This window comes from Cellulomonas sp. NPDC058312 (assembly GCF_042880135.1).
GTDB lineage: Bacteria > Actinomycetota > Actinomycetes > Actinomycetales > Cellulomonadaceae > Cellulomonas.
On sequence record NZ_JBHVZE010000005.1, the window covers coordinates 55,585 to 110,041 of the forward strand.

The 54,457-nt window shown below is 71.6% G+C and carries 61 protein-coding genes, 1 pseudogene and 1 riboswitch (2 of these 63 running past the window's edge); of the genes and pseudogenes, 29 read left to right on the plus strand and 33 right to left on the minus strand.

The annotated features are described in order from the left end of the window. Positions 1-1,097: the 5' portion of a type II toxin-antitoxin system HipA family toxin gene (locus ACFVXN_RS15320; protein WP_389234229.1), read on the minus strand. The gene continues 139 nt to the left of window position 1, outside the view; 1,097 of the gene's 1,236 nt are visible here — the first part of the coding sequence; the start codon lies at positions 1,095-1,097; its stop codon lies off the left edge, out of view. Further along, entirely contained in the window at positions 1,094-1,357 is a 264-nt protein-coding gene (locus tag ACFVXN_RS15325; protein WP_389234843.1) for a helix-turn-helix domain-containing protein, read from the minus strand. Before ACFVXN_RS15325 ends, ACFVXN_RS15320 begins: the two co-directional genes overlap by 4 nt. Positions 1,358-1,484: 127 nt before the next feature. Between ACFVXN_RS15325 and ACFVXN_RS15330 the strand changes: the two genes are divergently transcribed. The 4 genes from ACFVXN_RS15330 to ACFVXN_RS15345 all read left to right on the plus strand — a co-directional run bounded on the left by ACFVXN_RS15330 (position 1,485) and on the right by ACFVXN_RS15345 (position 5,380). Further along, positions 1,485-2,972 carry a DUF4041 domain-containing protein gene (locus tag ACFVXN_RS15330; RefSeq protein WP_389234232.1) on the plus strand — a complete coding sequence of 496 codons (1,488 nt, stop codon included), beginning with the start codon at positions 1,485-1,487 and terminating at the stop codon, positions 2,970-2,972. Positions 2,973-3,303: 331 nt separating this feature from the next. Continuing rightward, the gene (locus ACFVXN_RS15335; protein WP_389234235.1) at positions 3,304-4,047 is read left to right on the plus strand and encodes a hypothetical protein; all 744 of its coding nucleotides are present in this window, start codon (positions 3,304-3,306) and stop codon (positions 4,045-4,047) included. 383 nt (positions 4,048-4,430) lie between these two features. Continuing rightward, positions 4,431-4,937, plus strand: a complete 507-nt coding sequence (locus ACFVXN_RS15340; protein WP_389234238.1) for a TIR domain-containing protein — start codon at positions 4,431-4,433, stop codon at positions 4,935-4,937. Continuing rightward, the gene (locus ACFVXN_RS15345; RefSeq protein WP_389234241.1) at positions 4,934-5,380 is read left to right on the plus strand and encodes an HIT family protein; all 447 of its coding nucleotides are present in this window, start codon (positions 4,934-4,936) and stop codon (positions 5,378-5,380) included. The genes ACFVXN_RS15340 and ACFVXN_RS15345 overlap by 4 nt, the downstream gene beginning before the upstream one ends. A gap of 23 nt (positions 5,381-5,403) precedes the next feature. On the opposite strand, the gene ACFVXN_RS15350 is transcribed toward ACFVXN_RS15345, so the two are convergent. Both ACFVXN_RS15350 and ACFVXN_RS15355 read right to left on the minus strand, forming a co-directional pair. Next, the gene (locus tag ACFVXN_RS15350) at positions 5,404-5,898 is read right to left on the minus strand and encodes a hypothetical protein (RefSeq protein ID WP_389234244.1); all 495 of its coding nucleotides are present in this window, start codon (positions 5,896-5,898) and stop codon (positions 5,404-5,406) included. Between the two features lie 8 nt (positions 5,899-5,906). Then, positions 5,907-6,605 (minus strand): toll/interleukin-1 receptor domain-containing protein, encoded by a 699-nt coding sequence (locus ACFVXN_RS15355; protein ID WP_389234247.1) that lies wholly within the window; start codon positions 6,603-6,605, stop codon positions 5,907-5,909. Between the two features lie 336 nt (positions 6,606-6,941). Between ACFVXN_RS15355 and ACFVXN_RS15360 the strand changes: the two are divergent. Together ACFVXN_RS15360 and ACFVXN_RS15365 are read left to right on the plus strand one after the other, a co-directional pair. Then, positions 6,942-7,067: pseudogene (locus tag ACFVXN_RS15360) on the plus strand (integrase core domain-containing protein); the annotation flags it as partial. Positions 7,068-7,208: 141 nt separating this feature from the next. Continuing rightward, entirely contained in the window at positions 7,209-7,814 is a 606-nt protein-coding gene (locus ACFVXN_RS15365) for a hypothetical protein (RefSeq protein ID WP_389234250.1), read from the plus strand. Between the two features lie 356 nt (positions 7,815-8,170). On the opposite strand, the gene ACFVXN_RS15370 is transcribed toward ACFVXN_RS15365, so the two are convergent. Genes ACFVXN_RS15370 through ACFVXN_RS15390 form a run of 5 tightly spaced genes read right to left on the minus strand, consistent with a single transcriptional unit; the run spans position 8,171 to position 14,972 of the window. Further along, positions 8,171-9,529, minus strand: a complete 1,359-nt coding sequence (locus ACFVXN_RS15370; RefSeq protein WP_389234253.1) for a TniQ family protein — start codon at positions 9,527-9,529, stop codon at positions 8,171-8,173. 4 nt (positions 9,530-9,533) lie between these two features. Continuing rightward, on the minus strand, positions 9,534-11,054 hold the full coding sequence (locus tag ACFVXN_RS15375) for a TniQ family protein (protein ID WP_389234256.1): 1,521 nt from the start codon (positions 11,052-11,054) through the stop codon (positions 9,534-9,536). Next, complete coding sequence (locus ACFVXN_RS15380) at positions 11,051-12,178, minus strand: AAA family ATPase (RefSeq protein WP_389234259.1); 1,128 nt, start codon at positions 12,176-12,178, stop codon at positions 11,051-11,053. The genes ACFVXN_RS15375 and ACFVXN_RS15380 overlap by 4 nt, the downstream gene beginning before the upstream one ends. Beyond that, a complete protein-coding gene (locus tag ACFVXN_RS15385; RefSeq protein ID WP_389234262.1) occupies positions 12,175-14,253 on the minus strand; it encodes a hypothetical protein in 2,079 nt (692 codons plus the stop codon). Before ACFVXN_RS15385 ends, ACFVXN_RS15380 begins: the two co-directional genes overlap by 4 nt. Further along, a complete protein-coding gene (locus ACFVXN_RS15390) occupies positions 14,250-14,972 on the minus strand; it encodes a hypothetical protein (RefSeq protein WP_389234265.1) in 723 nt (240 codons plus the stop codon). Before ACFVXN_RS15390 ends, ACFVXN_RS15385 begins: the two co-directional genes overlap by 4 nt. Positions 14,973-15,543: 571 nt before the next feature. On the opposite strand from ACFVXN_RS15390, the gene ACFVXN_RS15395 reads away from it, so the two are divergent. Beyond that, complete coding sequence (locus ACFVXN_RS15395; RefSeq protein ID WP_389234268.1) at positions 15,544-15,921, plus strand: hypothetical protein; 378 nt, start codon at positions 15,544-15,546, stop codon at positions 15,919-15,921. A gap of 751 nt (positions 15,922-16,672) precedes the next feature. On the opposite strand, the gene ACFVXN_RS15400 is transcribed toward ACFVXN_RS15395, so the two are convergent. From ACFVXN_RS15400 to ACFVXN_RS15455, 12 genes are all read right to left on the minus strand, one after another. Then, positions 16,673-17,092 (minus strand): arsenate reductase ArsC, encoded by a 420-nt coding sequence (locus ACFVXN_RS15400; protein WP_389234271.1) that lies wholly within the window; start codon positions 17,090-17,092, stop codon positions 16,673-16,675. Between the two features lie 122 nt (positions 17,093-17,214). After that, positions 17,215-19,524, minus strand: coding sequence for a heavy metal translocating P-type ATPase (locus ACFVXN_RS15405; RefSeq protein ID WP_389234274.1), 2,310 nt, complete (start codon positions 19,522-19,524; stop codon positions 17,215-17,217). Next, positions 19,521-19,901, minus strand: coding sequence for an ArsR/SmtB family transcription factor (locus ACFVXN_RS15410; protein ID WP_389234277.1), 381 nt, complete (start codon positions 19,899-19,901; stop codon positions 19,521-19,523). The genes ACFVXN_RS15405 and ACFVXN_RS15410 overlap by 4 nt, the downstream gene beginning before the upstream one ends. A gap of 25 nt (positions 19,902-19,926) precedes the next feature. Continuing rightward, positions 19,927-22,119, minus strand: a complete 2,193-nt coding sequence (locus tag ACFVXN_RS15415; protein WP_389234280.1) for a heavy metal translocating P-type ATPase — start codon at positions 22,117-22,119, stop codon at positions 19,927-19,929. Between the two features lie 102 nt (positions 22,120-22,221). After that, entirely contained in the window at positions 22,222-22,497 is a 276-nt protein-coding gene (locus ACFVXN_RS15420) for a DUF2933 domain-containing protein (RefSeq protein WP_389234283.1), read from the minus strand. Positions 22,498-22,674: 177 nt separating this feature from the next. After that, positions 22,675-23,295, minus strand: coding sequence for a DUF305 domain-containing protein (locus ACFVXN_RS15425; protein WP_389234286.1), 621 nt, complete (start codon positions 23,293-23,295; stop codon positions 22,675-22,677). A gap of 40 nt (positions 23,296-23,335) precedes the next feature. Then, positions 23,336-23,527: a hypothetical protein gene (locus tag ACFVXN_RS15430; protein ID WP_389234289.1), complete on the minus strand. Its 192-nt coding sequence runs from the start codon at positions 23,525-23,527 to the stop codon at positions 23,336-23,338. 19 nt (positions 23,528-23,546) lie between these two features. Beyond that, on the minus strand, positions 23,547-24,173 hold the full coding sequence (locus ACFVXN_RS15435; RefSeq protein WP_389234292.1) for a peroxiredoxin family protein: 627 nt from the start codon (positions 24,171-24,173) through the stop codon (positions 23,547-23,549). Next, positions 24,170-25,123: a cytochrome c biogenesis CcdA family protein gene (locus ACFVXN_RS15440; protein ID WP_389234295.1), complete on the minus strand. Its 954-nt coding sequence runs from the start codon at positions 25,121-25,123 to the stop codon at positions 24,170-24,172. The genes ACFVXN_RS15435 and ACFVXN_RS15440 overlap by 4 nt, the downstream gene beginning before the upstream one ends. Before the next feature lies 1 nt (position 25,124). After that, positions 25,125-25,439, minus strand: a complete 315-nt coding sequence (locus ACFVXN_RS15445; protein WP_389234298.1) for a glutaredoxin — start codon at positions 25,437-25,439, stop codon at positions 25,125-25,127. A gap of 73 nt (positions 25,440-25,512) precedes the next feature. Further along, complete coding sequence (locus ACFVXN_RS15450) at positions 25,513-26,649, minus strand: sensor histidine kinase (RefSeq protein WP_389234301.1); 1,137 nt, start codon at positions 26,647-26,649, stop codon at positions 25,513-25,515. Then, positions 26,646-27,368 (minus strand): response regulator, encoded by a 723-nt coding sequence (locus ACFVXN_RS15455; protein ID WP_389234303.1) that lies wholly within the window; start codon positions 27,366-27,368, stop codon positions 26,646-26,648. Before ACFVXN_RS15455 ends, ACFVXN_RS15450 begins: the two co-directional genes overlap by 4 nt. A gap of 123 nt (positions 27,369-27,491) precedes the next feature. Between ACFVXN_RS15455 and ACFVXN_RS15460 the strand changes: the two genes are divergently transcribed. From ACFVXN_RS15460 to ACFVXN_RS15485, 6 genes are all read left to right on the plus strand, one after another. Then, entirely contained in the window at positions 27,492-27,902 is a 411-nt protein-coding gene (locus ACFVXN_RS15460; protein WP_389234306.1) for a hypothetical protein, read from the plus strand. 75 nt (positions 27,903-27,977) lie between these two features. Continuing rightward, positions 27,978-28,556: a CueP family metal-binding protein gene (locus tag ACFVXN_RS15465; protein WP_389234309.1), complete on the plus strand. Its 579-nt coding sequence runs from the start codon at positions 27,978-27,980 to the stop codon at positions 28,554-28,556. A 177-nt stretch (positions 28,557-28,733) separates the two neighbouring features. Next, a complete protein-coding gene (locus tag ACFVXN_RS15470) occupies positions 28,734-28,955 on the plus strand; it encodes a hypothetical protein (RefSeq protein WP_389234312.1) in 222 nt (73 codons plus the stop codon). Further along, positions 28,952-30,397: a peptidoglycan DD-metalloendopeptidase family protein gene (locus ACFVXN_RS15475; protein ID WP_389234315.1), complete on the plus strand. Its 1,446-nt coding sequence runs from the start codon at positions 28,952-28,954 to the stop codon at positions 30,395-30,397. The genes ACFVXN_RS15470 and ACFVXN_RS15475 overlap by 4 nt, the downstream gene beginning before the upstream one ends. A 42-nt stretch (positions 30,398-30,439) precedes the next feature. After that, a complete protein-coding gene (locus ACFVXN_RS15480; protein ID WP_389234318.1) occupies positions 30,440-31,003 on the plus strand; it encodes a D-alanyl-D-alanine carboxypeptidase family protein in 564 nt (187 codons plus the stop codon). Between the two features lie 116 nt (positions 31,004-31,119). Then, a riboswitch (cyclic di-AMP (ydaO/yuaA leader) is annotated at positions 31,120-31,298 on the plus strand. Further along, positions 31,298-32,095 (plus strand): C40 family peptidase, encoded by a 798-nt coding sequence (locus ACFVXN_RS15485; RefSeq protein WP_389234321.1) that lies wholly within the window; start codon positions 31,298-31,300, stop codon positions 32,093-32,095. (Overlaps the previous riboswitch by 1 nt.) Before the next feature lie 342 nt (positions 32,096-32,437). Here ACFVXN_RS15485 and ACFVXN_RS15490 read toward each other — a convergent pair whose 3' ends face one another. The 5 genes from ACFVXN_RS15490 to ACFVXN_RS15510 are packed head-to-tail and all read right to left on the minus strand — an operon-like array spanning position 32,438 to position 34,837. Then, positions 32,438-33,130: a hypothetical protein gene (locus ACFVXN_RS15490; RefSeq protein WP_389234323.1), complete on the minus strand. Its 693-nt coding sequence runs from the start codon at positions 33,128-33,130 to the stop codon at positions 32,438-32,440. Next, positions 33,120-33,485, minus strand: coding sequence for a hypothetical protein (locus ACFVXN_RS15495; protein WP_389234326.1), 366 nt, complete (start codon positions 33,483-33,485; stop codon positions 33,120-33,122). Before ACFVXN_RS15495 ends, ACFVXN_RS15490 begins: the two co-directional genes overlap by 11 nt. Beyond that, positions 33,469-34,191, minus strand: a complete 723-nt coding sequence (locus ACFVXN_RS15500) for a hypothetical protein (RefSeq protein WP_389234329.1) — start codon at positions 34,189-34,191, stop codon at positions 33,469-33,471. Before ACFVXN_RS15500 ends, ACFVXN_RS15495 begins: the two co-directional genes overlap by 17 nt. After that, a complete protein-coding gene (locus tag ACFVXN_RS15505) occupies positions 34,188-34,553 on the minus strand; it encodes a hypothetical protein (protein WP_389234332.1) in 366 nt (121 codons plus the stop codon). Before ACFVXN_RS15505 ends, ACFVXN_RS15500 begins: the two co-directional genes overlap by 4 nt. Then, positions 34,550-34,837, minus strand: coding sequence for a hypothetical protein (locus tag ACFVXN_RS15510; protein ID WP_389234335.1), 288 nt, complete (start codon positions 34,835-34,837; stop codon positions 34,550-34,552). Before ACFVXN_RS15510 ends, ACFVXN_RS15505 begins: the two co-directional genes overlap by 4 nt. 326 nt (positions 34,838-35,163) lie before the next feature. On the opposite strand from ACFVXN_RS15510, the gene ACFVXN_RS15515 reads away from it, so the two are divergent. From ACFVXN_RS15515 to ACFVXN_RS15525, 3 genes are all read left to right on the plus strand, one after another. Continuing rightward, positions 35,164-35,415, plus strand: a complete 252-nt coding sequence (locus ACFVXN_RS15515) for a helix-turn-helix domain-containing protein (RefSeq protein ID WP_389234338.1) — start codon at positions 35,164-35,166, stop codon at positions 35,413-35,415. Positions 35,416-35,470: 55 nt separating this feature from the next. Further along, positions 35,471-36,040 (plus strand): hypothetical protein, encoded by a 570-nt coding sequence (locus ACFVXN_RS15520; protein WP_389234341.1) that lies wholly within the window; start codon positions 35,471-35,473, stop codon positions 36,038-36,040. A gap of 209 nt (positions 36,041-36,249) precedes the next feature. Continuing rightward, entirely contained in the window at positions 36,250-36,822 is a 573-nt protein-coding gene (locus tag ACFVXN_RS15525; protein WP_389234344.1) for a hypothetical protein, read from the plus strand. Positions 36,823-36,850: 28 nt separating this feature from the next. On the opposite strand, the gene ACFVXN_RS15530 is transcribed toward ACFVXN_RS15525, so the two are convergent. Further along, positions 36,851-37,156 (minus strand): hypothetical protein, encoded by a 306-nt coding sequence (locus tag ACFVXN_RS15530; RefSeq protein WP_389234347.1) that lies wholly within the window; start codon positions 37,154-37,156, stop codon positions 36,851-36,853. Positions 37,157-37,417: 261 nt separating this feature from the next. On the opposite strand from ACFVXN_RS15530, the gene ACFVXN_RS15535 reads away from it, so the two are divergent. The 6 genes from ACFVXN_RS15535 to ACFVXN_RS15560 all read left to right on the plus strand — a co-directional run bounded on the left by ACFVXN_RS15535 (position 37,418) and on the right by ACFVXN_RS15560 (position 42,002). Beyond that, positions 37,418-38,089 (plus strand): hypothetical protein, encoded by a 672-nt coding sequence (locus ACFVXN_RS15535; protein WP_389234350.1) that lies wholly within the window; start codon positions 37,418-37,420, stop codon positions 38,087-38,089. A 115-nt stretch (positions 38,090-38,204) separates the two neighbouring features. After that, positions 38,205-38,633, plus strand: a complete 429-nt coding sequence (locus tag ACFVXN_RS15540; protein ID WP_389234353.1) for a hypothetical protein — start codon at positions 38,205-38,207, stop codon at positions 38,631-38,633. Positions 38,634-39,018: 385 nt separating this feature from the next. Beyond that, complete coding sequence (locus ACFVXN_RS15545) at positions 39,019-39,276, plus strand: helix-turn-helix domain-containing protein (protein WP_389234356.1); 258 nt, start codon at positions 39,019-39,021, stop codon at positions 39,274-39,276. A gap of 84 nt (positions 39,277-39,360) precedes the next feature. Continuing rightward, positions 39,361-40,212, plus strand: a complete 852-nt coding sequence (locus ACFVXN_RS15550; RefSeq protein ID WP_389234359.1) for a hypothetical protein — start codon at positions 39,361-39,363, stop codon at positions 40,210-40,212. Positions 40,213-40,305: 93 nt separating this feature from the next. Next, positions 40,306-41,826 (plus strand): hypothetical protein, encoded by a 1,521-nt coding sequence (locus ACFVXN_RS15555; protein WP_389234361.1) that lies wholly within the window; start codon positions 40,306-40,308, stop codon positions 41,824-41,826. Then, positions 41,823-42,002: a hypothetical protein gene (locus ACFVXN_RS15560; RefSeq protein WP_389234364.1), complete on the plus strand. Its 180-nt coding sequence runs from the start codon at positions 41,823-41,825 to the stop codon at positions 42,000-42,002. Before ACFVXN_RS15555 ends, ACFVXN_RS15560 begins: the two co-directional genes overlap by 4 nt. Before the next feature lie 627 nt (positions 42,003-42,629). Here the strand turns inward: ACFVXN_RS15560 and ACFVXN_RS15565 are convergent. The 4 genes from ACFVXN_RS15565 to ACFVXN_RS15580 form a co-directional block, all read right to left on the minus strand. Further along, positions 42,630-43,571, minus strand: a complete 942-nt coding sequence (locus ACFVXN_RS15565) for a siderophore-interacting protein (RefSeq protein ID WP_389234367.1) — start codon at positions 43,569-43,571, stop codon at positions 42,630-42,632. 66 nt (positions 43,572-43,637) lie between these two features. Continuing rightward, on the minus strand, positions 43,638-44,783 hold the full coding sequence (locus ACFVXN_RS15570) for a VIT1/CCC1 family protein (RefSeq protein WP_389234369.1): 1,146 nt from the start codon (positions 44,781-44,783) through the stop codon (positions 43,638-43,640). 154 nt (positions 44,784-44,937) lie between these two features. Then, positions 44,938-45,939, minus strand: coding sequence for a TIGR03557 family F420-dependent LLM class oxidoreductase (locus ACFVXN_RS15575; RefSeq protein ID WP_389234372.1), 1,002 nt, complete (start codon positions 45,937-45,939; stop codon positions 44,938-44,940). A 142-nt stretch (positions 45,940-46,081) separates the two neighbouring features. Beyond that, on the minus strand, positions 46,082-46,942 hold the full coding sequence (locus ACFVXN_RS15580; RefSeq protein WP_389234375.1) for an SDR family oxidoreductase: 861 nt from the start codon (positions 46,940-46,942) through the stop codon (positions 46,082-46,084). 162 nt (positions 46,943-47,104) lie between these two features. Here ACFVXN_RS15580 and ACFVXN_RS15585 point away from each other — a divergent pair, with 162 nt between their 5' ends. From ACFVXN_RS15585 to ACFVXN_RS15595, 3 genes are all read left to right on the plus strand, one after another. Continuing rightward, the gene (locus tag ACFVXN_RS15585; RefSeq protein WP_389234846.1) at positions 47,105-47,440 is read left to right on the plus strand and encodes a winged helix-turn-helix transcriptional regulator; all 336 of its coding nucleotides are present in this window, start codon (positions 47,105-47,107) and stop codon (positions 47,438-47,440) included. Positions 47,441-47,536: 96 nt separating this feature from the next. Further along, complete coding sequence (locus tag ACFVXN_RS15590) at positions 47,537-48,463, plus strand: FKBP-type peptidyl-prolyl cis-trans isomerase (protein ID WP_389234378.1); 927 nt, start codon at positions 47,537-47,539, stop codon at positions 48,461-48,463. Between the two features lie 117 nt (positions 48,464-48,580). After that, positions 48,581-50,659 (plus strand): elongation factor G, encoded by a 2,079-nt coding sequence (locus tag ACFVXN_RS15595; protein ID WP_389234381.1) that lies wholly within the window; start codon positions 48,581-48,583, stop codon positions 50,657-50,659. A gap of 13 nt (positions 50,660-50,672) precedes the next feature. On the opposite strand, the gene ACFVXN_RS15600 is transcribed toward ACFVXN_RS15595, so the two are convergent. Next, positions 50,673-51,107 carry a MerR family transcriptional regulator gene (locus tag ACFVXN_RS15600; RefSeq protein WP_389234384.1) on the minus strand — a complete coding sequence of 145 codons (435 nt, stop codon included), beginning with the start codon at positions 51,105-51,107 and terminating at the stop codon, positions 50,673-50,675. Continuing rightward, positions 51,104-52,123 carry an aldo/keto reductase gene (locus ACFVXN_RS15605; RefSeq protein WP_389234387.1) on the minus strand — a complete coding sequence of 340 codons (1,020 nt, stop codon included), beginning with the start codon at positions 52,121-52,123 and terminating at the stop codon, positions 51,104-51,106. The genes ACFVXN_RS15600 and ACFVXN_RS15605 overlap by 4 nt, the downstream gene beginning before the upstream one ends. Before the next feature lie 118 nt (positions 52,124-52,241). Between ACFVXN_RS15605 and ACFVXN_RS15610 the strand changes: the two genes are divergently transcribed. The 4 genes in view from ACFVXN_RS15610 to ACFVXN_RS15625 are tightly spaced (at most 57 nt apart) and all read left to right on the plus strand, a layout consistent with a single transcriptional unit that may run on beyond the window. Then, complete coding sequence (locus ACFVXN_RS15610; protein WP_389234390.1) at positions 52,242-52,706, plus strand: DoxX family membrane protein; 465 nt, start codon at positions 52,242-52,244, stop codon at positions 52,704-52,706. 44 nt (positions 52,707-52,750) lie between these two features. Next, positions 52,751-53,350, plus strand: coding sequence for a class I SAM-dependent methyltransferase (locus ACFVXN_RS15615; protein ID WP_389234393.1), 600 nt, complete (start codon positions 52,751-52,753; stop codon positions 53,348-53,350). A gap of 57 nt (positions 53,351-53,407) precedes the next feature. After that, complete coding sequence (locus ACFVXN_RS15620) at positions 53,408-54,028, plus strand: L-threonylcarbamoyladenylate synthase (protein ID WP_389234396.1); 621 nt, start codon at positions 53,408-53,410, stop codon at positions 54,026-54,028. Between the two features lie 11 nt (positions 54,029-54,039). Next, a protein-coding gene (locus tag ACFVXN_RS15625; RefSeq protein WP_389234399.1) for a uracil-DNA glycosylase crosses the window boundary here: on the plus strand, positions 54,040-54,457 show its 5' portion. It continues 365 nt past the right edge of the window; only the first 418 of its 783 coding nucleotides appear in the window; it begins with the start codon at positions 54,040-54,042; its stop codon lies beyond the right edge, outside the window.

The following is a 54,457-nucleotide window of genomic DNA, read 5'->3' on the forward strand; positions in this document are numbered from 1 at the left end:
CGGCTCACGACGGTGCGGTCGACGCCCCAGGTCGTCGCCTCCCGCACGAGATGGCCTGCGGACAGGTACCGGAGCCGGCTCGTGCCGTCGACGCTGTGCCCGAAGTTCTGGTAGATCGCGTTGAGCAGGTAGACGGGGGCGACGTCGTAGAGCGGGGTCAGCGAGAACGTCGCGGTCTCGTCGATGCCGAGGGAGTAGTTCTTGGAGTGGGCGTCGCCGTTGCCGACCACGAGGTTGAACGCCACCTGTGCGACCAGGTCCGCGACGAACGCGGTCGGGTCGAGGGCCTCGGAGCCGGCCGCGCGCGCGACCGCCCGCAACCGACCGTCCCGGGTGCCGGACTCGTACTTGTCCCGCGAGGCGATCCCCAGGGCCTGCGTGAAGTCCTCCTGGTGTGTCCGACGGCCCTCCATGCGGTCGAATCGCTCCACGACCAGCGCCAGCCGCCCGTCGAAGTCCGCGAGCTCGGTGCGCGCCGCGGGGAGCCCGGCCGCCCGAGCCAGACGGAGTGCCCAGTCCTCCCACCGGATCAGGTCGGCCGGGCCGACGTCCGTCACCGGCTCGGGTTTGATGATGTGCGTCGACGCCGCGCCGTCGGCCGGCCAGGCCCAGCCGTCCTGGGTGCGGGTGAGCAGCACCTTCGACTGGATGCCGCCGAGGGACGCGCTGACGACCTCGCCCTCCGGGGGGTCGAGGGTCGGCAGGTTCGACACGATGCGGTCGACGTCGGCTCCGTCGAGCGGCACGAGGCGGCCGCCCGTGGGCGAGTCCTCCTCGCCGGTCAGCTGGATCGCGCCGGCGCACTCGCGCCCGATCCGGGCGAGCAGCCCGAAGGTGTCGCCCGGTCGGATCCCGTGCTCACGTTCGAGTGAGCCGCGCACACCACCCTCCGGCAGCAGGTTGTCGAGGAACCGCTCGAGGTGGTCGCCCTGGACGCGCTTGTCGGTCAACGGCAGGGACAGCGAGAGCGGACGCGCACCGATGCCGTAGGTGTCCAGGGCCGCGGCGTCGTAGCGCAGCCGCAGCCTGCCGTTGCGCAGCTGCTCGAGCTCCGCGAGGTGCTCCCCACGCAGCCACACGTGCAGCAGCTGGTTCACGAGGTCACGGTGATCGTCGACCCGCGGGGCACGACCACCAGCTCGTAGCCGCACGCGGCCAGGGCGTCCAGGAGCGTGTCGGTGGTCGCCGGGTTGCCCCGCTCCATGCGGGAGACGGTCGGGCGCGACGAGCCGATGGTGGCTGCGAGGTCGCCCTGGGTGTAGCCCTTGCTGGCGCGGGCGCCCCGGAGCGCCGCCGCGAGGGCGGGGAGCGAGCGAGCGCGGTAGAACCGTCGCGTCACATCTGATTCAAGCGGCATCGTGAGCACCGTTGCATCGTATCTGATTCAGATTCTCGCTGGAGGGCCGATGAATCACTCATGATTCGATCACCCCCTGGAGCGCACACCGCCTCACGCGTCGCGCGCCGCCCACTACGTTGCGTCCGTGACCACGACGCCCCCGAACTGGTACCCCGACCCGCACAACCCGGCCGTGGTCCGCTGGTGGGACGGGCAGCGATGGACCGAGCACCTCCGCCCGGTCCAGGAGCAGGCGACCGCACCCGCCGCGGCACCCGGTGCCGTGCCGCCGGTCCCCTCGCAGACGCTCCACCCCGAGCGGGCCGCGCCCGACGTCGAGTCGGGACCGCGCAAGATCGGGCTGTTCGGAGCGCGCTCCGCGGCGAAGGACCTCGCCCGCGAGAACGACGAGCTGCGCCGCACGTTGCAGCAGACCGGTGCACTCGACCTCGCACAGATCCACCTGCAGGCCACCGCCGCCCGCGACGAGCTGGACGCCGTCGCCGCGCAGGTCGCGGCAGCACGCCAGGAGCTCGCAGCGTTGCGGGCGCAGAGCATCGACGTCCGCAACGGGCTCGACGTCACCGAGTTCGGGCTGTACGACTTCCCGCACCCGGCCGAGGACTCCGCGCACCTCGCGGCCGAGCTGTCCGCGGTCCGCGTGCAGATCAAGAACTGCCTGACCGCGAAGCGTGCGACGACCGCCGCGCCGAACTTCATGTTCAACAGCTCGGCCGCCAAGGGCCGGGCGTTCGTCAACGACATGTCGAAGATGCTGCTCGCGGCGTACAACGCCGAGGCGGAGAACGCCATCAAGACCGCACGTGCCGGCGGGCTGTCCACGGCGCAGGCACGTCTGGAGAAGTCCGCCGAGCGGGTCGCGAAGAACGGCAGGATGATCGCCCTGGCGATCACCGGCGAGTACCACCGGCTGCGAATGCGTGAGCTCGAGCTCGCCGTCCGGCACCTCGCCGCGGTCCAGGCGGTGAAGGAAGCCGAGCGCGCCCACCGGGAGGAGCTGCGTGAGGCGAAGCGCGCCGAGGACGAGCTGCGGCGCGAACGCGAGAAGCTGGACAAGGAACGCGACCACTACGCCAACGCCCTCGCCGCGCTCGAGGCGCGAGGTGATGAGCAGGGGGCTGCGGAGCTGCGTGCGAAGCTCGCCGAGATCGACCGCTCCATCGCCGACGTCGACTACCGGGCCGCGAACGTCCGCGCGGGCTACGTCTACGTGATCTCGAACCAGGGGTCCATGGGCGAGCACGTCGTCAAGATCGGCATGACCCGCCGCCTGGACCCGATGGACCGGGTGAAGGAGCTGTCGGACGCGTCCGTCCCGTTCAACTTCGACGTGCACGCCCTGTTCTTCTCGGAGGACGCGTACGGCATCGAGGCGATGCTGCACCGACACTTCGCCGACCAGCGGGTCAACCGGATCAACCTGCGTCGCGAGTTCTTCTACGCGACTCCCGGTCAGGTCCTCGACGCGCTCCGCGAGCACAAGATCGCCGTCATCGAGTACCGCACGGACGCCGACGCCCCGGAGTTCCGAGCCTCGCAGGCCCTGCGCGGACAGACTCCGGCCCCCCCAGCGCCGTCCGAGGTACCGGCCCGGGCCAGAACCGGCCCCTGACGGGCTACACCACTGCCAGCAGCCTGGATTTTCTGGAGCGGTACCTGCGGGTTCGCTGTCGTCTGGAACGGCTGCCGCTCGTTCTTCTGGAATGAGTGCCCGGGTGTCTCCCCTCGCTCGGGATCGACTCGCATCGCCGATCGCGGAAGCCAGCGCGAACCGCCCGTCCTCGCCCCGTGACGCTCGCGCTCGGGCCCCGCCACCCGATGACGGAGTCAGGGACGGCGTGTACCTCAGAGCGGGATCTCTGGTCGCCTACGCCAACGCCTCGGTGGTGGTCAACTCGCACGTTCACACGTCGTCATGGGTGCCAGGCAGCTAACGTCGGGCCGTGACGACAGTGGCGGGAGTAGACCAGACCAGCTGGTTCGACTGGTTGACCCTTGTCGTGACGGTTCTGGCAGCGGCCGTTCCGGCCTGGATCGCGATCGGGTTGTGGCGCGCCGACCGAGCGGAGTCTGCTCGGGAGCGCCGGTCGTCCGCGACGCGTGAGTTTACGCACCTGCTCGCCATCGGTGACCGGGTGCTGCTCAGGTTCAGGGACGTCAGCTACTTCGCGGACGCGATGGGCCCAGGCGCGCAGGCGCTCTTGCTGCTGGTCTACCGGTACATGGACTGGGACTTCGAGGAGGAGAACGACGGCGAGCCGGTGACGACGACCGGTGAGCCTCGGCTCGATCTGTCGATCGAGGTAAGCCACACGATCGCTCGCTGGAACAGCGACCCGGCGTTCCGCGCCGACCTGACCGAGGTCGCCCTCGCGAACGGGGAGGTCTTTCCGGCTGCGGAGGACAACCGGATCATCTCGCCCACGACGCGCCGCCGCGCACAGGACCAGATCCTGCGCGACGCTCGGTCGTTCCGCCCGTGGCTGGCCGGGACGCGCATGTCGCCCGCTCGGATCCGATGGGGCAGGCTCGTCAACACTATGACCTTCTGGCGCACCACCCCAGAGGACCCGTCCAACCCACTGGCGGCCAGGACCTACCTTGAGGAGAACGACATCGCCGGGGACCCGTGGCTGCGGGCACGAACGACCGCCGACCTCGAGGACGACGACGCCCTGCGCGAGTAGCCAGCGTGGGCCTGCTCCTACACACAGGCTCCGCCGCGTGCTGTAGGCGTGCGCACCTACGGGTCGGCACGGGCCGAGCAAGAGAGTTGTCCGGCACAGACCGAGAACGCTTGTGCTTTCGAGGGAGCCGCCGCGTAGGCGCGAGGAAGCGCTCGCCGCTGCTCGGGGACCGGGCTACGTGCTCCAGTGCTGTTTGGGCCGTCGCACGACTGCTGGGTGCCAGAGTCCTGCGCCTCCCGGGGGTCGACCAGCACCGAGAGGAGAAGGCCGCCCGCGGGACGGTCGTACTCGAGAGTCGGCACATCGAGCGCGTTCCGCGTCTACGCTTCTCAGAGGTCGCAGCCCCGCACATCCCCGCAACGACGGCGTTTCAGGAGGACAGCATGGCCCGGTCGTCTTTCGTCAGCTTTCACTACCAGCGCGACAGCTGGCGTGTGCAAGAGATCCTCAACATGGGCGCGCTCGACGGCCAGGAGATCCTTCCCGCACAACGATGGGAAGCAGTGAAGCGCCAGGGCAAGGCCGCCATAAAGGCGTGGATCGACCAGGAGATGAATTACAAGCAGGCCGTCATCGTGATGATTGGGCACGAGACCGCGTCCAGGGAGTGGGTCCAGTACGAGATCCAACGTGCGTGGTCCGTTCGCAAGCCCCTTCTCGGAATCCTCATACACGGCTTGAAGGACTCGACCGGGCACACCGACACGCCAGGACCCAACCCGTTCGCCCAGTTCCGCCTGCCCGGCTCCACTCGGACCTACGCGGCCCACGTCCCGGTGTTCGACCCCGCCTCGTACACCGGACTGCTGCGCCCCGCGAGCACCGACATTCACAGGGCGATCGCCGCGAACATCTCGTCGTGGGCGACCAATGGGTATAAGCGACCATGACAACCGCGACCGACGCAGGGTGCCCGTTCTGCCGCATCGCAAAGGGTGAGGAGCCGGCGCGCATAGTCTGGAAGGACGCTGCTGCATTGTCTTTCCTGCCGGACGTGCCGGCGGTTCTCGGCCACACGCTGGTGGTACCCAGAACGCACGTGCGCGATATCTGGGAACTGGACCCTACGAATGCTCGAGCACTCGCCGACGCCGTCCGATCGGCCGCCCACGCCGTCCGCGCGGCCACGGGATTCGACGGGCTCAACGTGGTCCAGTCCAACGGAGCCGCTGCCGGGCAGACGGTCTTTCACCTGCATGTTCACCTGGTCCCACGTACCGACGGCGACCGGATGCCCAGACTGTGGCCACCGGACGCCGCTTGGTCGCGGGACGAGCTCGACCGCTCAGCAGACGCGCTCCGCACCGCATTCGATCGCGTCAGTCCCCGCTGAAGGTCGCGCGCGGCGCCGCTGCGTCACGTCGATGTCGTTGAGAACGACGGATCCGGTGTCGGAATCTGGGAATCAGAGACCGTCGGGGCCGCGAGAAGCACCCCGACGACGACCGTCAGGACAACGATCGCCCCGTAGAAACCCAAGAGCGACAAGGAGAACATGGCGGGCCACCAAGGTTCTCGCTGGGCATACGGACGCGGGTTCATCTTGAACTGAGCGACCCGTTTCGCGGCAACGTCACGGAACATCGCCCGGAACGCCCGCTCCTGGCGCAGGAAGTAGGTGTCGAGGACCCAGAATGCTGCGGCGGGCACAAGCGCAGCGAACGCCAAAGCCGCTTGGTCCCGCGACGCGGCCAGTCCCAGAATCGCGGCACACAGGGTCAACGCCCACCCCTTCATGACGAAGGAGTTGTTCGCGAGGCGTCCGATCACGTCCTGGACATAGTCCATATGCTTGTGATGATCAGCCCGGTCCACCGCGCGCTCGTCGGAACCGTCTGGCGTGCCGCTCACTAGAAGCTCTACCTCGTGCGTCCGGCGAACGACCTGAACGACTGGCGGTTGCTTGACTCGTGCAGCACGACCGACGGCTCAGCGCCATACGGGCCGACGACCCGGTCAACCACGCTGTACAAGCCAAGGTACTCCTGTCCGGCGAAGCTACCGGTCGTCGGGCCCTCTATGGGAAGAATCGACACGCGCTGCGGGCCGTGGAACCCGTCGAAGTAACCGAGTTCCCATGGCATCCACCGCGAGCTCTGGGCGGCACGTGACGTCGCGTAGACCATTGTTCGGGAACTGCCCATGCGCACGCGAAGCCGCGCCGCCGTCGACGGTGAAACGCTGCCGCGATCAAGTTGCGGGTCGTCGATCCAGTCGACATACACAGATAAGCCCTGCGCCTCGAGGAGCCTGCGCACTCCGAGGACCAGCCGGGCGTCGCGCACGCTGTGACTGAGGAAAACATCAAAGGAGCCGGACTGCTTGGACGCCGCCCTCAAAGACTCCTGAGCCGCTGCAGCGGTGAGTCCTCCAGCTCGCTGCAGGAGCTCGTCCTCTTGGAAGTACACCATCGCTACCCCTCTCGCCTCGCACATTGAACCAGTCGTCGCGCCGGGAGGTGGCACATTCCGCTCGGCATCTTCGCGTGTGATCGCCGCGCAGGCCAGGTAGGCGCGGGATTCGGTCATCAACGCGCTCGCGCTGGGCAAGACCCGCACCGCCGGGCTCGTCGCGGCCGCAGCGCACGCGTTCACCGCGTCGCTCGTCGGCGTTGCCCGGTTGTGCGGCGCGCGCCGAGCGAGGGTCGCGGTTCGAGCGCGACCGAGACTACTCGAACCACGGATCCCAGGGAGCAGCTGGCCCACACTGCCCGCGCCCGACGCACCTACATCGGCGAGGCCGAGAACGCGGTCCGCACCCGCTCACGACCATCTGGCTGCTCGCCGCTAGCACTCCAGGTCTCACCAAGGTCCACCTTCCCGCACGTCGAAGTGGGCCAAGCGCGCAGTGGGGCTCGCTCTATCCCTCGTACCGGCTAGGTGTACTCAGCCGGGCGGGTTCTTGCCAGCAACTCCGAGCGCACCGCTGCCCTGGACCCCTGGCTCGAGTACTACAACAGTCGACGACGCCACACCGCCCTCGGCGGGCTCCCACCGACCAGCCGACTGTCACCAACGTGATGGCTCAGTACAGCTAGGGCGCGTCACGGTGCGGCCGGCACCCCGGACAGCCGGGTCCGCCGCTGCCTCCGCGAGCCTCTGAGCTCGTCGCGCCCGGAACGGCACGTGACTGCGGCGGGTGTCACCGTGCACGATACCGATGTGATTGCCGAGTCCGGCCCGTGGAAGAGCAAGCTCATCAAGACCGCCGCTACGTTGCGACGACGGTCAAAACAGACCCGCTGGTCCGACCAGTCGGCCTTCCTGCTGGAAAGCGACGTCATGGTCGCCGCGTACACGGTGAGAAAGCTGATCGAGTCATTCAAGGTGTCAGACGAGCTCCGTCGTCGCTCCTGGCGGGTATCGGCGTTCGCACCCGTCGGCGCGCCGCCCGACTTCATGACGCGTTCCGAGCTGTCTGAGGTGTTCGACCTCAATGGGCCGCGCAACGCGAGCCTCTCGACGCTGGAGCTGTGCCATCAGATCGTGCACAGCTACATCTTCGAGCCAGCCTGGACCTGGGACGACAACACCGAGAGGCTCACCGGACTCAAGGGCATCTTCTTCGCGTCCGACCGGGAGCGTCGCAAGGTCCTGTACCGGGTCGAGATCGACACGCTCGCGTCGTTGATCGAAACCGTCGGCTGGGAGGACGTCATCAGCGTCACCGTCGCCCGGGACGCTCACGGTTTGCGCGAAGTCAGTGCGACTCTCGGGGTCGGCCGGGACGACCCGCGGCACTGGTCCGCCAAAGAGCGGACCACGTGAACTAACTCAAGGCGACGCGCGCGGTTCGGCGCGCGACGGACCCTCGTTGGGCCCGCGACCCAGCCTGCGGCCGCAATCATTCACCGCTTCGATGACTCCGGTTCGGTCGACGGCGGTTGCACCTCACCCTTGTACTCACCTTCCAGAGAAACACGCTGTTACGCCGAGAAGAGCTCCGGTCTGGACGTTCGCTTCGATGCTGGGTTTATGCGACAGGTCGCTAGCACTGTTCAGGCGTGAAGCTGATCGACGCACACGCGTATCGGCGGGATTTGCACGACAATATGGATTGCTAGCGCTGCGAGAAAGAGGCGGGGACGCGGCTCTTGAGCCAGTTCAAGCGTCGGCAGTCGCGATCAAGCCGTTGCATCGCGCACCCGCGGCGGGGCGGCGGCATCAGCACACGACGCGAAGGCAACGAGCCCCGCGAAGGAGTCGATCACCGGCGAGGCCACCGCGGAAGAGAAGTCGCGGCGCTCGGCCCGGCGCAAGAGATCGGACGCCGCCTGGGACAGGATGCGCGGCGCCTCTCCGGTCGACCTCTCGACCACGTACCGCGTCACCCGGGGGGCGTATCGCGCGCTGACCCCGACCAACACACCCGCCTCCGGCCACGTAGCCGCCCCCGAGAGGCGGGCGGCAGCGAGGGACACGGCGCACCGGCGCAGGAGGACGTGTGGCGCGCCGGCGAACCGCCACTCCGGCGGCAGGATGTTGAGCGGCGCCAAGGTCGGAAGAGACCGCGCTCCTGCCGCCGGGAGGTCCGCGTTCTGCTCCTTGACGCGATCTAGACGGGTAGCGACGCGGGAACGCGACGTCTGCCACGCAGCGAGGACCGGGTCGATCGCCGACGAGACCGGCAGCCGGTCGCGGATCAGGTTCGTGAGGACCTCGTCCTCGAACGCCGCTCGGAGCGCATCGGCGCCGCGCTCCGGGGAAGGGGACCTGACCACCGGCAGCGCTGCGGCCATGGCAGCACCGGCGATCGCCGGGTCGGGCGGCGTCAGCCACGGACGCAGCGCCCACCGCGGGACGGCCTCGGTCCCCGCGAACAGAGCCGCGGTCGCACGCCAAGCCCCAAGCGCGTCCAGACTGGAGCGCCGGCGACCGAACACCCGGATGCGGCGCGACTCGACGACCCGGTCGAGGACCGCCTGGGCCTTCACCGCTTCGGGGGTCGCCATGACCGTCGGCGCTGCAGCCCACGCCGCGCCGCAGGAGCAGCGCAGATCGGTCGTCTCCGCGTCACCGATCAGAGAGGACGGCGCACCGCACGACCCGCACTCCTGCTCCAGCAGGACGCCGTGGATCGTGCACGCGAACGCCCACGGGTGCTGCCACTTCAGCCACCAGCGCTGCCGCTGCTCCAGACAGGCCGGGCAGAATCCATCACCGCCAAAGCGCCACCAGTACTGCCGCTGCAGGCGCAGCGCCGCCGCGTTCACCGGCGTCCCTGGAGGCACGCGGCCGAACGGTGAGAACCGGGCGAGGCTGAGCTGGTCGAGCTGGGTATCGTCCATCTCGAGCACCTTCAGGACCCACTGCCGCACCGTCGGGTCGACCGGAAGGTGCAGGTTGTGAGGCCGCCCAGATGGGCTGAGCAGTCGCAGGTGTCGGACCAGGTCCGGGGTGCTCATCCCCATGTAGCGGGCGGTGCGGGCGAGCAGTCCGGCGAGGGACTCGCCGTCATCCGGTGACACGACCACGGCCAGCACCGGGTCACCGCACCGCGTCGAGCAGGTCGCGTCGCCAGGGCGCTGTCCCGAATCGGCGTTCGAGCTCAGGCACTCGCGGCCGTGGCGATCGCGTGCCCAACGCGCTCTGGAGCAGCCGGAGGGGGTGACACGCCCAATGCTCGACGAGCCACTCACAGGCCACCTGGGGTACGACCTGCGCCTGCGCGGCGAGGGCTTCAACGGCCGCCCGGGTGGGGCGGTCCAGGCGCTCCAAGGCTTCGAGGCGGGCGCGGAAGGGCACCTGGAGACCGGTCAGCGCATCCCGCACGTCGCTGACCTCGGCCCAGAAGACGCCGCCGGCTCCTGCTGCGTCGAGCTCCTGAGCGAGTGCGTACGCGCGGGCTGCGACGCGCTCGGACAGCCCGAGCTGCGCTGCCCGGTCGATCCAGCGCCCCGACCCGCTCGACTGCACAACAGCCACGGCGAGCAGGACGCGCTCGTCCTCTCCGGCGCCCCCGTCGAACAGGCGAGCGAACCGCGCAGAGACCAGCTCGGGAGGCACCACAGCCGGGAACACGTCGAGGGGGCCGCGCGCTCCGGGAGCCGGCACGACGACCGGCCGGCGGACGGCGAGCTCGTTCGCGTACGCGATGTCGAGCGCCTCGGCGACCGGATCCGGGTCCGACCAGCGCTCCGCTGGCGGCAACACGGTCGGCGCCGACGGCCTCCGTGCGTAGACCGCGACTGCGTGGCGGACGTGCGGCAGCTCAGCCGCCTGCTCCGGGGCGAGTGCGCCCGCCTCGATGGCGGTGCGGACGTCCAGCCGGTGCAGCTCCACCGCCTTCGAGCCGACGCCGCGCGCCGACTTGGGCCAGTGGTCGGCGTCGCGCAGGACCCTGACGAGTCTCAGCGCGTGGTGGACGCGGCGGGCGGCATCGTCGTCATCGACCGCGTCAGCCAGGAGCCGGGAGGCGATCGTGCTGGCGTGGATGTCGACCGGGTCGGCGCGCGTGGCAGGTTCCGACGGCCCCAAGCACCCGACCTCGACAGGGCCATGCGCGACGAACGGCTCGTCGGCTTCCAGCGCGAGCAGGCAGGCGGGCCCGAAGGGCATGCCGCACTCCGGGCACCGCCACTCGAGGTAGGTCAGGTGCCGGAGACAGACCGTGACCAGAGTGGAAGCCCACCTCAGGTCCCACAGCCCGTCGCGCAGACAGGCGAAGCAGCCGGCCGTGATCGCCCGCGGCGGCAACCCGTACCGCTGGAGGTTGGCCTGGTCGAACAGCTCCCCCTGGTAGCGGTCGTACGTCATGTCCCGCACCGCTTCGAGGTCCCGCGAGAACGCCCTCGCCACAGACACGAGCACGTCCTTGCTCACCCCGAACGTCGTTCCCCGCGCAGTCGGGCGATCGCGCCTCGCCGGGAGACCGAGCCATGCGAGCAGCTCACCGACACCCAGACCGACGTAGACCGCGCAGCGCATGAGGTACATGCCGAGCGGCTCCCATGCCCGCGGGTCAGGCGAGTACGGCAGCACCAGCTGCTCGTCGCTGCGGCGGGTCACGAGACCAACCGGCTCGCGCAGGTCAGCGCCTGGTTGAACGACCAGTGCGGCGTCGCGAGCGCGAGCTGGCCCGCGACGCGGATGAGCTTGTTCGCCGCGCCCAGCTTGCCTCCCGTGACGCCGTGAATCGCGTCGCAGTTGGTCTTGCTCGTGAACACGTTGGCCGCCTCGCTGCCGTCGAGCAGGTGCACCTGCGACGCCACCGCCTGGAGCGACCAGGGCCACGCCGGGTCGCTCTTGGCGTAGACGGCGAGCTCTTCCGCGGGGATGCGCAGGCGCCTCTCCTCGATCTGGCGGGACGACTGGTAGCCGTGGTCGTACTGCGTGCTGAGCAGGGCGCTCTCCGACATGTCCATCCCGATGAACACGAACGTGACCGGAAGGCCCGTGATCATGTGCTTGAGCTGGTTCGCCATCTTGCCGTCCTTGGCCGCGGCGAGGCAGTGCGCGTCGTCGATCACCACGACGACCGTGCCCATCCGGCGGAAGTTCTCACGCAGGCGGCGCATCAGCGTCCCCGGGCGGGTCTTCTCGTCTGCGGGGATGTAACCGAACCGGCAGATCTCCACCAGGAGGCTGACCGGCCCCACGGTGGCGCCCGCCTCGACGTAGAAGCACGGAATCGAGTGGTGCCTGCTCTCACCGAGCCCCGCCGCCGGCGGCGTCGACCCGCCCCACACGCCCTTGGTGAGAAGCAAGATCGCCTTCTGACCCGCGATCGACTTCCCGATGTGCGAGCAGCCCTCGAGGATGACCGTGACGACCTCGTTCGGACTGTTCTGGTTGAGTGCCACCGCGATGTCGATGACGTCGGAGACGAACTCGGTCAGGTCGGTCTCGGTCACCACCCCCCGCAGCGAGCACGCACGCGCGACCACGGGGTCCGTCGACCCGTGTGCCAAGCACCGCGCCGCGTGCACCGGGTGCGCGGCGTCGACAAGGCTCTTCCCCATCACGTCGATCAGCCCCGGCCACTTGTCGATGTCCGTGTAGTCGCTCCGCGAGACCGGCGCGTCCACCAGCAGAGGGCTCAGCGGGCTCCGAGTGTCGGTGTACCCGCTCAGCGAGACCGGCTCGTCGAACGCCAGCTCCGGGGTCGGCCCCAGCAACGCGACGCCGCTCACCAGTGCACCTTCTTCGGCACGTAGGCGTCGACTTCGCCGGCGGGGACCACCCCGGGTACGTCCTCGAACTCGACCGGCGGTGGAGGCGGCAGGACGGGCGTCGCCGCCGAAGCGCTGTGGAGGGGGCGCCCGGCGCCAGCCCGCTTGTCGGACGCCATCTTGCCGAGCAGCGCCTGGTGATCCTTGACAACCCTCGTCTTAAAGTTCTTGCGGGCCCAGCCGAGGGCCAAGGTCTCCTCCCGCTCGGACTGGACAACCCGCGGCACCTCTTCGTCGCCGGCAGCGCGACGGACCGTCTCCTTCCCCGGCTGGACATAGCCCTTGAAGGTTTCGTAGTCCCGCGCCAGGATCCACGCGCAGCGCGTCCAGTGCCAGAAGTAGGCGCGGGTGTAGTCGCGGGGGTCGTACCGGATCAGAAGCCGCGGCAGGTTGTCCCTCAGCTGTCGCAGCTCGTCGAGCTCGTCCGCGACGTAGATGACGCCGTTGCCGACCTGGAATCCTTCAGGTTCGAGCTCGGCGTCACCCTCCTTCAAGAACGCGATCCGGAAGTCCTGACGCAGAGGGACGTGGATCTTCCCGAACGTGCGTACGTGCTGGATCATCATGTCGATCGGACTGATCTTCTGCTTGCGCGCCTCAGGATCCAACAATTTACGGTGCTTGTGGCGGTTGTAAACGACCGAGATGAACTCCCACAGCATCTGCTCGACGTGGTCGATCGTCGGGAGGACCCGCTTCTTGGAGTCGGATCCGCTGTTGTCGGGAGAGCGCCCCTTGTCGCCGGGCAGCCCTTGAACCAGCCGCGAGTAGTGCGCCTGGAAAGACTCCACCATGCCCTTCGCCGGACCCCTTCTCGGCGGGGTGAAGAACACCTTGATGCCGTGGAGAGCGAGAACCGCGAGAGTCGTGGTGTTGTTGAACTGCGAGCCGAGGTCCACGACCACGGACTTGATCTTCATCCCGAACTTCACGGACCCGTCGTCCGGGACGTGGATCTCATCGGGAAGACCGATCCACAGGTGGGAGTCGTTCGACCTCCACGTGGACCGGATGAAATCCGCGCCGAGCATGTCGTACAGCAAGAGGTTGACGTCGATGGCCGTGTGAGGCTTTTCGACGAGGCGGATCGCGAAGACGGCTCGGGAGTACTTGTCGATCGCTGTGAGCAGGTCGAGGTAGGTACGGGTCAGCCCGTCGGCGATCCGGCAGACCAGATTCAGCGGAGTGCTGTCGAGCTCGACGATGTGGCCGGGGTACAGCGCCCGCAACGACCCGTAGACGTGACCGACGGGGCGCGACTCGACGTTCTTGCGCTGCTTGCCCGGGCGCCGCAGGTGGAGCCCGACGCTCACGATGTCGATGAGGTCGCGCATCTTTGCCTTCGGCAGCGTGAAGCCGGCGAGGTCGAGCTCGACGGCGGTGTCAGCGACCTGGTCCTTGATCGAGACAGTGCCCGACTCACGCCTAGCCAGGTCCACCGCGACACGGCGCGCGATCACCACGATGTCCCGCGGCATGTCGAGGATCGGACTGAGGCGCTTCCGGTACTTCGCGCGGACCAGCGCGAGGACCCCGTCTCCGCCCTCCTTGAACAGGTGGTTGTACTCGGCGTAGAGCGTGGACTTCTCGACCCCAGTCTCCCCGCGCGCCCGCAGCTCCGTCGTCTTGCTGTGGATCCTCTCCACCAGGTCGGGGTGGGCCTCGAGGTCGTAGTCGGGGCGGATCGCGTGCTCAGGATGCGGGCCGGCGAAGGTGCCGAACGGGTCCCCGTGAAGCAGCTCCATCAGGTCCCGCACCCGCTGGATGACACGCGACCGCTCCTCGTCAGGCAGCAGGCCGAGCAGTGGGGTCAGCTCGTCCTCGAAGGAGGAGAACTGCCCGGCGTAGTCCGTCGTCTCGGCGAGCTTGGCGAGGAACTTCTTCCACGTCCAGTGCTTCCGGCGCCCGTCGACGGTGACCCAGATGTACATGCCCTTCGGTGTGGGATCGAAGTCGAAGAGGGTGATCGACTGGCCGAGCACGACGACCGTGGCCCCCTTCTGGACGGTCTGCGTGGGGGCGAGGACGGCATTCACGGCAACCTCCAGGGGAACAGCACGGGCCCGGGCGCATCGGGGACGAGCACGCTGGTGTCCTCGAGGGGCACCTCCATGTCGATCCAGTAGTGCTTCCGCCACAGCGCAGCGAGAGCCAGCAGGCGACCGTCGCCGCCGCTGCCGTACGCGTCAGCGAGCTCACCGAAGTCCCACGGCGCCTCCTCACCCAGAGGCTCGATGTCGAGGTCCTCCGCCTGGGTCAGGAAGCCGAGGTTCGCCCGCCGCACCTTGCTCAGGGTCACGTCGGTCCCGACCGCGTAGCCCCAGCCGACCGCGGCGCAGACGTCCGCGGCGAAGTCGTACGAGGCGGCCTTCTCGTCGTCGAGCGCGGCCTCGTTGGTGATGTCGATGACGACCGTCCGCCCGCCGCGCCGGACCACCGCGTCGGGTCGGCGGGTCTTCGTGGTGTGGTCGCTGAACTCGGCGTGGAACTCCATGCACTGGGCGTTCAGCTCGTCGATGCCCGCCCAGACGAGCTCCTGGTAGTGGTCGGACTCGAGGTTCGACTCGAACCACACGTGCGTGTAGCCGCGGTGAGTCAGCACCGGGAACTTGCCGACCATGTTGGGCATGTCGAAGTAGCTGGCGGGACGCGCCACCTCCTCGAGGTCGTACAGGTCGAGCGCGTCGATCTCCTCGGGGCTCAGCGACATCTCCCGGCCGCGGACGATCACGGAGATGGACAGCTGCGTCACCACCGGGCCGCTGTCGTCGGCGGCCGCGAGCGAGGGGTCCGGCGGGAGGCCGCGCTCGATCGGTGCGAGGAACCGTGCGCCGCGTCCGGCGCGGAAGGCCGGCCAGTTCGGCCGCCTGTACTGCCCGTCGGGACCGACACGCTTGAGGTGCCGTCCTCGCCTAGCGTTGCGCTGCGCTGGCATGATCGAAGCACCCGTCCTTCCCCTGGTTGGATGACGTGGTAGCGGGGCCGTTCCAGCGACCCCGGGGAGACCCCCGTCGGCCTCATCCGCCGCGGGGGTTCTCTCTGAAGTTGTAGGTTCTGCACGAGACGCGCTCGCGGGTGATCGAGCGTACGCCGGCCGGTCGCAGACGCCCGGACTGTCCCCGCAGCTCCGCTTGGCGGTCTCTGGTTGGTATACCCCCATGTCTAGACGGTGGCCCGTCCCGACCAGCCGTTGAGCGACCCCCTCGGCGGTCGCCGCCGGCGGACCGCGAAGCCGGCGATCCGACGCACTGCCACTTGTCGGGATCGTCAAAGCCTTCACGCGGCGAGCCCTTGCCTCCGGGTGTCGGCGCGGGCAGGCTCACCACATGGAGGGCGATGGAGACGACCCGCGGAGCACGTTTGAGCGCCCGACCGGTGTCGACCGCCTCGACATCCACACGTCGACCGGGCTCTGGGCGATCACCTCCTCCAGTGGACGCACCTGCTGGGTCGACCTCGATGCGCACGTTCTCATCCGGTGGAACAGCCGCGACAACCCGACCCCGACCGAGCACCATCTGGTCACCGTGACGTCCGTGGACGTCGGTGACCACGGCGTGCTTCGGCTGGGCGACCGGCACGAGTACGTCCTCGACCTGGTCGGTCCTCCGCAGCCGCTGCGACTGCTGAACCGCTACCAGGTGTGGGTGCAGGGGCCGATCACCGCGATCGGGCAGTCCAGCAGCATCGCCATCGACACCTGATCGGCGTGCTCGACCTCGCCCATGGACGCCAGACGCGAACCTCGGGCTGAGGCGGTCTGGCGTTGTCAGTACCAGACGGGCCACTCCCACGGTGAACCTGCCTCAGTCCGTACCTGGGGGCATGTCCCGGGTGCGCGCCGCCGTGTCCCTCCTGAACCAGCGCCCCGTCCCAGCCGGCGTGCACCACGACGTCGACCGGCCGGTTCCCGTGATGGTGACCTTGCGGTGGGCCACCGGGGTGGAGGTGCTCGACACCGTCGCCCTCGAGTGGACCCGGACGGTGGTCAGGGTGCGGCATCGCCGATCTAAGGCTGATGACGGGCGCTGTGTGGCTACCGATCGAGCATGTCCACCAACGTGGAGTCGAGGCGACCGCGGGAGCACCCCTCGGCGCGAACCTCCGGACGGCCAGTCCCGCGGAGCGATCTCGGCGCGGAGCCACCCGCCGGACGCGAGTTCGGCCGCCCGCGGGGCGGCGCAGACGTCGTCGCACCGGAGTATCAGTGATGACAGATCGCGGCAAGCCGCGCTGATACGTACACGCCCGGCCATGCCGACGCCGTCCTCACAAGCTGGCCCGCGAGCTCGAACTGCGTCGTGCGTGCGCGCCGCCCCTGGCCGTGCTCGCCGACCGGGTGCGGGCGCCGCTCACCGGCGCCGGCCCAACCGCGAAGTCGGCCTGCTGCCCGGCCTGAGCCGCTCATGGATGAGGGCCGCACCCCAGGCGGGGGGCCTCGCGAGCGATCGCGGGTCAGGCGGTGACGGGCTCGACTCCAAGCTCGGACAGCAGGGTCAGGATGCGGCCGCGGATCTCGTCTCGAATCGGGCGGACCGACTCGATGCCCTGCCCGGCCGGGTCGGCCAGGGCCCAGTCCTCGTACCGCTTGCCGGGGAAGATCGGGCAGGCGTCGCCGCAGCCCATGGTGATGACGACGTCGGACGCCTTGACCGCGTCGGTGGTCAGCACCTTCGGTCGCTCGGCGCGGATGTCGATGCCCTCCTCGAGCATCGCCTCCACGGCGACCGGGTTGATCTGCTCGGCGGGCATCGACCCGGCCGAGCGGACCTCGACGGCGCCGCCGGACAGCGCCCGCAGGTAGCCGGCGGCCATCTGGGAGCGACCGGCGTTGTGCACGCACACGAACAGGGCGGACGGCGTGTTCTCGGTCATCTCGGTCTCCACGGAAGTCAGTGGTCTGCAGGGCGCGGTTGGTGGGCACGGGCCGTGCGCGGCGGTCGCGACGCAGTCGTCGCACGTCCGCCGCGGTCCGGGGCTTGCGCGGTGTCGAGTTCCTACCGCCACTCCTCGAGCTCGTGCCGATTCTGCCTCGTCGGCGAGAACGAGCCGATCTCGACCAGCACCGGTGGGTCGGCGACTCCTGGCCCACCCTCGTTCACCCAGGTGACGAGGTCCGCGACCGTCGCCGGAAGCAGCACCTCCCCGAGCCACACCGGTTCGGCGGCGTCCGCGCGGCCCTTCGCGCCAGGCACGACGACGACGACATTGGACCGGGCGCAGGCGTCCAGGCAGGAGCTGACGACGACGCGCGCACCTTCGACGCCGTCACGGACCGCCCGCAGCTGCGCCTGGTGGTCGACCTCGGGATGCTTCGCGCGGCTACCGCAGTCGCCGCCCCGGCAGACGACGACGGTCGGCTCGGCGGCCGGGCCGCCCCGGTCGCGGCGCAGACGCTTGTACGCCTTGGGGGCACGTCGGCGCGTCCAGGCGCGGTCGCGCAGCAGGCGCAGCCCGTTGAGCGCGACGATGACGGTCGAGCCCTCGTGGCCCGCCACGGCGAGAGGGAGCGGCAGGCTCCCGATGAGGTCCCAGGCGACGAGCACGGTGATGAACGTCGCGGCGATCGTGAGGTTGGCGACGACGTAGCGATGGGCCTTGCGCGACATCCTGACGAGGTTCGGGATGGCCGCGAGCTCGTCGCGGACGACGATCGCGTCGGCGGTGTCCAGTGCGACGTCGGAGCCGTGCCGGCCCATGGCGATGCCGGTGCCGGCCCGGGCGAGTGCGGGGGCGTCGTTCACGCCGTCGCCGACCAGGAGCACGTGCCGACCGTCGTCCTGGAGCTCCCCGACGATCCGGGACTTGTCCTCGGGAAGCAGCTCGGCGTGCACGACGTCGATGCCGGTGCGTGCGGCGACGTCGTCGGCGGTGCGCTGGTTGTCGCCGGTGAGCAGGTGCACCTGCGCGCCGGTCTCCGCCGCCAGCGCGGCCACGGCCGCCGGAGCGTCCGGGCGCAGCCGGTCCAGGAGGGTGATGGCGCCGACCTCGCGCCCGCCGGCGAGGACGGCCACGACGGTGCCGACGGTCGCGGGCTCGGCGCCGCGCTCGACGGCCACCGGGATGCCGTCGACCACGCCGACGACGCCGCGGCCGGGCACGGCCCGGAAGTCGCGCGCCTCGGCGACGCCGACGCCCCGGTCCCGGGCCTCGCGGACGATCGCGCGACCGAGCGGGTGCTCGGAGTACTGCTCGACGGCCGCGGCCAGCGCCAGCACGGCGTCGGGCGTCATCCCCGCCCCGGCGTCGACGGTGACCTCGTGCACGACCGGCGCACCCTCGGTGAGGGTGCCGGTCTTGTCGAACGCGACGACGTCGGTCCGCCCGATCGTCTCCATCACGGTCGCGGACTTCACGAGCACGCCGTGCCGGCCGGCGTTGGCGATGGCTGCGAGCAGCGGCGGCATGGTCGACAGCACGACCGCACAGGGCGAGGCGACGATCATGAACGTGATCGCGCGCAGCAGCGCGGAGTCGAACGTCGCGCCGAGCGCCAGCGGCAGGCCGAACACCACGAGGGTGGCGACGACGACGCCGAGGGAGTACCGCTGCTCGACCTTCTCGATGAACAGCTGGCTGCGGGCCTTGGTGGCGGACGCCTCCTCGGTAAGTGAGACGATCCGGGCGACCACGGACTCCGAGGCCGGCTTGTCGACCCGGATCTGCAGCGACCCGGTGCCGTTGACCGTCCCGGACAGCACCGTGTCACCGGCCGAGCGGACCACCGGGACCGACTCTCCGGTGATGGCCTGCTGGTCGACCTCGCTGGTGCCGTCCGCGCCGATCTCGCCGGGGCGGACGAGGACGACCTGGCCGACCGCCAGGTCGGAGACCGCCACGACTTCCTCCCCGTCCGGTGTGAGGACGGTCGCCTGCTCGGGCGCGAGGTTGAGCAGGGCGGCGACGGAGTCGGCGGTGCGCTGGGTGACGATCGCCTCGAGCGAGCCCGAGGTCGCGAAGATGACGATGAGCAGGGCGCCGTCGAAGACCTGGCCGATCGATGCCGCGGCGATCGCGGCGACGATCATGAGCAGGTCGACGTCGAGCGTCTTGTCCCGCAGCGCCTGAAGGCCGGCGAGCGCGGGCTCCCAGCCGCCGGCGGCGTAGCAGGTGAGGTAGGCGGCCCACCAGGTCCACGACGGCGCGCCCGCGATCTGCAGTGCCCAGCCGGTCAGGAACAGGGCGAGCGCGGCGGCGGCCCAGCGGACCTCGGGCAGCCGGGCGCCGGTGCGCCACAGCGACGGCGGTCGGGTCAGCTCGCGGCCGCCGTCCCGCAGCGGGACGGGGGCCAGGGTCGCGGCGCTCACCGCAGCGACCCGGTCGCCGTGGGCGAGGGGTGGTCACGGTGCTGGGCCGGGGCGTCCTCGACGACGTGCTGCGCCTGGAACACCGCGTCGGCGACCAGCTGCCGGGCGTGCTCGTCGATCAGCGAGTAGAACACCCGATTGCCGTCCTGCCGGGCGCGCACGATCTTGCCCCAGCGGAGCTTCGCCAGGTGCTGGGAGACCGCGGTGGGCGACTTCTCCACGATGTCGGCCAGGTGGTTCACCGACATCTCCCCGTCGCGCAGCGCCAGGATGATCCGGATCCGCGTGGCGTCGGCGAGCAGCGAGAACACCTCGGCCGCCAGGTCGACGTACGCCGACTCAGCGTCGAACGTGCAGCGCCTCGTATCTTCGCTCATGCGTAGCTGCTAAGGCACATGTCGATCACCGCGGCCGCAGGTCCAGCCGACGCAAGAGCTGGGCGTTGAGCGCGACGACGATCGTCGACACCGACATGAGGATCGCGCCCACCGACATCGGCATGACGAAGCCGACCGGCGCGAGGACGCCGGCCGCGAGCGGGACGGCGATGAGGTTGTAGCCGGCGGCCCACCACAGGTTCTGCTTCATCTTGCGGTAGCTCGCGGACGACAGGTCGATGACAGAGACCACGGATCGCGGGTCGTCGCTGGCGAGGATCACCCCGGCGGAGGCGATGGCGACGTCGGTGCCGGCGCCGATCGCGATGCCGACGTCCGCCTGCGCGAGCGCGGGGGCGTCGTTGACGCCGTCGCCGACCATCGCGACGGTGCGGCCCTCGCGCTGCAGCTCGGCGACCTTGGCGGACTTGTCCTCCGGTCGCACGCCGGCGAAGACCCGGTCGATGCCGATCTCGGTGGCCACGGTGCGGGCGACGGCTTCGGCGTCGCCGGTGATCATGACGACGTCGACGCCGCGGTCGTGCAGCTCGCGGATCGCCGCGCGGGACTCCTCGCGGATCTCGTCGGCGAGCCTCAGGGCGCCGGCGACCTGCCCGTCGACCAGGACGTGCAGGATGATCGCGCCCTGAGTGCGCCACTGCTCGACGCCGTCGAGCTCGGTGACGCCCCGCTCGTTGAGCAGGTTCGGTCCGCCGACCTCGACGGTGCGTCCGGCGACCGATGCCCGGACGCCGACGGCCGGCGAGGACGTGAAGTCGGTGGCGGCGGGGACCGGCAGGTGCGCGGCGGCGGTGACGATGGCGCGGGCGAGCGGGTGCTCGCTGTCGGCCTCGGCTGCGGCGGCCATCGTCAGGACGTCGTCACGGGCGAAGCCGTTCGCGGGGCGGACCTCGGTGACGGTGGGCTGACCCTTGGTCAGGGTGCCGGTCTTGTCGAACACGACGGTGGAGACGGTGCGCATGCTCTCCAGCGCGAGCCGGTCCTTGACCAGGATGCCGCCGCGGGCGGCGCGCTCGGTGGCGATGGACACCACCAGCGGGATGGCCAGGCCGAGGGCGTGGGGGCAGGCGATCACCAGGACGGTGATGGTGCGGATCACGGCGGCGTCGGGCATCCCGAGGACCGACCAGACGAACGCGGTGATCGCCGCGGCGCCGAGTGCGAACCAGAACAGCAAGGCGGCCGCGCTGTCGGCCAGGCGCTGGGCGCGCGAAGAGGAGTTCTGCGCCTCGAGCACGAGCCGCTGGATACCGGCCAGGGCGGTGTCGTCGCCGACGGCGGTCACCCGCAGCCGGAGCGCGGAGTCGGTCGCGACGGTGCCGGCGACGACACGGTCGCCGGTGGTGCGGCGCACGGTGCGCGACTCGCCGGTGACCATGGACTCGTCCATCTCGGCGGCGCCGTCGATGATCGCGCCGTCGGCGGGGACGCGGGCGCCGGGGCGCACGAGCACGACGTCGTCGACGGTGAGGTCCGCCGGGGCGACCCGCACGATGTCGCCGCCCTCGACGCGCTCGGCCTCGTCGGGCAGGAGCGCGGCCAGGGAGTCCAGGGCGGAGGTGGTCTGGGCCAGCGACCGCATCTCGATCCAGTGCCCGAGCAGCATGATCACGATGAGCAGCGCGAGCTCCCACCAGAAGTCGAGCTCGTGCGCGACGACCCCGAGGGTCGAGAGCCAGGACGCGACGAAGGCGACGCTGATCGCCAGGGCGATGAGCAGCATCATCCCGGGCCGCCGGGACCTGAGCTCCTCGACCGCACCGGTCAGGAACGGCGCGCCGCCCCAGACGAACATCACCGTGCCGAGCACGGGCGAGACCCACGACAGCCACGCGAGGTCGGGCAGCTCGTAGCCCAGCACCATCGCGAACATCCCGCTGGTCGCGACGACCGGGATCGCGAGCACGAGCATGACCCAGAACAGACGCCGGAACTTCTCGACGTGGCCCGCGTGGCCGCCGTGCCCGGCGTGGTCGCTGTGTCCGGCGTGGTCCTCGTGTCCGGCGTGCGTGTCGTACCCGGGGTGTTCGTCGTCGGCGCGGGTCGCGGTCATCGCGCGCCCGTGGTGCCCCTCGTGCGGCAGGCCGGCCGCGTCCTCGCGCAGCGGCTGCGCCGACTCGGCGTGCCCGGCGTGCCCGGCGTGGTGGGTGCCGTCCGGCGCGTCGGCGTGGTGCTGGGTGTGGTCGTCGCGGCTCATGTCGGTGGCCCTTCTCGTCGACTGCTCCACGTGGTGATGGCGCTCGACCTCCTGCAACGGCATACCCCCCGGGGGTATTCCTCCGGGGGGTATGCGGGGATGTCAGGAGACGCGTTCGTGGTCGTCTCGCGGCCAGTCGGTGCTGCTCGGCTGCGTTTCGTCGGAGGTAGCCGGGTGCGGGCCGGCGTGCGGGTGCGGCGGGTTGCCGTGCCCGCCGCGCCCGCGGCCCATGACGAGCATCATCGCGACCATGCCGAGCGGGCACGCCAGGAGCAGCGCGTAGCGCAGTGCGCCGGACAGGTCGACACCGAGTGCGAGGAGCAGCGCGAGGACGACGGCTGCGGCGATGGCCATGTGCTTGAGGTGGTGCTTGATCACGGGGGTGCTCCGTCTGCTCGGTCGGGTCTGCTTGTCGCCCGATCTCGATCCTCGACGTGCTGGGTGGAGCGAGCCCTTCGGCGCCGGTGAAGCGTCGATGAAGCCGACGAGCATGCTGCGGACACAGCAACGCCACCGGGGCAAGGGGGTGTCCCGGTGGCGCTGCGTCCTGGATGCTCACATGTCGGCGAGCATCTGCTTCATCTCGGCGATCTCCTCGGTCTGGTCGCCGATGATCGTCCCCGCCAGGGCCAGCGCGTCCTCGTTGAGGCCGTTCTCCTGCTCCTGCTCGGACATGGTGATCGCACCCTGGTGGTGCTCGATCATCATCTCCAGGAACATCCGGTCGAAGTCCGCGCCGGCGTCTTCGAGCTGCTGCATCTGCTCGTCGTTGGCCATGCCGGTGTGTCCGCTGGAGTGGTCCATCCCACCCATGTCGTCCTCGCTGCTGGGCGGCTCCTCGCCCCAGGTCTCCAGCCAGGAGGTCATGAGGTCGATCTCGGGCTGCTGGGCGAACTGGATGTCGCTGGACAGCTGCTGGACCTGCTCGGTCTGCGCGCGACCCTCGGCCATGGTGGCCATCTCGATGGCGCCCTGGTGGTGCAAGATCATCATCTGCGCGAACTCGGTGTCCGCGTCGTTGTGCTCCCGGGACGCGGCGTCCGCCGCGTCGGACGTGCTGGTGCTGGGCTGGTCGCCGCTGGCGGTCTCGGCGCCGTTGGAGCAGGCGCTGAGGACGACTCCGAGGGCCAGCGACGCTGCAGCGGCTGCGAGCGTGTGGCGCTTCTTCGGGGACATGGGGACTCCTTCGGGTCGGGCTGGCTCGTCGTGCCGGAGGTCAGGCGACGGGCGTGGTGATGCTCGTGGTGCCGGCCGGGGTCGAGCCGCCGCAGCAGCTGCTGCCCGCCTGGCTCGTGGCGGTGCCGCAGCACCCGGACTCCGGGCTCGCGGTCTGCTCGGGGACGACGCTGTCGGGACGGTCGAGCTCGTCCTCGTCGGTCATCGTGAACTGGCAGCACTGGTCGCTCATGCGCGTCTCCTTGGGTGGGTCAGGCGGGCAGGTTGGCCTGGACCTGCTCGAGCAGGTCGTCGGGGGCCAGCCACATCGAGGGGTAGTTGCCGGACCAGCGGCGGGTGCCGTCGGCGTCGACGAGGACGAAGCTGTGTCCGGGAAGTCCTTCGTGCATGCCGGTGCCGAGGGTCCCGTACTGCTCCGAGACGGTGCCGTCGTCGAGCAGGAAGGGAGTCGTCACGCCGTAGGTGGCCATGTCGGCGCTGATCTGCTCGGCAGTGTTCATCACGATCGGCAGGACGGTGATGCCTGCGTCCGCGAAGGCGGGGTCCTTCTCGATCTCGCCCATCTGCTGCAGGCAGGACCCGCAGCCGGCGCCCTCGTTGAAGTACAGGACGACCGGCGAGCCGCGGAAGTCCGACAGGCGCACGGTGGACCCGTCGGTGCTCTCGAGCGTGAAGTCGGGCGCGGGTCCGGCCTCGGTCGAGGTGACCTCACGCGAGGACAGCAACGCGGCGGCGACCACGGCGATGACGAGGAGCACCAGCGCGGCGGACGCGGTGGTGATGACGATCTTGCGCCGACGGTCGTGCTGATCCTGGTCGCGCCGGACCTGAGCGAGGGCGGCGGCGCGCTGCTTGCGGGCGGCCGTGGCGGAGGTCATCGGTGTGCTCCTTCGGTGTCGTGCTCGTGGCAGCTCGCCTCGCCCGTGGGTCGCTGCTCGGTCGTGCTCTCGGGCCGGGTCGTGCGTCCGCGTCGGCGTTCGGACAAGGTGCCCCAGACGAACAGCGCGGCCAGGGCGACCAGCGCCAGCCCGAGTACGGGCTCGGGCACCGGGGAGGTCCAGTCCTCGAACCGGGAGAACACCGAGGTCAGCGTGCGGCCGATCGCAGCCTGCGCCTGGGTTCCTCGGGTCATGTCCGGGCTGCCGGCCAGCAGGATGACGGCCACGCCCATGACGGTGAACCCGGCGGCGACGGCGATGTTCAAGGTGCTCGTGGTGAGCGTCCGACCGGCCAGGCGCAGCCGGACGGTCCGGGGGCTCAGCCAGGCGCGGTCCCGCAGCCGGGCCTTGTCCCAGACCAGAGCCATGACGAACAGCGGGAAGACCATGCCGAAGACGTAGGCCAGGCCGAGCAGCAGCCCGCCGGCCGGCGAGCCCGACAGTGCGGACAGGGTCATCACGCCGGCGAGCACGGGCGCGCAGCAACTGGACGCGATCCCGGAGAAGACGCCGAGGGCGAAGAAGCTGGCGGTGTCGCCGCGGCGGGTGTCGGGGGCGCGCAGCGCGCTGGGCAGCGACCACATGCGCCCGGACAGCGCGAGCGCGGCGAGCGCGAGCATCAGGGCGCCGCCGGCGTAGTACAACGGCGCGTGGTAGCGGGCGATCGCGCCGGCGACCATGCTGACGCCCAGGGTGATGGGCAGCAGGACGGTCGCCAGGCCGGCGGCGAACACGAACGTCAGGGGCAGCAGCCGCCACCGGCGGTTCTTCACGGCACCGGCGAGGTAGCTGGGCGCGAGGAACACGATGCAGCACGGCGCGAACAGCGCGACGCCGCCGGCGAAGAACGCCGCCAGCACGCTGCCGGTGGTCAGCAGCTCCGAACCCATCTCAGCGCACCGCGGTCAGCGGGACGTCGGCGCCGCGCTGGCGCAGCAGGTCGAGCAGGTGCCCGGTGCGCAGCCGCCCGGAGCTGACGAACTGCCCGTCGAGCAGGACCAGCGGGCTCATCGCTGCGCGGTGCTCGGCGACCAGCAGCTGCCCCTCGTCGGACCGTGCCTCCAGCACCCGCAGCCGCAGCGGGGTGCGCTCACGCAGCCGGTCGAGGGTGTCGAGTGCGGCTTCGCAGAGGTGGCAGGCGGGTGAGCGCACCACCGTGACGACCGGGTCGGTCAGGCTCGTCAACGGGCCGGGCGTGCTGGGCATGCCACCACGGTCCCGCGCGCCACCTGCACCGACGATCACGCACGCATGGAGATTCGATGAAGCCAGCCGCCGGTCAGGCGCGCGTGGCGGCGCCGGTCGCGTCCGGCAGCCGGACGGTGAACCGCGAGCCGCGGCCCGGGCCGTCGCTGGCCGCGTGGATGGTGCCGCCGTGGGCCTGGACCAGTGCCCGGCAGATCGCCAGGCCGACGCCCGACCCGCCGTGGCGGCGGTCGCGGGCGCTGTCGACGCGGTAGAACCGCTCGAACAGGTGCGGCAGGTGCTCCGCAGCGACGCCCTCGCCGGTGTCGGTCACGGTCAGTTCGATCGTGGCCGCGTCGCGACGTCCGGCGGCGAGAGTGATGCGCCCACCGGCGGGTGTGTGGCGGATCGCGTTCACCACGAGGTTGTCCAGGACCTGCGCCATGCGGACGCGATCGACCCGTACGACCCCGGCGTCGCTGCTGGTCTGCGTGGTGAGGGTGACGCCCGCGGTGTCGGCCCGCTCGCGGGCGATGAGCGCGGCGGCGTCGACGAGGTCACCGGCGGGGACGTCGGTCAGGTGCAGGTCGAGCTCGCCGCTCTCGGCGCGGGTGACCGCGGCCAGGTCGCTGGCGAGTCGGGTCAGGCGCTGGGCCTGGTCGTTCAGGACCGCGATCGTCTCGGTGTCCAGGACCCGCACGCCGTCCTCGAGCGCTTCGACGTAGGCGGTGAGGGTCGCGGCCGGGGTGCGCAGCTCGTGGGCGACGTCAGTCAGGAGCCGCTCGCGCAGTCGTTCGTCGGCCTCGAGGTGGGCGGCCATGGTGTTGAAGGAACCGGCGAGCTGGTCGAACTCGACCCCGATGCCCGGCAGCGGGACGCGGGCGTCGAACTGGCCTGCGCCGACCTGGGCGGCGGCGCGGGACATCTGGGAGACGGACCGGCCGACGCGGCGGGTCAGGACCACGCTGACGGTCAGGGCGGTGATGCCGGCGACGACCATCGCGAGCCCCAGGGCGATGGTGCTCGCGGACTGGAACGCCTCTTCGATGTGCAGGTCGGCGAGCTCGTGGTCGGCGATGTTGGCCTGCACGAGGTGCTCGTGGAACAGGGCCGGTCCCACGACGGTCGCGACCAGCCAGGCGGTGGCCGCGGCGGCGACGAGCACCAGGACGATCGAGACCAGGAGCCGTCGTCCGATGCTGCCGGGGCCGACGGCGTCGCGTGTCCTCATCCGGGTCCCATCCGGTAGCCGACCCCGCGCACGGTGCGCACGAACCGTTGCTGCTGGGCGGTGTCCTTGAGCTTGCGCCGCACGTGCAGGACGTGGACGTCGACCAGGTGCTCGTCGCCGACCCAGCCCTCGCCCCACACGGCGCGGATCAGCGCGGCCCGGGAGAACACCACGCCGGGGCGCGACGCCAGTGCGGCGAGCACGTCGAACTCGAGGCGGGTCAGGACGACCGGCTCGCCGTCGACCTCGACCTCGCGCGCGTCGAGGTCGAGGACGAGGCCGCCGACGGTGACCGTGCGGGTCTCGACCGGCGTGGCTGTCTGGCCGGTCGGGGTGGCTCGGCGCGGGCGGCGCAGCATGACGCGGATGCGGGCCGTGAGCTCGCGCGGGCTGAACGGCTTGGTCATGTAGTCGTCCGCGCCGACGGACAGCCCGATCAGGGTGTCGACCTCGTCGCTGCGCGCGGTGAGCATGACGACGTAGCAGTCGGAGAACGTGCGCAGCTGCCGGCAGATCTCGATCCCGTCGACGCCCGGCAGCCCGAGGTCCAGGACCACGACGTCCGGGTCGACCTCGCGCAGCAGCGCGATCGCGGCGCTGCCGTCGTGGCACAGGGCCACCTCGAAGCCCTCGCGCTCGAGGTAGCCGCCCACGACGGAGGCGAGCGCCTGCTCGTCGTCGATCACGACGGCACGCATCGTGGCCCCGGGCGGTGTCATGCGGCCATTGTCGCCAGGAGGACGGACCGCGACGAGCACGGGACGGATCCGGTCGCCACTTCCTGATCGAAACTTCATCGACCGAGGACATCCCCGCGTGGGCCTGCCCCTTATCGTCGTCCGGTGCCTGACACCCCCACCGAGTCCGCCCGGGACGCCAGCCTGCCCGGGCTGACCGCCTGCTCGCTGTGCGCGGGCGAGACGCTGGGACAGGGCGACCCGGAGCCGGGTGGCCAGATGGCCCGGCTGCGTGCGATGGCCGAGCGCGGCGCGGCCCGCCTGACGCTGGTGGAGTGCCTCGACGAGTGCGAGCGCGGCGACGTGGTCGTGGCCCGCCCCTCGGGCGTGTGCCGGCGTGCCGGAGCAGGGCCCGTGTGGTTCGAGCGCCTCGCGGGCGACCGTGGGACCGCGGCCCTGGAGCGCTGGCTGCGCGCCGGCGGCCCGGGTGCCCGACCGCTCCCACCCGAGCTCGCCGAGCACCTGATCGACCGCGGCGCCGATGCTCCGGCCGACGTGGCAGCGTCCGCACACTGATCCAGTTCCGCGACCGGCCGCTCTGGGACTTCGTGCCCACCCGTGCGCGTCCGGCACGTTCCTACGGTGGAGACCATGCGCCTTTCGACCCGTCCCCGGCTGATCGTCTCCGCGGTGCTCGCGGCCCTGGTTCTGGCGGGCTGCGCCGCGCAACCTGATCCCGAGCGCGAGACCGAAGCGGCCACCGCCGTCGAGCAGTGGGCTGCCCTGGACGCCACGGAGCTGATCGACCAGCTCGAGGCGACGCCCGTGGACGAGCGGCCCCAGGACGTGATGGCGTCCATCCGGCAGGACGAGGTCCTGGTGTCCGCGCCGGACGGGTCGCAGGAGGTCTCGGTCCCGATCGAGGAGAGCCACTACCTGTCGATCGCGCCGTACGTGGACCAGACGCACGACTGCTTCTTCCACTCACTGACCACCTGCACCGGCGAGATGGGCGGCGAGGAGATCACGGTCCGGGTCGTCGACGACCGCACCGGCGAGGTTTACGTCGACGAGACCAGCCGGACCCACGACAACGGGTTCGCCGGGTTCTGGCTCCCGCGGGACATCAGCGCCACCATCACCGTCACCGCTGCCGGCCGCAGTGCCGAGACGAGCGTCGAGACCGGCCCCGACGACCTGACCTGCCTGACCAGCCTGCAGCTCACCTGACCGTCGCGGCGGCGCGCACCGGCCCCGCCGGCCCGCACGGCGCGGTTCGGCCCGGTGATCTTGATCAAATCTTCATCGTCCGCCAGAGGAGACTTGACGCGCGCTGCCGACAGTTGAAGGCATGCACGTACCTCACGACGGTCACCGGTCGAGCGGCGGCCCGGCATGTGGTGCCAGATGACCCCCGCCGGCTGGGCCGTCATGGGCACCGCCTGGCTCGCCCTGATCGCCCTGGCCGTCTGGGGCGTGTCCCGGCTGTTCCCGACTCGCGGCGCCAGCAGTCCGCGTGCCGCGCTCGATGAGTGGCTCGCGTCGGGGACGATCGACGCCGAGCTGTACGGCCGGCTCCGGGCCGACCTGGACGCCGCGGGACCGAACCGCTCGAGCCGCCCGTGGTGAGCGCCCCCACCCGCCGGTCGCGTGCCGCGACCGCGGGCCGCTCCCGCGCGCTCGCGACGGCAACCCTGGTAGCGGTCATGGCCGCGACGGTGCTGCTCCCGGCCGCGCCGGCCGCCGGTGACACCACCGACGACCAGGCGCGCGCGGCCCAGCAGCGCGCCGAGGCCGCGCAGCGTCAGTACGAGGACGCGCAGGAGTCGGTCGAGGACCTGTCCGCGGAGCTGGCGCAGGCCGTGCTGACGCTGGAGGAGACGAAGGCTCGCCTGCCCGCCGCCCAGGCGGCGCTCGACGAGGCGACGCGGACCGCGGACGCCGCCCAGCGGCAGGCCACGCTCGCGCGCACCCGGCTGGAAGACACCAGCGACGTGCACGCCTCGCTGGTGGCTCAGATCGAGCTGGACTCCACCCGGACCGCCGAGGTGCGGTCCACCGTCGCCCAGCTCGCGCGCGCCGCCTACCAGGGGCGGTCCAGCTCCTCGGGTCTGGAGATCGCGGTCGGCGCGAGCTCGGTGGAGGACTTCCAGTCTCGGTCGTCCACGGCGTCCACGGCCCAGCGGATGCAGGCGCGGACGCTCGACGAGCTGATCGAGCTGGAGGCCGCCGGGCGCAGCAACGAGTCCCGGCTGCAGTCCGTGGTCCAGACGCTCGACGATCTCGAGCAGCAGGCCGAGAGCGAGGCCCGCGCAGCGGATGACGCCCTGGCCGCCCAGCGCGAGCAGAGCGCCGCCCTGGAGCGGGCCGTGGCCGACCAGACGGCCGCCGCCGCGCGCATCGAGGGTATGAAGGGCCAGGCCGAGGCGGAGCAGGCAGCGGCCGACGCCGCCCGAGCCACCGCGGACGCGGAGATCGCGCGGATCGCGGCGCAGCAGGAGGCCGAAGCCGCCGCCGCGGCCGCAGCCGCAGCCGCGGCTGCAGCGCAGTCGGCACCAGCGAGCCCCGCGCAGCCGGAGCCCGCTGTACCGGGCAAGCCGGGGCCCGCCGCGCCACCCGCGGCACCGCCGGCCGCACCGCCGCCGGCGGCCGAGTCCGGCGCTCTGTTCTCGAATCCGACGTCGATCCAACCGATGTACGTCACCTCGAACTACGGCATGCGGCTGCACCCGATCCTGGGCTACACGCGCCTGCACGCCGGGATCGACCTGCGCACCTACTGCAACACCCCGCTGTACGCGCCGCGCGACGGCACCGTGCAGTGGGCCGAGTGGCGCAGCGGCTTCGGCAACCAGGTGATGCTCAGCTACGGCACCGTCAACGGGCAGTCGCTGATGAGCTCCTCGAACCACCTGACCCGGTCGGTGGTCCGCGCCGGACAGTCCGTGACCCGCGGCCAGCTCATCGGGTACTCCGGCAACACCGGCCTGTCCGGCGCGTGCCACCTGCACTTCGAGGTCTACGTCGGCGGCAAGACCGTCGACCCCGCACCCCTGCTCGGGCTGCGATGACCACCACCCGTACCTGCTGCGCGACACCGGAAGGAGAACCGCGTGGACGGCATCACCGCGACCAGCGCGCGCATCCTTGAGATCCGCCAGCTCATCGGCACCACCACACCCCGCTCCACCACGGTTGCGGCGGGTTCGGGCGACGCGTTCGCGGCGGCGCTCTCGGCGGCCGTCGACGGCACGACGACCAGCGCCTCGACCGCCCGCAACGCGCAGGGCGTGCCCGCCGACCTCGCGGCCTACGGCAACGGGAAGGTCCCGCGCGACGCCCTCTCCGAGATCGGGAGCACCGGGCACCGGCTGTGGGCTCCCGCGGGCCAGGCCCTCGAACAGCTGCTGGCCGCCGCCGAGCGCGACGGGGTCGACATCGGCATCACCGACTCCTACCGGTCCTACGACGCCCAGGTCGATGTCGCCCGCCGCAAGGGCCTGTACTCCCAGGGCGGCCTGGCGGCCCAGCCGGGCACCAGCCCGCACGGCTGGGGCGTGGCCGTCGACCTCGATCTGGACGACGCCGCCCAGAAGTGGATGCGCGCGAACGCAGGGCGGTTCGGATTCGTCGAGGACACCCCACGCGAACCGTGGCACTGGGTCTACAAGACGTGAGGCCGCAGCACCCGCTGCGGTCACCAGGACGGACGAGGGAGGACTGAGACCACACGACCCTCCGGGCTCGCCCGGAGCAGCACCGTCATCAACGCGCTCAGGGGCAGATCTGAGCGACCGGGTGGACGCCGAGTCCTGCCACCACCCGGATCATCTCGACCACGTACGGCAGGAACGGGGGAACCACCGATCGTCGGGCACGCACGTGCCCTCGGGGTGAAGCCGGTCCACGGACCGGCCGGGCGTCTCCCGCCCGAACCCGACAGCTCACCCCGCAGGCGGCAGGAGACATCCATGCCTACACGCCAGACCACCGCCGCGCGGCACCGCGCGGACGGCCGAGCACACACCGTGCTCACCGACGCCCGCCTCACCGCGGCGCACAACTTCTCCAGCGCTACGCGACGCACCGGCGCAGCCGTCGCCTCGTCCGGCCTGGCGGTGTCGCTCCTCGCGGCACCGGCCCTCGCGGACGACGAGGTGCGGACGACCGCCGTGGACGTCTCGGCCCTGACCCAGTCGGCCCGGGCCATCGTCGAGGCCGCCCCGGTCGTCGCCTCGCCCGCAGAGGCGTCCTGGACGTTCGAGAACCCGGCCGTGACCGCCGTGACCCCGCCGCCGCCCCCGCCGCCCGTCGTCGAGGAGGAGCCCGAGCCCGAGCCCGAGGAGGCGGCCAGCCGCTCGCGATCGGCCGAGCCCGCCGCCCCGGCCGCCGAGCCGGCACCCGCGGCCGTCGGCGCGCCCGCGCCGGCGAGCGCGAACGGCAGCGCCATCGTCGAGATCGCCTCGAGCCTCGTCGGGATCCCGTACGTCTGGGGCGGCACGACCCCGTCCGGATTCGACTGCTCCGGGTTCACCTCCTACGTCTACGCGCAGGTGGGGATCACGCTGCCCCGCACGTCCGGCGACCAGCGGTACGCCGGCGTGGAGGTCCCGCGCGACCAGGCCCAGCCCGGCGACCTGATCTGGTCCCCGGGGCACATCTCGATCTACGCCGGCGGGAACCTGCAGGTCGACGCACCCACCCCCGGCAAGAGCATCCAGATCCGGGAGATCTGGCAGTCCAACCCGAAGTTCATCCGCGTCGGGTAGTCGGGAGCAGCGGGCTGCACGCCGTGAAGTGTGCAGCCCGCTGACCGCCGCAGGTCTTCGTGCGCGCCTGGTCCGAAGCACTCGAGCAGCACCTTGCCAGCGGGTCCGGTACACACCAGGAGATGACGCAGGCGATCGGTCGTTCATCGCGTTGAGGCAGCTCAGCCAGTCGCGTCCGGCACGACGGGCCACCCAGTCGAGGCGGCGATGGTCGGCCCGAACCGGTCGCTGATCACGGATGCCGGCAGAGAGCTCGCCAACGAGTTCAGCGCCCCGTTGTGTGCGCGACGCACCGTCGGCTCATGAGCGACTTCATCACCGAGCGGGGCCGCCGGCTGCTGGCTAGTCGTCAGGAAGCGCCGGGTCCTTCAACGGCACGCCACACGCGGGGCAGTACCGGTCGCCTGGTGCGTGCGCGTGCGGGCAGGTGACACGACGTCGGTAGGCACGGATCTCGCCCGCCACGAGGGTGAAGGCCCGGGCGTAGTCGACGCGACCCGCCGCGTACAGCTCGCTGGCGTCACCGGACCGGACGAGGACCGTCGGGGCATCGGCCGGCGCCGCCCACGGATCGAGGTCCGGGTCCTCTTCCGGGCCCAGCACGATCGTGTAGGAGTCCCACCGCTCCCGCAGGTAGAACCGGTGTCCGTCGACGGTTCCGACGACGACCCACGGCGCCGCGGCCGACTCCTCTCTCGCCTCGATGCCGAGCGCGGCAGCGGCAGCGGCGAGCGCCCGCTCGTCCGCCTCACGCTCGGCTTCCTGCTGCTCACGTCCGGCCTCCATCACACGCCGGAAGTTCGCGAGGTGGTCCGACCGCTCCTGCGCGGACCACTGGCAAGAGCAGACGGCACCGGCGTGGACCTCCGGGTTACCCGGCTTCGGGTGGCAGCTGCACTCGCACTGTGCGGCGGCGTCCAGGTCACGCACCGAACCAGGCGCGGCCTCGAGCAGGCGGCGACGGGCAGCGGCCGCGTCCGCACGACGGCTTTGTTCGCCGCCGACCGGTTCCGGCCTCGTCAGGTCATCGGGCATCGAACGCCCCTTCGCCGAGCTCCTCGATTCCCACCACTGGCGTCGTGCGGCGCAGCGTCTCGATAGCCGCGGGATCCAGAGGCTCCAAGGTGAGGTACATGTCCTCGCCGAGAGCAAACCCCCGCACCGGCCGGCCGTCGACCACGTGGTAGATCGCGATGACCTGGAGCGACTCGTCGTCGCGCCGCAGCGAGCCCAGCGGAAACCTCGGGTCGTCACCGACGGGACCCCCCGTGACGCGCGTGGCGGTGACCACGCCGTCCGGAGCGACCGACTCGATCAGGTGGATCGCTCCGGACGCGGTCGTGACCAGCCAGCGACCGGGGGTGCGCATCGGGTCAACCGGGCTGCTCATCGGGACCCGCGTCGTCGTTCTCGTCGTCGACCTCGTCGTCGGGGAACTTGATGCGGGCGTCGCGGGGTTCGAGCAGTCGCATGAGGTCCCAGGCGTACGCGCCGACGTTGAACTCGCCCGTGAACCAGCTCGACCAGTAGACGGCCTCGATCGAGGAGGTGCGGTGCCGGTGCAGGGCCCACCAGTCCCACGCGACGATGAGCGCGACCCGTCGACCGTCCTCGGTCAGGACGACCCGCTCCCATCGCTCGATCCCGGGGAGGAGCTCGTGCCACTGGTCGGCGGCCTCGTCGATGGTCATGACCCTCAGCCGTGCGTCCTCTTCCCGGGAGCCGTGCGGCTTGCGCTCGCTCGCGCTCGGGTCGGCCGGCGCTTGCGGATCCCGGTCGCGGAGCTCCTGGGCGGAGGCGTGGACCGCGGCCTCGAGGCCACGGACGAGGACCTCCAAGCCGACGTCGCGCCCGAGGTCGACCTGCCCGACGAGGAACCGCGCATCGCCGTTCAAGGTGACACCGGTCGGGACGTTCGGGTCTCGTTCGGTCGTCCGCGGTGGCTGCATCAGGCCCACCTCGAACATCTTGTCGATCTGGCTCTGCTCGAACGCGAGACCCGCCTGGCCGTGCTCCTCGAACCGGATCACGGCGCCTTCGGCGAGCTCCACCCGGGTCGGCAGCGACCACAGCCACGGGCGCCCGATGCCGGTCACAGCCGGCCGTCCTGCGGGAAGGCCGGCAGTCCGGCGAGCTCCTCGGCCTCGACGTAGTCGATCGACGTCACCAAGCGCTGGAGCCACCACCCGTAGTCGGCGCCGGCGGGGTCCCAGTCGTAGGTGTACTTGTGCCGGTCGCCGACGCGGATGACTCCCTCGTCGCGACCGAACAGCGCCACGACCTGGACCAGCGGAACCCAACGGCCGTCACCGGGGCCGGGCGACGATCCCGGCCCGGGCTGCCGCAGCAGCAGCGAGGAGTCGGCGTCCACGTAGTAGGCGGTCGGGCTGGACGAGCAGATCGCCCAGACGCCGTGGGCGTCGGCCAGCACGAGCTCGGAGACGCTGGGCGCGTTCATGACGACCTCGGCGGGAGGACCGGCGGGACGTGACGCTCCCACGGCTCGGGTGTCGGGTCGCCGTTGACGGTGGCGCGCGCCTCGATGTCGGTCGTGCGCCCGGCCTTGCCCTCGATGACCACGCGGACCGCGCTCTCGTACCCGTACCGCCACCCGCGGCGGAACTCGTCGCGGGCCTGGAGCCGCGAGGTGCCGACCACGACGGTCATCGCGAACAGGCAGACCGCGACCGTGACCGGCTCACCGGCGAGCAGCGCCGCGATCCCGCCGACCAGCGTGACCACGCAGGACACGATCGACGCTCCCCACCACCGCACCTGCGTACCCGTCGTCCGTGCGGACCGTGTTGCCCTGAACCGGGAGCCGATGGTGTTCACGGCTGCCCTCCCTCGTCTCGCGGGGCGGCGCTCCTCGTGGCGGCGGAGGCGCGTTACTGCGGACTGAACTCCACTCATAGTAGACATCGTTGGGCCGCCGTCAAGACGCCCGATGGCCGCGGCAGCGCTTCGCGCCCCTGCTCAAAGCGCGTAGTGTCTAGACAGTGAGGGATGGATCAGGCTCCACTTATAGGGGGTCGAGCTCGCGTCCCCGCGCTCCTAGCGTCGAGCGGGTGCCCCGTCAGGAACCCGAAGCGACGCAGCTGCGCTCCTTCGGCACGACGCTGCGGCTGATCAGGACCGACGCCGGGCTGACCCAGGAGCAGCTGGCGCACGCCGCGGGCGTCGGACGGACGTACGTCGGTGAGGTGGAGACGGGCGTGCGCAACCCCACGCTCACCAGCATCTGGCAGCTCGCCTCCGCGCTGCACGTATCGCCGCGGTCGTTCTTCCCCCACGTGGAAGCGGAAGACGGTCACCACTGAGCCTCGAGTGCAGGGTTCGCCGCGCCGCCGGTGGAGTGGGAGCTAGCGTGACGCCGTGACCGCCGAGTTCTGGACCGTCGTAGCCGCCGGCGCCTCTGTCGTCGCCGCAGCCGCGGCGATCGTCGCTGTCGCCTTCGACCTGTACCGGCGCCGGGAGGACCGTGCAGAACGGCGCCAGGAGCAGGCGGCCCACCACGAAGCCGAGATCAGGAGCCAGGCCCAGAGAGTCGTCGCCTGGGCCGACGTCCGGATCGCGTACGAGATCCCCGAGTACGCGGTCGACCCGTACGGCGGCACCGAGGTCCTGTGGGCGCACAACACCAGCGACTCTCCCGTCTACGACGTCGCCGTACCGCACGCCTGGTCGGGGTCGTCAACGAGCTTCGTGGTGGTGCGCGCTGTTCTCCCACCGACGCCGGCGCCGGTCGTGATGGTCAAGTGGGTCCGCGACCGCACGGACGACGGCCCTCCGGACGAGGACAGCAGCACCCTGTCCGCACTGACCTTCCGAGACGCCGCCGGTCGCTGGTGGCGACGCGAGAGCAACGGGGATCTCGTCCAGCTGGACGCTCGCCCGAAGTACGCCGCGGACACCGTCACCATCGCCGACCTTCGCGCCACGTGACCGCTGCACGGGTCCGAACCCTCGCCGCCGTCGGTCCGTCGGCGATGGTCGGCTGACAGCCCGGCGGCTCTTGTCCGCCGGCCGCCGGCCGGAGCACACTGGCGACGTCGGGACACCCACCGGGAGCGCGCAACGCAGCCGTGGTGAAGAAGGGTGTTGCCGATGCATCTCCAAGTCGCCCTTGATCCCAGTGTGACCGGACCGGGCCTATGAGCCTCGCCCGAGACCGATCGCGCGGGGCACGCGCGATCCAGCGCGAGCTCGCGATCTCGTACACGGACGCACTCCGGATATGGGAAGAGCGCAATCCCGACCTCGCCGCGCGGGCGGCCGTGTCCCGCGCTGCCGCCCGCGAGAAGGCGGCCGCGCGCAAGCCCGGTGTCGACATCGATGGGTACTTCCGCCGGGTCCTCGGCGTACCGCTCGCAACTCTCGACCTGGAGCCACCTCCGGGCGTGCCCGGCGCCGTCGTCGCGCGAGTTGCTCGGCGCGACGAGCCCGACAGACCCGGCCGTGTTCGCGTCACGAAGGAGGGTGCCGCGGTCTGGGAGATCGACACGAACGTCAAGGTCACCGTCCAGGGACGCTGGGAGGGCCCCGTCGAGGACGCCGCCCGCGATCCCCGGGTACGGAACGTGGAGGTCGGCCCCGGATGGGTGACCATGGCCCCTCGCCGGGCGAGGGTGACGTTCCACGTCAAGGTGGCCGGGAACCCGCCGACCTTGCGCTATGCACGGACGACGTGGAGGTGGCTGGACGACGACTCGCGTCGACCGCGCTGAACTGGTGGCTTCTCCGAGCCCACACCTCTCACGGCATCACGACCCGGTAAGCGCCCGCTCCTGCCGCTGCCACCGCCATCAGCACGAGCGGCACTTGGACGACGACGATGTCCAGCGTGACGCACACCAGGTACAGACGGGGGTGGGCACCGCACATCAGCTGCAGCTGCTCCGCGCTGCTGCTCGTTCCCGAGAAGCGACGACGAGCCAAGGACTCGAAGTACATCGAGAACGGGCGCATGGCGAGGATCGAGCCTGTGAGGGCGGACGGCGCCATGCCCTCGGATGCAGCGCCCGCAGGGTTCGTCGGCGTCGACACGTCGAGCTCGGTCATCGGGCACACTCCACACGCAGGCCAATGAAGGACTGCTGCGCGCGTGTGAGTGAGTTGATGCCCGGCTACCCCTGGCTAACCGATTCGGCGATGTGTGATGTCAGGGGACGCAGCGCGAGCAATGAACCACGCGCCGTGCGTACAGCGCAAGTACCGCTGCGGAACCGTGACGAAGTCACGGATCTCTGCGCGAACAGTCCGCCTCGATAACGCCAACGGTGCAAGATCTTCCCTGTGGAGCACAGGCGACTAGATCAGTGGGTGATCGACGCTGTCGCGGGTGTCGAGCTGGAGCTCCACGCGAGCTCCACCCCGTTCGACCGGGAGGGTGTCGTCGAGTGGCAGATCGCCGGGTCGGTCTTGGTCGAGTCGGAGCGGCTCGCTGACCTGAGCGCGCCCGAATCGGACGTCGCCACACTCGGCGACGACCCGGAGTTCACGCGCGTGACGATCTTCGTGATGCGGGGCCTGACGTTGAACCTGCTCGAGGTCGACGCGCGCGACGCTCTCGACGAGGACAGCGCCGACGCGGCCGAGATGATGCCGCTGTTCTCCGCGGACGGGGAGTTCACCGAGGAGGTCGAGGACCGTCTGGGCGGACTGGTCGGAGCGTACTCGTTCGTGTTCCTCGACCGAGTGTGGCTACTGCCGGCCTGGCGCGGGTTCGGACTCGGACGCGTGCTGACGGACAAGGCGATCGGCATGGTCACCGAGGCGCCGATCTCGCTCGTGGGCGTCCACAGCCATCCGTACGAGGACTGGGACGAGGAGCACCCCGACCCGTCTCCAGACGCGATCGCGCGAACCGACCACGTATGGGAGTCGCTCGGCTTCGTGCGGGTGTCGGGTCAGCTCTTCGTGCGCGACGAGTCACTGGTCCACCCTTTCGCCGAAGAGCGCGCGGTTTCACTCGGACTGATCAACCGCGCATGATTTCGGCCTTGCGAGCAGCTGTCACCACGTCCCCGAGCCGTAGAAGCCAGGTCGCGATCCGCCCCTGCACGACGCGCAGAACACCACGCGCGCCTTCACCGCTACCGTGTGCACCGTGAATCTGGGGACGGTTCCTGACTGGTTTAGCGTCTTCGTCAACGGCGCCGTCGCCTTGGTCGCCTGGGTCGGATTGCGTCACGCCCGCCAGGACGCGCGTCGAGCCGAGAAGCGCGCAGACGATGCCCATCAACAACTCGCGGAGGACCGTGAAAGGCGTGCATCGGCCGGCCTAGCGCGCGCTGACCTCGTTCACGTGACCACGCTGCTCACGCATCACGAGGCCCTGTTGCCCAACGTCTATCTGCGGCCAATCGACACGGGCGAGATCCGAGCTGCCCTCGCCGCGCTCCCTCGCGAATCCGTACCAAGGACGAGAGCCCTCTACTCAGAGGAGTCCGCGCGCAGGCCCTCCCGTGACGGGGTGACTGCCGAACTGCACGCCGAGGTGCAGCGCCTGAGGGCGCTGAGCGTCACTGATGCGTAGCCGCGCACCTCAGGCTGCCAACTGGGTCGCTAGCGGGCACGGTCCCGGAGGAGACCCGGCTCGTCCGAGCCGGGTCTCCTCGCCGGTCAGCGCCGCATGGGGCGGACGCAGTTTCCGACGGGGCACCGCCAGCAGTCGACGTCGAAGTCCATCTCGACCCCGTGCTCATTGCACATGGGCTGTGGCATCCGGACCACCTCCTTCCCGCAGACCCACCGCGGTGGCCTCTGCGGGTGCAGGGGTGACGGCGCGGGGAACGAGCTCATTCGCCGACGAGCGAAAGGTGAGGCATGTCTAGAGCCAAGGTCCCAGCGGTCGAAGTTGGCGCATGGCAGATCTCGGGTTGTCGGACACGGAACTCGCACACGCGGCTCGCGTGCTCCAGGTGATCGCCCAGACCACCCGGCTGCGCATTCTCAGCGAGGTGGCGAGGAGCGACCAACCTGGGCCGTCGTGCGAAGACCTACGGCGCACTCTCGACCTGAGCAGCACGGCGGTCGTATCCGGCCACGTCGACGCGCTCGAAGAAGTCGGGCTCGTGGTCAGCACACGTCGGCCAGAACGATGGAAGCGCACCGTCCAGTTGCGAGACCCCGCCGCCGTAGTCGAGCTCTTGCGCGCCGCTGCGGACATCCACGTCTAGCCCTCGATCGATACGCCGTAGGCGACCATCGCTGCAGGCTTCGGGTGGTTGGGAGTGTCGTAGCCCAACGCTACGGTTTCGAGCATGAGCACGAACTCGGGCCCGCTGTGGACGGATGTCGTGGTAGCTGTGGCTGCGGTCCTCACGCTGGCCGTCGCGGTATGGGCAGCGTGGTACGCCCGCGGACAGGTCCAGCTAGCGAGACAGACCCGCGAGGACCAGTCGAGGCCGTTCGTCGTCGTCGACTTCGAGTCCAGCGTCGTCTGGCTGAACGTCATCAACCTCGTCGTCGTGAACGTCGGGCAGACCCTGGCCCGCGACGTGAAGCTGACCTTCGATCCGCCGCTGAGTTCGAGCCAGGACAAGAGCGAGCAGTTCGCGCTGCAAGACTCCGCTCTTGTCACCGAGGGGATCAGCGCGATGCCTCCGGGTCGACGGATCGAGACGCTCTTCGACTTGTCGCACGAGCGGATCAAGACCGAGCTCCCGATGCGCTACCGGGTAACCGTCGAATGCGCCGACGCTCACGGGCGGAAGCAAGCACCGCTGTCGTACGACTTAGACCTCTCGACTGGCTACCGCCTTCGTCGCGTCGCGGTACGCGGCGCTCACGACGCCGCCGAAGCACTGAGAAGTATCGATCGTCGGTTGGCGTCGTGGACGGTAAACCACTTTGGACCGGGCATCCGTGTCTGGAACAGCGACCTGGATCAGCGCTTGGATGAAGAGCACCACGAGATGGAACGGTTGGCTGCTACACGCGCCCGGGAACGCAGCCTCACGCCCGATCCAACTGACCTAGCTGATGAGCCGGCTCCGGTGGTCGTCGATGACCCGGCTTCGGCTTTCGCTCCAACTCTCCCTGCGGCCGGCGCAGAACCGCTCCGGGCGCCTGACGTTCACGACATCGGTAAGGATGCCCCCGTCGAGCCTTGATCCCGCGCCTCCCCTCGACTGCCTGCAACGGTCGTGCTGTCGCTGGCCCAGACGTGGCCAATGACCTCCACGCGTCGAGGCGGGTGGAGTGTCATGATCTCGTCGACGGCAACGGAAGCGCACGCCGGTGGAGGTGACATGGGGCTCAACTGGCGCACCCGATGCATCGCCAAGCCCAGCACCGGCGACCTCGTTGATGCCGCGGTCCCGAGCTCGACTGATCTTGGGGCGAACGAGTCGGCGGCTTCGCTTGCGGCCGTTCTGTTTTCTCAGCGGTCATGGCAACTCCGCAAGGTCGAGACCCGGCTGTTCCAGGAGGGCTCGTACTCGCTCACCCGGGTCTCGATCGACTGCGTCCCGCAGGCCCTACCGGGCCTCCGCTACGAACTGAACACATCCGCTTCGGCGGTGGCGCACTCATCCGTCCTTGTGCCCATCACGTACATGCAGAAAGGCGCTCTGCGAGGCTTCGACATGCGGGACAGCAACGGGAACTCGATGCCCGTCATCGGCCGTGCCGAGTACCGACAGCTGATGGTCGACACTCTGGTCTACGAAGTCGGACCTGCCGCCGTCGAGCGAGGTGATGAGGCGACCCTCCGACGGGCATTGGCCGACGTGGTGGACGCTGACCGCGAACAGGCCGAACGCGTCGCGGAGGACCTCGTGGTCGATGGCACGTATCGGGACGTTCAGTGCATCGACCCCAACGATGTGAGCAGCTATGCCGCCAACCTCATCCTCGCTCTGGCCGACCTCTACGTGCTGATCGCTCTCCTCCCTGAGACGCAGGCGGGGCAGCGCCAGGTCATCAAGTACGAGCACCACTCGACTGAAGAGTTGGATACGCGTCCCGAGCGCAGTTCCCCCTCAGCACTGGCCCGCAAACTCGTCGCACTCAGGGATCGGCTCGGAATCACGAAGGGCCCCATCAGTCGCTTTCGCCTCGCCGCGGGTCTCGACCCGCTCGAGGTCGAGTTCGACCTGAGCCACCCGGCCGGGGCAACCTCCCACCACTTCGAGATGGTCATCCCGGCGGGCCTCCGATGCGAAAGACTCGCCATGCCCGTCGTCGCCGGCCAGGGCGATCGGAACACCGTCGACACGACTCCAACTGGCGTCGCCCACGCCGCGGCGGCCTACAACGAGAACCCCGACCAAGGGGTACAGGTCCAGTTCCGCGTCCCTTTCGAGGGACTCCGGCTGCACACCACCCTCGTCTGCCTGCTCACCGCCGCGATCCTGCTGTTAGGGCTGCTCCTGCCGGGCGCACAGTCCGCGCTCCTGCGAGCAAGCGACGGCGCTGCTGCTCTGCTCCTAGCCGTGCCAGCGGTGGTCGTGGCTCTCGCCGTCGGCGGGAAAGAACACGTGATGGTCGCCAGGATGCTCAGGCCACTTCGCGTGGTCGTGATCGGGTGTGCCCTCCTCCTCCTCGCAAGCGCCGGGAGTATCGTCGGCGTCCTGCACGACGGATGGCGTCACACGCTGTGGTGGGGCGGCGCGGGCACGTCGCTCGTCGTCGCGGTGATTCTGGCGTGGACCGCACTGCTGTCCGTTGTCACACGGTTGAGGAAGACTGACGCGACGAGCAACGGGACAGGAGCACCGGCATGAGCGATCCGAAGAACCGCAAGGTCATCCGCGTCGAGCGGCCGAGTCGGTCTGGCCGCGCAGTCCTCCGCGTCTCCTCCGCTGAGGCTTCCGGCCAACGCCTCAAGGCAGGCTGGGACGGCAAGGAGCGTCGTCCGGACGTGGTTCAGCTGACCACCCCGAGGCTTGGGCAGCGCTGAACGGCGGCAGCAGCCCGTCGAGCTGACCCGCGGCACCTCCGTTCACGCGGAGCGCCGACCTGGGGCGTTACACCCTGGTGACTCGCTGTCGCCATTGCTGGGCACCAGGCACTACGCCGGTCAGGTGACGCATTCTGACCCTCCGCAAGCGGGCTTTTGTCACCTTGCTCGGCCGCCGAGGTGCAGGGTACGAACGCGGCTTCCGCTCCAACGAGCGTGGAATCCGAGGCGCCGGCCGCCGCACCGAAGGCGGTCAGCGACCGCGACAGAGATCCTGGCGTCCGGCTTCGAGCAGGAGGGTGACTACGCGTTTGCGACCGCCCTGGTGTTGAACTCCGGGTGCGTCGGAGGATTCGCCACGGTGGTGTTCAACGCGTACGACCAGAGCGACGCGCTCGTCACGACCGCGGAGCAGGTCGAGGGGTTCACCTCCGAAGCCGGCACGACCGCGATCGTGACGCAGGTCGAGACGCCCGGGGTCACGGCCGGGCGCGTCGAGGCGGCAGTGGTGCCATCTCGCGAACTCGACGAACCGCGGCACCGTTCCAGCGGACGAGGCGTTTGGGCCGACGATTCCAGCGGACCGACTCCTGTTCCAGCCAATCGCAGATGCCGGCAACCACGGCCTCAGGCCCCCTCGGCCCGCCCCTCGCGCCAGTACCCCATGAACGCCACGGACTTCCGGTCCACCCCGCAGGTCCCGACGAGGTGCCGCCGCAGGGTCTTGATCGCCCCGGCCTCCCCCGCGAGCCACGCGTACAGCGCGGTGGACTGTCGCAGCGGCTCGCCGGTGGCGTGGTCCACGGGGACCTCCCACAGGATGCCGCTGTCGATGTCGACGTCCTCGAGCTCCATGCCCTCGGGCAGCGGGGCGTCGTGCGGGATGAGGCGCTTGCACGCGGCCTGCACGGCGGGGACGAGCAGCGAGCCGTGGGCGGCGCCGTCGCGGGGCAGCCACCGGACGGTGACGCCGGCGGGCGCGTCGACGGGGATGTGGTCGCCGGCGTGCGGGACCTCGATGACGGCCTCGCCGCGGGCGTCGCGGGGCAGCCGGTCGAGGATGCCGACGATCGCGGGGGCGGCGGTCTCGTCTCCGGCGAGCAGCAGGCGGTCGGCGTGGGCCGGCGGGACGAAGTCGATGCCACCGGCGGGGCCGTCGTGCTCGCGGTTCGGGCCGAGGACCACCAGGGTGTCCCCGACCTGCGCGCAGCCCGCCCACCGGGAGGCGGGGCCGGCGTCGCCGTGCAGCACGACGTCGACGTCGAGCTCGCGGACGTCGTGCCGGACGCCGCGGGCCGTGTAGGTGCGGATGGGGTGCCGGAGCTCGTCGGGGAGCTCGCGCCAGTCCAGGTACCAGGACTCGCCCTGGGGGACGACGTCGTAGCCGCAGGGCAGCGGGAGCAGCAGCTTGATGCGCTGGTCGTACCCGTTGTCGGCGAACTGGTCGAGGTCGTCGCCGGTGAACGTGAACCGGCGGAACGACGGGCTGAGGTCGGTGATCCGCGCCACGCGGACGGCGAAGAACCGGAACGGCGTCGTGACGGCCGGGGCGGTGGTGGACGCGGTCATGCGATCACCGTACATCGAAGGTAAGGCTTACCTCTATGAGGTGTCCCACACCGTGGGCACCGCCGGTCAGGCGACCGACGTGCCGAACGCGAGACCCAGGAGGTAGGTCGCCGCCGCGGCGCCGAGGCCGATCGCGAGCTGGCGCAGCGCGCGCTTCGCGGGCGACGACCCCGACAGCACGCCCACCGTCGCGCCGGTGCCGAGCAGGGCGATGCCGACCAGCGTCGTCGCGACGCCCACGGCGAGCCAGCCCTCGAGACCGAACAGATACGGGAGCACGGGGATGATCGCGCCGCCGGCGAAGAAGCAGAAGCTCGCCGCGGCCGCGCCGACCGCGCTGCCCACGGACTCGTGCTCGTCGACCTCCGGCGCACCGTCCTCGGGTGCGTCGCCGCCGCCGAGGTCGCTGGCGAGCACGGGCGACGCCGCGTCCAGCAGCGCCGCGCGGGCCAGGACCTCGCTCGCGCGCGCGGCGGCCTCGTCCGCCGACATGCCGCGGGCCCGGTAGACCAGCGCCAGCTCGTTGGCGTCCAGGTCGAGGTGCGGCAGCGCCTCGCGGGCCTGCGCGCTGGGCCGGGACGCCTCCAGCAGCTCCCGCTGGGACCGCACCGACACGTACTCGCCCGCGCCCATCGACAGCGCACCGGCGAGCAGCCCCGCCAGGCCGGTCAGCAGCACGGTCGAGGTCGCGACGCCGCTCGCGCCGATGCCGAGCACCAGCGCGAGGTTGCTCACCAGGCCGTCGTTGGCGCCGAACACCGCGGCGCGGAACGTCCCGGAGATCCGGTTGCGGCCCCGCATCGCGAGGCTCCGCACGACCTCCTCGTGGATCCGCTCGTCGGCGGCCATCGTCGCGGTGGCGTCGACGTCCTGCTCGTACGCGGACCGGGCCTCGGCGCGTTGGGCGAGCGCGAGCACGAACACCCCGCCGAACCGGCGCGCCATCCAGCCGAGCCCCCGGGACCGGATGTCGCCCGGCAGCGGGCGGCCGACCTGGTCCCCCAGGAGGTCGAGCCAGTGCTGCTCGTGCCGCTTCTCGGCGTCGGCCAGGGCGAGCAGGATGGCGCGCTCCTCACCGGTACGGCGCGAGGCGAGGTCGCGGTAGGCGGCGGCCTCGGCGCGCTCGTCCGCGAGGTAGCGGCGCCAGCGGCGGACCTGGCGGGCGGTCGGGGCAGCGGAACGGGCGCCCGCGGGGCTGTCGGTGGGTGGCACGGTGATCCATGGTGCGTGCAGCCAGACGCCGAGTCACGCGATCCGGGCCGATTCGGGCGCCCGAATCGACCCGTCCGCACGACCCCGGCGCGCGCGGCCGGACACCCTCGCAACCCCGGCGTTGCTCAGACGTCCGGTTGCGCAACCGCGGGGCTCAGGATGACGGGGCCGCGGCGCGGAGCTTGTCCAGCAGCGGGCCGGCCGCCTCGTCCAGGAACCGCTGCTGCGCCGCGTCGCCGACCTGCACCAGGGCGATGTCGGTGAACCCCGCCTCCCAGTACGCGGACACGGCCTCGACGACCGCGTCCAGGTCGGGGCCGCACGGGATCGTCTGCGCGACGTCGTCCGGCCGCACGAACTGGCTGGCCGCGTCGAAGCCCTCGGTCGTCGGCAGGTCGGCGTTCACGTGCCAGCCACCGGCGAACCAGCGGAACTGCTCGTGGGCCCGCCGCGTCGCGACCTCGACGTCCGGGTCCCAGGAGATCGGGATCTGGCCGATCTTGCGCGACGGGGCGGGGGTGCGGTCGCCGGCCGCCTCCGCGCGCGCCTCGTCCCAGCCCTGGATCAGCTCGGCCTTCGGCTCGGTCGCGACCAGGTGGTCGACCAGCGGGGCGAACCGGGAGATCGACTGCGAGCCGGAGACCGCGACCGCGAGCTCGACCGGGTCCGCAGGCAGGTCCCAGAGCTTCGCGGAGTCCGTGCGGAAGTGCACGCCGTCGAACGTGAGCCGCTCGCCGTCGAGCAGGGCGGAGATGATCTCGACGGCCTCCTCGAGCATGTCGTGCCGCTCACCGACAGCGGGCCAGCGCTCCCCGACGACGTGCTCGTTGAGGTTCTCGCCGGCGCCGAGCCCCAGCGTGAACCGGCCGTCGGACAGCACGCCGACCGTGGCAGCCTTCTGCGCGACGACGGCCGGGTGGTAACGGACCGTCGGGCAGGTCACGTACGTCATCAGGTCCACCCGCGACGTCGCGTGGGCGACCGCCCCGAGCAGCGACCAGGCGTACGGCGCGTGGCCCTGCTCGTCGAGCCACGGGAAGTAGTGGTCGCTGGACACCTCGAAGTCGAAGCCGACCTTCTCGGCGTCCACGGCGTACCCCACGAGCTGCTTCGGCCCGGACTGCTCGGTCATGAGGGTGTACCCGAATCGCGTCATCCCCCGACTCTCACACCGCCGCGCCGGTCCGGCACCCGGAGGCGCCGGCCGCCGCCCGGCCGCCGAGACAGGACCGCCGCGCCGAGACAGGGCGCCCGGAGGCCCTGTCTCGGCGGCACGGTCCTGTCTCGGCGCGCCCGGGTCAGGCCGCGAGCGCCGCGCGGAGGGCGTCGACCAGCGGGGTCGTCGGGCGGCCGATCAGGCGGGCGAGGGTGCCGTCCGACTCGGCCAGCAGGCCGTCGCGGGTGTTCTCGTCGAGCGCGACGACGAACCCGGCGGTGCCCTCGTCGAGGCCGGCGGCGACCAGGCCGGCGTGGCGCTCCTCGGAGGTCACGGCGCGGTAGACCACCGGGCGGCCGAGCACCTCGGTCGCGGCGGCGGCGAGCTCGTCGTAGCCCCAGGCGTGGTCGCCCGCGAGCTCGTAGACCGCGCCGTCGTGGCCCTCGGTGCGGAGCACGACCGCGGCCGCGGCGGCGAAGTCGTCGCGCGGGGCGCTGGCGACCCGGCCCTCGCCGGCGGCGGCGACGATCTCGCCGGTCTCGCGGGCCTGCTGCAGGTCGCCGAGGTAGTTCTCGGTGTACCAGCCGTTGCGCAGGATCGTGAAGGTCAGCCCGGACGCGCGCAGCACCTCCTCCGTGGCCTTGTGCTCCGGCGCGAGCACCAGGGCGCTGGTGTCGGCCTTCGGCGCGGACGTGTAGACGAGGCGGCCGACGCCGGCGCGGACGGCCGCGTCGATCACGGCGGTGTGCTGGGCGACGCGCTGCCCGACCTCGCTGCTGGACACGAGCAGCACGGTGTCCGCGCCCGCGAGCGCCGCGTCGAGGGTCTCGGGGGCGGCGTAGTCGACGGCGGCGACGCGGACGCCCCGCTCGGCGAGGTCGGCGAGGCGCTCGGTGCGGCGGCCCGTCGCGACGACCTGGTCGGCGGGGACGCCGTCGGCCAGCAGGTGCTCGACGACGAGGCGGCCGAGGTGGCCGGTGGCACCGGTGACGACGATCGACATGGGGGTTCCTCTCGGTGGTGCGTGCGTGATCACCCCGTGCAACCGCCGACGCCCGGGGTGCCTTCCGGATCGCCGGTACCCACTTTGACGTAAGGTACTGGCGTGAGCGTAAGCATGCAGGCCACAGCCCCGCAGGTGCAGGAATCCGTCCTCGCCGGACTGATGACGGGCGGCGTGCTGCCCGCCGCCTGCCCCAGCCGCGTCGTCCTGGACCACGTGACAAGCAAGTGGGGCGTCCTCGTGCTGGTGGCGCTGTCGGAGCGCACGCTGCGCTGGGGCGAGCTGCGCCGGCTCGTCGAGGGGATCAGCGAGAAGATGCTGGCCTCGACGCTGCGCACCCTGGAGGCCGACGGCCTGGTGCTGCGCGAGGCGACCCCGTCGATCCCGCCGCGGGTCGACTACTCCCTGACCCCGCTCGGCGACGAGCTGGCCGCGCACCTGCTGCCGCTGATGGCCTGGATCACCCGGCACGCGGACGCCATCGTCGCCCGTCCCTGAGCACTGCACGGGACCACCACCTACTCACCCCGGCGGCCACATCCGGGGCGCCTACGATGGCCGCGAACCCCACGACCCCGAACGAAGGACGAGCACGTGCGCCGCACGGCCACCGCCACCCTCCTCGCCGCCTCCCTGGTCCTGCTCGCCGCGTGCAGCGGCGGGTCCTCGGACGCGGACCCCACCCCGTCCGCGACGGCCTCCGCCGCCGCGACCGCGAGCGCCGCGGACGTCGCCGCCCTCGAGGCCGTCACCGTCACCGGCGAGCCCGGCGCGGAGCCGACCCTCGAGTTCGAGCAGCCGTTCACCGTCTCCGCGGACGTCGCGCGCATCGCCGTCCCCGGTGACGGCGCGACCGTCGAGCAGGGGCACCAGGTGATGCTCAACATCGCCGCGGTCTCCGGCACCGACGGCTCGGCCCAGGGCGGGACCTACGGCGCCGAGCCGCAGGCCTACGTCATGGAGGAGGGCAACGTCCCCGACGCCCTGCTCGACGTGCTGGTCGGCGCCCAGGTCGGCGCCCGCGCGCTCTACGCGAGCCCGGCCGCGGAGGACGCCATCCTCATGGCCGTCGAGATCATGAGCACCGAGGCGATCCCGACGCGCGCCGAGGGCACGGCGGTCACCGACATCCCCGCGGGCCTGCCCACGGTCACCCTGGCCGAGGACGGCGCCCCGTCGATCGAGACCGTCGAGGGCGAGCCGCCGGCCGAGCTCGTCGTCCAGCCGCTCATCCAGGGCGCGGGCGCCGCCGTCGAGGCCGGCCAGACGCTCACCGTGCAGTACTCGGGCTGGCTGTGGGACGGCACCCCGTTCGACTCCTCCTGGGAGCGCGGCTCGGCCTCGTCGTTCCAGCTGAGCGGGGTCATCCCGGGCTGGCAGCAGGGCCTCGCGGGGCAGACCGTCGGCAGCCAGGTGCTGCTCGTCATCCCGCCGGACCTGGGCTACGGCGCCGAGGGCAACGACTCCATCCCCGGCGGCTCGACGCTGATCTTCGTGGTGGACATCCTGTCCGCCTCCTGAGCCCCGGCTCCTCGGGAGGGCCCTCGGTCGCACACCGCGACCGGGGGCCCTTCTGCGCGTGGACCCGCGCCGATAGCCTGGCGGTCTGCGGTGGTCTGCGGCACACAGGAGGCCCGGATGGACACGGCGACGACGCCGACGGTGCGCGACGTGGCGCTGGTGGGCCACGGCGGTGCGGGCAAGACGACCCTGGCGGAGGCGCTGCTGCTGCGGGCGGGCGCCGTCCCCCGGGCCGGCCGTGTCGCCGACGGCACGGCCGTGTGCGACCACGAGCCCGAGGAGGTCGCGCGCGGCTCGTCGGTCGCGCTCGGCGTCGCGGACCTCGACTGGACGTGCAGCCGGGGCTGCCCGCACCGGATCACGCTGCTGGACGCCCCGGGGTCGCCGGACTTCGCCGGTGCGGTGGACGCGGCTCTGGCCGTCGCGGACCTCGCGGTGGTCGTCGTGAGCGCGGTCGACGGGGTCCAGTCCGGCACCGAGGCCGCGTGGCGGCGGTGCGACGACGCCGGGCTCCCCCGGCTGGTCGTCGTCACGCAGGAGGACCGGGCCCGCGCGGACTTCCACCGGGTGCTCGACCAGGTCCGCGACCTCGCGGCGCGCACCGGCCACGACCCCGCGGGCGTGCTGCCGCTGGAGCTGCCGCTCGGGGAGGAGCAGGCGCTGCACGGCGTCGCGGACGTCCTGTCCGACCGGGCCCTCGACTACGACCCCGACGGCCGGCACCACGACGGCGACCTGCCCGCGGACGTCGCCGGGCAGGAGCGGCTGCTGCACGACGCGGTGGCGGAGGAGATCGTCGCCCACGACGACGAGCAGCTGGAGCGCTACCTCGCGGGCGACGTGCCCGGCACCGCGGACCTGGTCCGGGCGCTCGCCCACGAGGTCCTCGCGGGCGACGCGGTCCCGGTGCTGGTCGCGTCGGGGACCACCGGGGTGGGCGTCGACCGCCTGGCGGACCTGCTGTGCGAGGTCGGTCCGGCGCCCGCGGACCGGCCGGCGCGGGTGCGGGTCGGCGGCGACGGCGCGACCGCGGAGACCACCCTGCCCGCCGACCCGGACGGCGAGCCGGTGCTGCACGTGTTCCGGACGGTCGCGGACCCGTTCGTCGGTCAGGTGTCGGTGTTCCGGGTGCTGTCCGGCACCGTGCGCCCGGGCGACCACCTGGTCAACACCACGACGGGCGTCACGGAGCGGCTGCACGGGCTGTTCCGGCTGCGCGGGCGCGAGCACGTGCCGACCGACGTGGTCCGCGCGGGCGACATCGCCGCGGTCGCCAAGCTCACCGGGACGCCCACCAGCAGCCTGCTGGCCGGTCGCGCCCAGCCCGTCCGCCCGGCGGACCTGCCGGCCCGTCCGCCGGTGCTGGCGGTCGCGGTCGCGCCGGTCAGCCAGGCCGACGACGACCGGCTGTCGGGGGCGCTCGCGCGGCTCGTCGCCGAGGACCCGACGCTGCACGTCGACCGGACCGCGCACCAGACCGTGCTGCGCGGGCTCGGCGACGCGCACCTCGCCGTCGCCGTCGAGCGGCTCGCGCGGGTGTTCGGCGTGCACGTCACCACCGAGCCGGTCCGGATCTCCTACCGGGAGACGCTCGCCGGACCCGCGGCGGCCGAGGGGCGGCTGAAGAAGCAGTCCGGGGGCCACGGGCAGTTCGCCGTGGTGCAGCTGCGCCTGACGCCGCTGCCGGCGGGTTCGGGGTTCGCGTTCGTCGACTCCGTGGTCGGCGGCGCGGTGCCGCGGTCCTACCTGCCGGCCGTCGAGCGCGGGGCGGCCGAGGCGCTGGCGGCGGGCGGTCCGCTGGGCCACCCCGTCGTGGACGTGCAGGTCGAGGTGCACGACGGGCGTGCGCACGCCGTCGACTCCTCGGACATGGCGTTCCGCACGGCCGCCGCCGCCGGGGTGCGCGCGGCGCTGGCGTCGGCGGGCACGGTGCTGCTGGAGCCCACCCTGCACGTCGAGGTGCTGGTCCCGGCGGCCGCGCAGGGGGACGTGCTCGGCGACCTCTCCGGGCGGCGCGGCCGGATCAGCGCGACCGGCACCACCGACGACGGCCGGGTCCGGATCGAGGCGGTCGCCCCCGAGGCCGAGCTCGCTCGGTACGCGCTGGACCTGCGCGCGTTGACCGGCGGGTACGGGGAGGTCGTGCTCACCCCCGGGCCGTACGAGCTCAGGCCGGGGCACCTGGCCCCGGCCTGAGCGCCGGCCGGCGTCAGCCCGCGACCGCCTCCGGCACCGGGACCCCGCTGCCGAGCCGGCCCTCGTACACGTCGATCTTCAGCTGGATCGCCGCCAGGTGATCCGCAGCCTCGGCGAGCTGGGCCCGGACGGCGTCCCGGTGCGCCTGGAGCATCGCGAGCCGCTCCGGCTCCGTGCTCTCGCCCTGGCGGACCAGGTCGGCGTAGGCGCGGATCTCCCGGATCGGCATGCCCGTGGACCGCAGCCGGGTCAGCAGGTGCAGCCACGCGAGGTCGCGCCGGGTGTAGCGGCGGTGCCCGGACGACGCCCGCCCGACGTCGTCGAGCAGCAGTCCGTCGCGCTCGTAGTACCGCAGCGTGTGCGGGGTCAGCCCGGTCGCCGCCGCGGCCTCGGCGATGGTGAGCGTGCGGGTGTCGTCGGTCACGGCACCCAGCATGCGCCCGCTCACCGCCCGATGCTGCTCATGTCGGGGTACCGGTCGCCGGCGACGGCCTCCGGCGGGACGGCGGCCGCGAGCGCCGCGAGGTCCTCGGCGGTGAGCCGGACGTCGGCCGCGGCGACGTTCTGCTCGAGGTAGCGGACCCGCCGGGTGCCGGGGATCGGCACGACGTCCTGGCCCTGCGCGAGCACCCAGGCCAGCGCGAGCTGCGCGGCGGTGACCCCGCGGTCCTCGGCGAGCGCCTGCACGCGCTCGACCAGCACGCGGTTCGCGTCGAACGCGTCGCCCGAGAACCGGGGGTTGGCACGGCGGAAGTCGTCGTCGGCCAGGTCGGTCGCGGCCGTGATCGACCCGGTGAGCATCCCGCGGCCGAGCGGCGAGTACGGGACGAGGCCGATACCGAGCTCCCGCAGCGTCGGCAGCACGGCGTCCTCGACGTCGCGGGTCCACAGCGAGTACTCGGTCTGCACCGCGGTGACCGGGTGCACGGCGTGCGCGCGCCGGATGGTGTCCGCGCCGGCCTCGGACAGGCCGATGTGCCGGATCTTGCCGGCCGCGACGGCCTCGGCGAGCGCCCCGACGGTCTCCTCCACGGGGACCTGCGGGTCGACGCGGTGCTGGTAGTACAGGTCGACGTGGTCGACGCCGAGCCGCTGCAGGCTCGCGTCCAGCGCGGCCCGGACGTACTCCGGGCGGCCGTCCACGCGTCGCGCGCCCGCCGCGTCGGGGTCGCGCACGACGCCGAACTTGGTCGCGAGGACCACCTCGTCGCGCCGTCCGGCGATCGCCCGGCCGACTAGGCGCTCGTTGGTGTGCGGGCCGTAGATGTCGGCGGTGTCGAGCAGGGTGACGCCCAGGTCGAGGGCCCGGTGGATCGTCGCGACGGACTCGCGCTCCTGGTCCGAGCCGGGCGCGGACGTCGCGCCGTAGAACTCCGACATGCCCATGCAGCCGAGGCCGAGGGCGGAGACGGTGAGGGCGGTGCCGTGCGCGGCGCTGCCGAGGGTGCGGGTGCTGAGGCTCATGGGTGCGACCGTGCTCCTTCGAGCGCGCTCGAAGTCAAGCCGGACCGCGAACGCGCTGCGGACCGGGCCGACCGGTCGTAGCGTCGGAGCACCACCCGCTCGTCGAGGAGGACACCCCGTGAAGCTCCGCCATCTCCCCGTCCGGCTCGGTGCCGGCGCGTACATCCTCAGCTCCGGCGTCGACAAGCTCAGCGCCGACGAGCAGGCCGCCGCCGGCTACCACGGCATGGCCGCCGGCGCGTACCCGTTCCTGGAGGACGTCGACCCGAAGACGTTCACGAGGGCGCTCGCGGCCACGGAGATCGGCCTCGGCGTCGCCCTGCTGGTGCCGGTGCTGCCGCGCGTCGCCGTCGCGACCGGGTTCACGGCGTTCTCCGCGGGCCTGGTCGGCATGTACTGGCGCACCCCGGCGCTGCGGCGCGGCGCGAACGACCCCCGCCCCAGCCCGGACGGCATCGGCGTCGCGAAGGACGTCATCATGCTCGGCGCCGCCGCGTCCTACCTGGTCGACGCCCTGACGTCCTCGGCGAAGAAGGCCGGCGTCAGGGCCACGAAGAAGGCGAGGAAGGCCGTCCACCACTGACTAGGCTCGCCGGTGCCCCACCCGCCGGAACCGAGGAGCCACCCGTGCGTCAGCCCACCCGCTGGGAGCAGATCGGCCGGCAGAACCCCGACCGGTCCACCTGGTACGTCGAGCGGTTCCGGACGATGGCCGCCGAGGGCGCCGACCTGGCGGGCGAGGCGCGGACGGTCGACGCGATGCTCCCGCGGGGCGCGCGCGTGCTCGACGCCGGCTGCGGGCCCGGCCGGGTCGGCGGCGAGCTGGTCCGTCGCGGGCACACCGTGGTCGGCGTCGACGTGGACCCCGTCCTCGTCGAGGCCGCCCGCGCCGACCACCCCGGCGGGGACTGGCACGTCGGCGACCTCGCGGAGCTCGACCTGCCGGCGACCGGCGTCACCGAGAAGTTCGACGTCGCGGTGATGGCGGGCAACGTGCTGACGTTCGTCGCGCCCGGCACGGAGGTCGAGGTGCTCCGCCGGATCCACGCGCACCTGGTCCCCGGGGGGCGGCTCGTCGTCGGCTTCGGCGCCGGGCGCGGCTACGCGTTCGAGTCGCTGGACGACGACGCCCGCGCGGCCGGGCTGCGCGTCCAGCAGCGGTTCAGCACCTGGGACCTGCGGCCGTTCGAGCCCGACGCGGACTTCCTGGTCGCGGTGCTGGGCTAGGACCCGCGGTCGCCCGTCCCGGCTGGCACGGTCGCGTGCACGTCCTACGCTCGGCACATGGCCCGGTACCTCGACGTCCACCCGCACGACCCGCAGGCACGGTCGGTGGCCCAGCTGGTCGCCCTGCTGCGCGACGACGCGCTCATCGCCTACCCGACGGACTCGGGCTACGCGCTCGGCTGCCGTCTGGAGAGCCACGCCGGCGCGGACCGGATCCGGTCGATCCGGCACCTCGACGACCGGCACCACTTCACGCTGATGTGCGCGGACTTCGCGCAGCTCGGCCAGCTGGTCCGGCTGGACAACGCGCCGTTCCGCGCGATCAAGGCCGCGACCCCGGGCTCGTACACGTTCATCCTCCCGGCGACGAAGGAGGTGCCGCGCCGGCTCGCGCACCCGAAGAAGAAGACCGTCGGCGTGCGCATCCCGGACAGCCGGGTGGTGCAGGCGATCCTGCGGGAGCTGGGCGAGCCGCTGTTGTCCTCGACGCTGATCCTGCCGGGCCGCACCGAGCCGGAGACCGACGGCTGGACCGTCAAGGAGGAGCTGGACCACCTGGTCGAGGCGGTCGTCGACGCGGGCGAGTGCGGCACCGAGCCGACCACGGTCGTCGACTGGTCGGACGGCTACCCCGAGGTCGTCCGCGTCGGCGCGGGCGACCCGGACCGCTTCGCCTGACGGTGCCGTCGGTGCACCCGGACCCCGCACCCGCCGGCCGGCCCGGCGACCCCGGCCGGCCCGAGGACCCCGGGTTCCCGGCGAGGGCGGCGGCGCGGGCGCTCGACCTCGCCGAGCTCGACGGGAGCGTCGTCGAGTGCCGGGCGTGCCCGCGGCTGGTCGCGTGGCGGGAGCACGTCGCGACCGTGAAGCGCGCGGCGTTCCGCGACGAGACCTACTGGGCCCGGCCCGCGCCGGGGTTCGGGGACCCCGACGCCGGGGTGCTGGTGGTCGGCCTCGCGCCGGCCGCGCACGGGGCGAACCGCACCGGCCGGATGTTCACCGGCGACCGGTCGGGCGACTTCCTGTTCGCGGCGATGCACCGGGTCGGGATGGCCTCGCAGCCCACCTCCGTGCACGCGGGCGACGGCCTGACCCTCACCGGCGTCC

What these genes read in the sequence shown, in the direction of transcription:
- ACFVXN_RS15325 (WP_389234843.1), bottom strand. Translation starts at nt 1,357, where the DNA reads ATGCCGCTTGAATCAGATGTGACGCGACGGTTCTACCGCGCTCGCTCG.
- ACFVXN_RS15340 (WP_389234238.1), top strand. Translation starts at nt 4,431, where the DNA reads ATGGCCCGGTCGTCTTTCGTCAGCTTTCACTACCAGCGCGACAGCTGG.
- ACFVXN_RS15345 (WP_389234241.1), top strand. Translation starts at nt 4,934, where the DNA reads ATGACAACCGCGACCGACGCAGGGTGCCCGTTCTGCCGCATCGCAAAG.
- ACFVXN_RS15395 (WP_389234268.1), top strand. Translation starts at nt 15,544, where the DNA reads ATGGAGGGCGATGGAGACGACCCGCGGAGCACGTTTGAGCGCCCGACC.
- ACFVXN_RS15400 (WP_389234271.1), bottom strand. Translation starts at nt 17,092, where the DNA reads ATGACCGAGAACACGCCGTCCGCCCTGTTCGTGTGCGTGCACAACGCC.
- ACFVXN_RS15410 (WP_389234277.1), bottom strand. Translation starts at nt 19,901, where the DNA reads ATGAGCGAAGATACGAGGCGCTGCACGTTCGACGCTGAGTCGGCGTAC.
- ACFVXN_RS15415 (WP_389234280.1), bottom strand. Translation starts at nt 22,119, where the DNA reads ATGAGCCGCGACGACCACACCCAGCACCACGCCGACGCGCCGGACGGC.
- ACFVXN_RS15425 (WP_389234286.1), bottom strand. Translation starts at nt 23,295, where the DNA reads ATGTCCCCGAAGAAGCGCCACACGCTCGCAGCCGCTGCAGCGTCGCTG.
- ACFVXN_RS15430 (WP_389234289.1), bottom strand. Translation starts at nt 23,527, where the DNA reads ATGAGCGACCAGTGCTGCCAGTTCACGATGACCGACGAGGACGAGCTC.
- ACFVXN_RS15435 (WP_389234292.1), bottom strand. Translation starts at nt 24,173, where the DNA reads ATGACCTCCGCCACGGCCGCCCGCAAGCAGCGCGCCGCCGCCCTCGCT.
- ACFVXN_RS15440 (WP_389234295.1), bottom strand. Translation starts at nt 25,123, where the DNA reads ATGGGTTCGGAGCTGCTGACCACCGGCAGCGTGCTGGCGGCGTTCTTC.
- ACFVXN_RS15445 (WP_389234298.1), bottom strand. Translation starts at nt 25,439, where the DNA reads ATGCCCAGCACGCCCGGCCCGTTGACGAGCCTGACCGACCCGGTCGTC.
- ACFVXN_RS15450 (WP_389234301.1), bottom strand. Translation starts at nt 26,649, where the DNA reads ATGAGGACACGCGACGCCGTCGGCCCCGGCAGCATCGGACGACGGCTC.
- ACFVXN_RS15455 (WP_389234303.1), bottom strand. Translation starts at nt 27,368, where the DNA reads ATGACACCGCCCGGGGCCACGATGCGTGCCGTCGTGATCGACGACGAG.
- ACFVXN_RS15465 (WP_389234309.1), top strand. Translation starts at nt 27,978, where the DNA reads ATGCGCCTTTCGACCCGTCCCCGGCTGATCGTCTCCGCGGTGCTCGCG.
- ACFVXN_RS15470 (WP_389234312.1), top strand. Translation starts at nt 28,734, where the DNA reads ATGACCCCCGCCGGCTGGGCCGTCATGGGCACCGCCTGGCTCGCCCTG.
- ACFVXN_RS15485 (WP_389234321.1), top strand. Translation starts at nt 31,298, where the DNA reads ATGCCTACACGCCAGACCACCGCCGCGCGGCACCGCGCGGACGGCCGA.
- ACFVXN_RS15490 (WP_389234323.1), bottom strand. Translation starts at nt 33,130, where the DNA reads ATGCCCGATGACCTGACGAGGCCGGAACCGGTCGGCGGCGAACAAAGC.
- ACFVXN_RS15495 (WP_389234326.1), bottom strand. Translation starts at nt 33,485, where the DNA reads ATGAGCAGCCCGGTTGACCCGATGCGCACCCCCGGTCGCTGGCTGGTC.
- ACFVXN_RS15505 (WP_389234332.1), bottom strand. Translation starts at nt 34,553, where the DNA reads ATGAACGCGCCCAGCGTCTCCGAGCTCGTGCTGGCCGACGCCCACGGC.
- ACFVXN_RS15525 (WP_389234344.1), top strand. Translation starts at nt 36,250, where the DNA reads ATGAGCCTCGCCCGAGACCGATCGCGCGGGGCACGCGCGATCCAGCGC.
- ACFVXN_RS15530 (WP_389234347.1), bottom strand. Translation starts at nt 37,156, where the DNA reads ATGACCGAGCTCGACGTGTCGACGCCGACGAACCCTGCGGGCGCTGCA.
- ACFVXN_RS15550 (WP_389234359.1), top strand. Translation starts at nt 39,361, where the DNA reads ATGAGCACGAACTCGGGCCCGCTGTGGACGGATGTCGTGGTAGCTGTG.
- ACFVXN_RS15555 (WP_389234361.1), top strand. Translation starts at nt 40,306, where the DNA reads ATGATCTCGTCGACGGCAACGGAAGCGCACGCCGGTGGAGGTGACATG.
- ACFVXN_RS15560 (WP_389234364.1), top strand. Translation starts at nt 41,823, where the DNA reads ATGAGCGATCCGAAGAACCGCAAGGTCATCCGCGTCGAGCGGCCGAGT.
- ACFVXN_RS15565 (WP_389234367.1), bottom strand. Translation starts at nt 43,571, where the DNA reads ATGACCGCGTCCACCACCGCCCCGGCCGTCACGACGCCGTTCCGGTTC.
- ACFVXN_RS15575 (WP_389234372.1), bottom strand. Translation starts at nt 45,939, where the DNA reads ATGACGCGATTCGGGTACACCCTCATGACCGAGCAGTCCGGGCCGAAG.
- ACFVXN_RS15580 (WP_389234375.1), bottom strand. Translation starts at nt 46,942, where the DNA reads ATGTCGATCGTCGTCACCGGTGCCACCGGCCACCTCGGCCGCCTCGTC.
- ACFVXN_RS15585 (WP_389234846.1), top strand. Translation starts at nt 47,105, where the DNA reads ATGACGGGCGGCGTGCTGCCCGCCGCCTGCCCCAGCCGCGTCGTCCTG.
- ACFVXN_RS15595 (WP_389234381.1), top strand. Translation starts at nt 48,581, where the DNA reads ATGGACACGGCGACGACGCCGACGGTGCGCGACGTGGCGCTGGTGGGC.
- ACFVXN_RS15605 (WP_389234387.1), bottom strand. Translation starts at nt 52,123, where the DNA reads ATGAGCCTCAGCACCCGCACCCTCGGCAGCGCCGCGCACGGCACCGCC.
- ACFVXN_RS15620 (WP_389234396.1), top strand. Translation starts at nt 53,408, where the DNA reads ATGGCCCGGTACCTCGACGTCCACCCGCACGACCCGCAGGCACGGTCG.